Origin of the sequence: Pontibacter ruber, assembly GCF_023630205.1 — a bacterium.
Classification (GTDB): Bacteria; Bacteroidota; Bacteroidia; order Cytophagales; family Hymenobacteraceae; genus Pontibacter; species Pontibacter ruber.
Genome location: NZ_JALPRR010000001.1, coordinates 807,400 through 863,570, shown reverse-complemented (window position 1 = coordinate 863,570; position 56,171 = coordinate 807,400). Strand labels below are relative to the sequence as shown.

The 56,171-nt window shown below is 48.8% G+C and carries 56 protein-coding genes and 2 tRNA genes (2 of these 58 only partly in view); 24 read left to right on the top strand and 34 right to left on the bottom strand.

What is annotated here, in order from left to right:
• Together MJ611_RS03825 and MJ611_RS03820 are read right to left on the bottom strand one after the other, a co-directional pair.
• Nucleotides 1-840 carry the 5' portion of a J domain-containing protein gene (locus tag MJ611_RS03825; RefSeq protein WP_250428125.1) on the bottom strand. 222 nt of this gene lie to the left of the window's left edge, so the window shows 840 of its 1,062 coding nt (coding positions 1-840); it begins with the start codon at nucleotides 838-840; its stop codon lies off the left edge, out of view.
• Nucleotides 841-949: 109 nt separating this feature from the next.
• Nucleotides 950-1,882 carry a glutamate--tRNA ligase family protein gene (locus MJ611_RS03820; protein ID WP_250428123.1) on the bottom strand — a complete coding sequence of 311 codons (933 nt, stop codon included), beginning with the start codon at nucleotides 1,880-1,882 and terminating at the stop codon, nucleotides 950-952.
• 284 nt (nucleotides 1,883-2,166) lie between these two features.
• Between MJ611_RS03820 and MJ611_RS03815 the strand changes: the two genes are divergently transcribed.
• The 6 genes from MJ611_RS03815 to MJ611_RS03790 all read left to right on the top strand — a co-directional run bounded on the left by MJ611_RS03815 (nucleotide 2,167) and on the right by MJ611_RS03790 (nucleotide 6,967).
• A complete protein-coding gene (locus MJ611_RS03815; protein WP_250428121.1) occupies nucleotides 2,167-2,697 on the top strand; it encodes a DUF2911 domain-containing protein in 531 nt (176 codons plus the stop codon).
• A gap of 351 nt (nucleotides 2,698-3,048) precedes the next feature.
• Nucleotides 3,049-3,813 carry a sterol desaturase family protein gene (locus tag MJ611_RS03810; protein ID WP_250428119.1) on the top strand — a complete coding sequence of 255 codons (765 nt, stop codon included), beginning with the start codon at nucleotides 3,049-3,051 and terminating at the stop codon, nucleotides 3,811-3,813.
• 104 nt (nucleotides 3,814-3,917) lie between these two features.
• Complete coding sequence (locus MJ611_RS03805) at nucleotides 3,918-4,880, top strand: DUF2157 domain-containing protein (protein WP_250428118.1); 963 nt, start codon at nucleotides 3,918-3,920, stop codon at nucleotides 4,878-4,880.
• Nucleotides 4,873-5,949 (top strand): DUF4401 domain-containing protein, encoded by a 1,077-nt coding sequence (locus MJ611_RS03800; protein ID WP_250428116.1) that lies wholly within the window; start codon nucleotides 4,873-4,875, stop codon nucleotides 5,947-5,949. Before MJ611_RS03805 ends, MJ611_RS03800 begins: the two co-directional genes overlap by 8 nt.
• Nucleotides 5,939-6,454, top strand: a complete 516-nt coding sequence (locus MJ611_RS03795) for a GDYXXLXY domain-containing protein (RefSeq protein WP_250428115.1) — start codon at nucleotides 5,939-5,941, stop codon at nucleotides 6,452-6,454. Before MJ611_RS03800 ends, MJ611_RS03795 begins: the two co-directional genes overlap by 11 nt.
• Nucleotides 6,455-6,670: 216 nt before the next feature.
• Nucleotides 6,671-6,967 (top strand): hypothetical protein, encoded by a 297-nt coding sequence (locus tag MJ611_RS03790; RefSeq protein ID WP_250428113.1) that lies wholly within the window; start codon nucleotides 6,671-6,673, stop codon nucleotides 6,965-6,967.
• A gap of 171 nt (nucleotides 6,968-7,138) precedes the next feature.
• On the opposite strand, the gene MJ611_RS03785 is transcribed toward MJ611_RS03790, so the two are convergent.
• The gene (locus tag MJ611_RS03785; RefSeq protein WP_250428112.1) at nucleotides 7,139-7,675 is read right to left on the bottom strand and encodes a YfiT family bacillithiol transferase; all 537 of its coding nucleotides are present in this window, start codon (nucleotides 7,673-7,675) and stop codon (nucleotides 7,139-7,141) included.
• Nucleotides 7,676-7,775: 100 nt separating this feature from the next.
• Entirely contained in the window at nucleotides 7,776-10,154 is a 2,379-nt protein-coding gene (locus MJ611_RS03780; protein ID WP_250428110.1) for a TonB-dependent receptor, read from the bottom strand.
• A 236-nt stretch (nucleotides 10,155-10,390) separates the two neighbouring features.
• On the opposite strand from MJ611_RS03780, the gene MJ611_RS03775 reads away from it, so the two are divergent.
• Both MJ611_RS03775 and MJ611_RS03770 read left to right on the top strand, forming a co-directional pair.
• On the top strand, nucleotides 10,391-11,188 hold the full coding sequence (locus tag MJ611_RS03775) for an SDR family NAD(P)-dependent oxidoreductase (RefSeq protein WP_250428108.1): 798 nt from the start codon (nucleotides 10,391-10,393) through the stop codon (nucleotides 11,186-11,188).
• Entirely contained in the window at nucleotides 11,185-11,808 is a 624-nt protein-coding gene (locus MJ611_RS03770; protein WP_250428107.1) for a hypothetical protein, read from the top strand. Before MJ611_RS03775 ends, MJ611_RS03770 begins: the two co-directional genes overlap by 4 nt.
• Before the next feature lie 23 nt (nucleotides 11,809-11,831).
• On the opposite strand, the gene MJ611_RS03765 is transcribed toward MJ611_RS03770, so the two are convergent.
• The 3 genes from MJ611_RS03765 to MJ611_RS03755 form a co-directional block, all read right to left on the bottom strand.
• Entirely contained in the window at nucleotides 11,832-12,449 is a 618-nt protein-coding gene (locus MJ611_RS03765; protein WP_250428105.1) for a carboxylesterase family protein, read from the bottom strand.
• Nucleotides 12,450-12,513: 64 nt separating this feature from the next.
• On the bottom strand, nucleotides 12,514-13,068 hold the full coding sequence (locus tag MJ611_RS03760; RefSeq protein WP_250428104.1) for a lipocalin family protein: 555 nt from the start codon (nucleotides 13,066-13,068) through the stop codon (nucleotides 12,514-12,516).
• Between the two features lie 8 nt (nucleotides 13,069-13,076).
• Nucleotides 13,077-13,508 (bottom strand): GNAT family N-acetyltransferase, encoded by a 432-nt coding sequence (locus tag MJ611_RS03755; protein ID WP_250428102.1) that lies wholly within the window; start codon nucleotides 13,506-13,508, stop codon nucleotides 13,077-13,079.
• A 241-nt stretch (nucleotides 13,509-13,749) separates the two neighbouring features.
• On the opposite strand from MJ611_RS03755, the gene MJ611_RS03750 reads away from it, so the two are divergent.
• The 3 genes from MJ611_RS03750 (at nucleotide 13,750) to MJ611_RS03740 (ending at nucleotide 17,625) form a co-directional block, all read left to right on the top strand.
• A complete protein-coding gene (locus tag MJ611_RS03750) occupies nucleotides 13,750-14,247 on the top strand; it encodes a YajQ family cyclic di-GMP-binding protein (protein ID WP_250428101.1) in 498 nt (165 codons plus the stop codon).
• Nucleotides 14,248-14,373: 126 nt separating this feature from the next.
• On the top strand, nucleotides 14,374-15,162 hold the full coding sequence (locus tag MJ611_RS03745) for a TerC family protein (protein ID WP_250428099.1): 789 nt from the start codon (nucleotides 14,374-14,376) through the stop codon (nucleotides 15,160-15,162).
• Nucleotides 15,163-15,309: 147 nt separating this feature from the next.
• Nucleotides 15,310-17,625, top strand: a complete 2,316-nt coding sequence (locus MJ611_RS03740) for a M20/M25/M40 family metallo-hydrolase (protein ID WP_250428098.1) — start codon at nucleotides 15,310-15,312, stop codon at nucleotides 17,623-17,625.
• A gap of 33 nt (nucleotides 17,626-17,658) precedes the next feature.
• On the opposite strand, the gene MJ611_RS03735 is transcribed toward MJ611_RS03740, so the two are convergent.
• The 5 genes from MJ611_RS03735 to MJ611_RS03715 form a co-directional block, all read right to left on the bottom strand.
• Entirely contained in the window at nucleotides 17,659-18,318 is a 660-nt protein-coding gene (locus MJ611_RS03735; RefSeq protein ID WP_250428096.1) for a hypothetical protein, read from the bottom strand.
• A gap of 127 nt (nucleotides 18,319-18,445) precedes the next feature.
• On the bottom strand, nucleotides 18,446-18,631 hold the full coding sequence (locus tag MJ611_RS03730) for a hypothetical protein (RefSeq protein WP_250428094.1): 186 nt from the start codon (nucleotides 18,629-18,631) through the stop codon (nucleotides 18,446-18,448).
• Nucleotides 18,632-18,774: 143 nt separating this feature from the next.
• Nucleotides 18,775-19,797 carry a dipeptidase gene (locus MJ611_RS03725; protein WP_377496550.1) on the bottom strand — a complete coding sequence of 341 codons (1,023 nt, stop codon included), beginning with the start codon at nucleotides 19,795-19,797 and terminating at the stop codon, nucleotides 18,775-18,777.
• A 554-nt stretch (nucleotides 19,798-20,351) separates the two neighbouring features.
• Nucleotides 20,352-22,823, bottom strand: a complete 2,472-nt coding sequence (locus MJ611_RS03720) for an outer membrane beta-barrel family protein (protein WP_250428091.1) — start codon at nucleotides 22,821-22,823, stop codon at nucleotides 20,352-20,354.
• Nucleotides 22,824-23,082: 259 nt separating this feature from the next.
• Entirely contained in the window at nucleotides 23,083-23,613 is a 531-nt protein-coding gene (locus tag MJ611_RS03715) for an RNA methyltransferase (RefSeq protein WP_250428089.1), read from the bottom strand.
• 328 nt (nucleotides 23,614-23,941) lie between these two features.
• Here MJ611_RS03715 and mutS point away from each other — a divergent pair, with 328 nt between their 5' ends.
• The 10 genes from mutS (at nucleotide 23,942) to MJ611_RS03665 (ending at nucleotide 33,148) form a co-directional block, all read left to right on the top strand.
• A complete protein-coding gene (gene mutS, locus MJ611_RS03710) occupies nucleotides 23,942-26,575 on the top strand; it encodes a DNA mismatch repair protein MutS (RefSeq protein ID WP_250428087.1) in 2,634 nt (877 codons plus the stop codon).
• Nucleotides 26,576-26,780: 205 nt separating this feature from the next.
• Nucleotides 26,781-26,853 (top strand) — tRNA-Gly (locus tag MJ611_RS03705).
• A gap of 81 nt (nucleotides 26,854-26,934) precedes the next feature.
• Nucleotides 26,935-27,018: transfer RNA gene (locus MJ611_RS03700), tRNA-Leu, on the top strand.
• A 209-nt stretch (nucleotides 27,019-27,227) separates the two neighbouring features.
• Nucleotides 27,228-28,316, top strand: a complete 1,089-nt coding sequence (locus MJ611_RS20605; protein WP_250428086.1) for a site-specific integrase — start codon at nucleotides 27,228-27,230, stop codon at nucleotides 28,314-28,316.
• A 5-nt stretch (nucleotides 28,317-28,321) separates the two neighbouring features.
• On the top strand, nucleotides 28,322-29,305 hold the full coding sequence (locus MJ611_RS03690) for a hypothetical protein (RefSeq protein WP_250428084.1): 984 nt from the start codon (nucleotides 28,322-28,324) through the stop codon (nucleotides 29,303-29,305).
• A 136-nt stretch (nucleotides 29,306-29,441) separates the two neighbouring features.
• Nucleotides 29,442-29,747: a helix-turn-helix domain-containing protein gene (locus MJ611_RS03685; RefSeq protein ID WP_250428082.1), complete on the top strand. Its 306-nt coding sequence runs from the start codon at nucleotides 29,442-29,444 to the stop codon at nucleotides 29,745-29,747.
• Nucleotides 29,741-30,274, top strand: a complete 534-nt coding sequence (locus MJ611_RS03680; RefSeq protein ID WP_250428080.1) for a hypothetical protein — start codon at nucleotides 29,741-29,743, stop codon at nucleotides 30,272-30,274. Before MJ611_RS03685 ends, MJ611_RS03680 begins: the two co-directional genes overlap by 7 nt.
• Nucleotides 30,275-30,308: 34 nt before the next feature.
• Complete coding sequence (locus MJ611_RS03675) at nucleotides 30,309-31,235, top strand: phage/plasmid replication domain-containing protein (protein ID WP_250428079.1); 927 nt, start codon at nucleotides 30,309-30,311, stop codon at nucleotides 31,233-31,235.
• A 249-nt stretch (nucleotides 31,236-31,484) separates the two neighbouring features.
• A complete protein-coding gene (locus MJ611_RS03670; RefSeq protein ID WP_250428077.1) occupies nucleotides 31,485-31,913 on the top strand; it encodes a hypothetical protein in 429 nt (142 codons plus the stop codon).
• 677 nt (nucleotides 31,914-32,590) lie between these two features.
• Nucleotides 32,591-33,148: a hypothetical protein gene (locus MJ611_RS03665; protein ID WP_250428075.1), complete on the top strand. Its 558-nt coding sequence runs from the start codon at nucleotides 32,591-32,593 to the stop codon at nucleotides 33,146-33,148.
• A gap of 71 nt (nucleotides 33,149-33,219) precedes the next feature.
• On the opposite strand, the gene MJ611_RS03660 is transcribed toward MJ611_RS03665, so the two are convergent.
• The gene (locus MJ611_RS03660) at nucleotides 33,220-33,849 is read right to left on the bottom strand and encodes an acyltransferase family protein (protein ID WP_250428074.1); all 630 of its coding nucleotides are present in this window, start codon (nucleotides 33,847-33,849) and stop codon (nucleotides 33,220-33,222) included.
• A 129-nt stretch (nucleotides 33,850-33,978) separates the two neighbouring features.
• Nucleotides 33,979-34,386: an acyltransferase family protein gene (locus tag MJ611_RS03655; protein ID WP_250428072.1), complete on the bottom strand. Its 408-nt coding sequence runs from the start codon at nucleotides 34,384-34,386 to the stop codon at nucleotides 33,979-33,981.
• A gap of 585 nt (nucleotides 34,387-34,971) precedes the next feature.
• Here MJ611_RS03655 and MJ611_RS03650 point away from each other — a divergent pair.
• Entirely contained in the window at nucleotides 34,972-35,670 is a 699-nt protein-coding gene (locus MJ611_RS03650) for a class I SAM-dependent methyltransferase (RefSeq protein WP_250428071.1), read from the top strand.
• A 580-nt stretch (nucleotides 35,671-36,250) separates the two neighbouring features.
• Here the strand turns inward: MJ611_RS03650 and MJ611_RS03645 are convergent.
• From MJ611_RS03645 to MJ611_RS03595, 11 genes are all read right to left on the bottom strand, one after another.
• Nucleotides 36,251-36,661: a hypothetical protein gene (locus tag MJ611_RS03645; protein WP_250428070.1), complete on the bottom strand. Its 411-nt coding sequence runs from the start codon at nucleotides 36,659-36,661 to the stop codon at nucleotides 36,251-36,253.
• Nucleotides 36,662-36,844: 183 nt separating this feature from the next.
• Nucleotides 36,845-38,167, bottom strand: a complete 1,323-nt coding sequence (gene rodA, locus MJ611_RS03640) for a rod shape-determining protein RodA (protein ID WP_250428068.1) — start codon at nucleotides 38,165-38,167, stop codon at nucleotides 36,845-36,847.
• Nucleotides 38,168-38,171: 4 nt separating this feature from the next.
• Entirely contained in the window at nucleotides 38,172-40,001 is a 1,830-nt protein-coding gene (gene mrdA / locus MJ611_RS03635) for a penicillin-binding protein 2 (RefSeq protein WP_250428067.1), read from the bottom strand.
• On the bottom strand, nucleotides 39,998-40,519 hold the full coding sequence (locus MJ611_RS03630) for a hypothetical protein (protein WP_250428065.1): 522 nt from the start codon (nucleotides 40,517-40,519) through the stop codon (nucleotides 39,998-40,000). Before MJ611_RS03630 ends, mrdA begins: the two co-directional genes overlap by 4 nt.
• Nucleotides 40,512-41,375 carry a rod shape-determining protein MreC gene (mreC, locus tag MJ611_RS03625; RefSeq protein WP_250428063.1) on the bottom strand — a complete coding sequence of 288 codons (864 nt, stop codon included), beginning with the start codon at nucleotides 41,373-41,375 and terminating at the stop codon, nucleotides 40,512-40,514. The genes MJ611_RS03630 and mreC overlap by 8 nt, the downstream gene beginning before the upstream one ends.
• 9 nt (nucleotides 41,376-41,384) lie before the next feature.
• On the bottom strand, nucleotides 41,385-42,410 hold the full coding sequence (locus MJ611_RS03620; protein WP_250428061.1) for a rod shape-determining protein: 1,026 nt from the start codon (nucleotides 42,408-42,410) through the stop codon (nucleotides 41,385-41,387).
• Nucleotides 42,411-42,814: 404 nt separating this feature from the next.
• Nucleotides 42,815-44,338 carry a bifunctional phosphoribosylaminoimidazolecarboxamide formyltransferase/IMP cyclohydrolase gene (purH, locus tag MJ611_RS03615; protein WP_250428060.1) on the bottom strand — a complete coding sequence of 508 codons (1,524 nt, stop codon included), beginning with the start codon at nucleotides 44,336-44,338 and terminating at the stop codon, nucleotides 42,815-42,817.
• A 31-nt stretch (nucleotides 44,339-44,369) separates the two neighbouring features.
• Nucleotides 44,370-44,963 carry a phosphoribosylglycinamide formyltransferase gene (gene purN / locus MJ611_RS03610; protein WP_250428057.1) on the bottom strand — a complete coding sequence of 198 codons (594 nt, stop codon included), beginning with the start codon at nucleotides 44,961-44,963 and terminating at the stop codon, nucleotides 44,370-44,372.
• An 84-nt stretch (nucleotides 44,964-45,047) separates the two neighbouring features.
• Complete coding sequence (locus MJ611_RS03605; protein WP_250428056.1) at nucleotides 45,048-45,812, bottom strand: SDR family NAD(P)-dependent oxidoreductase; 765 nt, start codon at nucleotides 45,810-45,812, stop codon at nucleotides 45,048-45,050.
• A gap of 67 nt (nucleotides 45,813-45,879) precedes the next feature.
• Nucleotides 45,880-46,287, bottom strand: coding sequence for a helix-turn-helix domain-containing protein (locus tag MJ611_RS03600; RefSeq protein WP_250428054.1), 408 nt, complete (start codon nucleotides 46,285-46,287; stop codon nucleotides 45,880-45,882).
• 122 nt (nucleotides 46,288-46,409) lie between these two features.
• Nucleotides 46,410-47,063 (bottom strand): NADPH-dependent F420 reductase, encoded by a 654-nt coding sequence (locus MJ611_RS03595; protein WP_250428053.1) that lies wholly within the window; start codon nucleotides 47,061-47,063, stop codon nucleotides 46,410-46,412.
• A 115-nt stretch (nucleotides 47,064-47,178) separates the two neighbouring features.
• Between MJ611_RS03595 and MJ611_RS03590 the strand changes: the two genes are divergently transcribed.
• Nucleotides 47,179-47,547: a winged helix-turn-helix transcriptional regulator gene (locus tag MJ611_RS03590; RefSeq protein ID WP_262921582.1), complete on the top strand. Its 369-nt coding sequence runs from the start codon at nucleotides 47,179-47,181 to the stop codon at nucleotides 47,545-47,547.
• A gap of 28 nt (nucleotides 47,548-47,575) precedes the next feature.
• Here the strand turns inward: MJ611_RS03590 and MJ611_RS03585 are convergent, their stop codons facing one another.
• The 9 genes from MJ611_RS03585 to MJ611_RS03545 all read right to left on the bottom strand — a co-directional run bounded on the left by MJ611_RS03585 (nucleotide 47,576) and on the right by MJ611_RS03545 (nucleotide 54,651).
• Nucleotides 47,576-48,643, bottom strand: coding sequence for a flavin reductase family protein (locus MJ611_RS03585; RefSeq protein WP_250428051.1), 1,068 nt, complete (start codon nucleotides 48,641-48,643; stop codon nucleotides 47,576-47,578).
• Between the two features lie 557 nt (nucleotides 48,644-49,200).
• Nucleotides 49,201-49,935, bottom strand: a complete 735-nt coding sequence (locus MJ611_RS03580; protein WP_250428050.1) for an acetolactate decarboxylase — start codon at nucleotides 49,933-49,935, stop codon at nucleotides 49,201-49,203.
• Nucleotides 49,936-49,990: 55 nt separating this feature from the next.
• Entirely contained in the window at nucleotides 49,991-50,374 is a 384-nt protein-coding gene (locus MJ611_RS03575; RefSeq protein ID WP_250428048.1) for a nuclear transport factor 2 family protein, read from the bottom strand.
• Nucleotides 50,375-50,435: 61 nt separating this feature from the next.
• Nucleotides 50,436-51,275: a sulfurtransferase gene (locus tag MJ611_RS03570; RefSeq protein ID WP_250428047.1), complete on the bottom strand. Its 840-nt coding sequence runs from the start codon at nucleotides 51,273-51,275 to the stop codon at nucleotides 50,436-50,438.
• Between the two features lie 134 nt (nucleotides 51,276-51,409).
• A complete protein-coding gene (locus MJ611_RS03565; protein ID WP_250428046.1) occupies nucleotides 51,410-51,751 on the bottom strand; it encodes a zinc ribbon domain-containing protein YjdM in 342 nt (113 codons plus the stop codon).
• Between the two features lie 101 nt (nucleotides 51,752-51,852).
• Complete coding sequence (locus MJ611_RS03560) at nucleotides 51,853-52,266, bottom strand: hypothetical protein (protein WP_250428045.1); 414 nt, start codon at nucleotides 52,264-52,266, stop codon at nucleotides 51,853-51,855.
• Between the two features lie 61 nt (nucleotides 52,267-52,327).
• Complete coding sequence (locus MJ611_RS03555; protein WP_250428044.1) at nucleotides 52,328-52,975, bottom strand: hypothetical protein; 648 nt, start codon at nucleotides 52,973-52,975, stop codon at nucleotides 52,328-52,330.
• A gap of 82 nt (nucleotides 52,976-53,057) precedes the next feature.
• Nucleotides 53,058-53,816 carry a hypothetical protein gene (locus tag MJ611_RS03550; RefSeq protein ID WP_250428043.1) on the bottom strand — a complete coding sequence of 253 codons (759 nt, stop codon included), beginning with the start codon at nucleotides 53,814-53,816 and terminating at the stop codon, nucleotides 53,058-53,060.
• Nucleotides 53,817-54,144: 328 nt separating this feature from the next.
• On the bottom strand, nucleotides 54,145-54,651 hold the full coding sequence (locus tag MJ611_RS03545; protein WP_250428042.1) for a PaaI family thioesterase: 507 nt from the start codon (nucleotides 54,649-54,651) through the stop codon (nucleotides 54,145-54,147).
• Between the two features lie 285 nt (nucleotides 54,652-54,936).
• Between MJ611_RS03545 and MJ611_RS03540 the strand changes: the two genes are divergently transcribed.
• Nucleotides 54,937-56,171 carry the 5' portion of a T9SS type A sorting domain-containing protein gene (locus MJ611_RS03540; protein ID WP_250428041.1) on the top strand. The gene runs 268 nt beyond the window's last position, so 1,235 of the gene's 1,503 nt are visible here — the first part of the coding sequence; its start codon is at nucleotides 54,937-54,939; its stop codon lies beyond the right edge, outside the window.

The window sequence follows — 56,171 nt, the reverse complement described above, 5'->3', positions numbered from 1 at the left end:
AACATAGTATTGCAGTTGCTCGTCGGGGAGTGTGTCCAGTGCCTGGCCTTGTTCCTGCATGAACTCCATTTGCAGGCGCAGCAGCTCGAAGAAATCGTCGTGGTGGTAGGCCTGGGTAATGCGTTTCATGGCTTCTTCTTTCCAGGCGCGTTTGGTTGGGTCCTGCTCTTTGTCGGGGTGTAGCTGCTTGGCGAGGTCGGTGTAAACACGGCGGCTGGCCTTGCTGATGTTGCTGAGTTCGGCTTTTGCCCTGGCTTCTTTCTCTCTTTGCGCTTTGGTTTTGCGACTTTTCTGACGATTTTGCTTTTCCTGTTCGCGCTGCTCCTGTTCCCGGTCCAGCTTTGCCTGTATGCGCTCAAGATCGTCCAGGTCTTCTAAGTCGTTATCTATAGTTGGCTCGTCATCAAGTATAGCCTCATCAAAATCCTCTGCGGCAAAGGAGGTACGTTCTGCATAGGTAAACTCAGCGTACTTGTCGTGCAGCTCGATCATATCTTGGCGCTCATAGTTGGAGATCAGGTCGAAGGTGATGTTCTCGATAAGCGCGGCCAGTTTTTCTTTTTCGCGGAAGCTGAAGACAGGAAGCGGGTAAGCCTGGTCCAACAGGTGCACTAACTCCACACGTTTCTCCAGTTGCTGCATGATGATAGGGCGCAACTCCTTTTCTATCCGCTTCTGGGCCAGGTTTATACTTTCTCGCCTTTTGGCTATTTCATGTTTAAGCTGCTCGATCTGCTCTGTTTTCTGGTTGAACTCCTGCTGTAGCTTGCTCAGCTTTCGCTCGTCTGAAGCAGCGATCTGTGGGGTAAGATTAGGAGCAGGTTTGTTGGATTCGGGCATGGGGAAAATGTGAATAGTATAAAGTATAGGTTATATGAGCAGTAAAAGATACGAAAGTATACTTTTTGAACGTGCGGAGAAGGTATGCAGGTAGTAAAAGCTGTAAGTATTATACCTGCTCTACATGCCGGGGCAAATCCTCTAACCGAAACCGCTGCAGAAAGCTTTGCGCATCGGTTATGCCTTCTGCTTTCCAGCCCAACGTATCCGCTATTTTTTTCCAGAGCCCTTTGGAAGTAAGCCCTGCCTTTCGCATTTCAGTAACCGAAAGGGCATCATCCGACTTCGATAGTTTGTTGCCTTCGCTGGTGCGTATAATGGGGTGGTGCACAAACTGCGCTTTTGTAAAAGCTGTTGCCCCAATCTGCTGCGCCAGGAACAGCTGCGCGGCTGTGGAGATCATCAGGTCCTCGCCACGTACGACCAGGTTGATGCCCATCTGCAGGTCGTCGCAGATCGAAGCGATCTGGTAAGCCGGAATGCCATCTTTGCGGCGCACCACAAAATCGGGCATTTCCAGCGCCAAGGGCACGGTGCAGTTGCCAAGAAGCACATCCTGAAAGGTAATGACCGTATCTTCCGGAATGCGGATGCGCCAGGCCGCATTGGGCGTGTCTAAAGGGAGTTGCTCGTTGCGGCAGGTAAGCGGATAAATGCCCTGAGGTGAAAGTGCCGCGATCTGGCTACGGGAACAGGGGCAGGCGTAGATCATACCTTGCCGCACCAGTTCATCCAGCAACTCATTATAGGCAGGCAGGCGCAGGTGTTGTGAGTAATGCTGCTGAAAATCTGTGGGGCTGCGGGGACCCTCGTCGTAGTCGATGCCCATGAAATCCAAGGTGTCGAAAATATCCTGCAGGTATTCGGGGCGGGAGCGGGTGTTGTCCAGGTCGTCGATGCGCAGGGCTACGGTACCGCCTTGTTTGCAGGCCAGGGCCCAGGTGATGGCAAACGACAGCACGTTGCCCAGGTGCAGGTAACCGCTCGGGGTAGGCGCTATTCGGGTTCTGACCGTAGGTTTGTTTTCAGGCAGCACGTTCACGTCTCTTCTGCTTACCGGTTAAAGCTTTGCTGTATTATAATGTGTAAGGCAAGTTACTAATTTCATCATGTTTAATAAACGGGTTAGCTACAGGATCTGCAGGGTTAAGGGTACTTTGTAGTAATTTGTATGATCCAAAGATAACTCTGCAGCCAGGCAAGAACGTATAAAGCAACCTGAAAGAAGCACAAGTCCCGTAAGAGCGTGTAATAAGTTGATTTATACTTCGTTTGTTAATACGAATCCCTTTCTTCTGCCAAATCTTAAATCAAAATAAATTTACTATGAAGAACACTCGTTTGCTTACTTCGTTTGTCATGCTGTTTATCTGCATGCTGGTAACTACAACGGCCTGGGCACAGGGGCAAAAACAAAAGGCCAGCCCTGCTGATTCTACCTCCGGTAAAATAGGCACCGCTACCATCACCATCAATTACAGCAGCCCGTCAGTGAAAGGCCGTACCATTTGGGGAGAGCTGGTGCCTTACGGAAAAGTATGGCGTGCCGGTGCCAACGAGGCTACCCGCTTCACCACAGACCAGGACATCATGGTAGCGGGCAAGCTGCTGCCGGCAGGTACCTACAGTTTCTACACCATTCCGAACAAAGACCAGTGGACCATTATCTTTAACAAGACCGCCAGGCAGTGGGGCACGGAGTATGACCAGAAGCAGGATGCCTTGCGCGTAACGGCTAAACCCCGCACAGGTGCCCCTATGAGTGAGCGACTGACCTATGCGATTACTAAAGATGGCATGGTGTTGCGCTGGGAGACTCTGGAAGTACCTGTTCCGATAAAGCCTGCCAAGAAGTAAGGCATACTTTATACTTTTAAGCCCCTGCTCCGGGTGGTTACAGCAACCACAGGGGCAGGGGCTTTTGTTTATCTTTTTATTTCCCTCGCCAGAGGCAAGCAAGGGCATTTTATAGTATAAATTTACCAGAATGAAACGCCTCTGTCTACCCCAGAGGTTAAGCTTTCGGTACAGGCACACAAGATCCTTTCAGGATGACAGGAAAGGAAGTAGCGCCTTTATCTACGGTCAGGTTCTTTTGTTTAAGAGCAGAAAAAGCAGGCATTTCAAACTTATCTGGTAGGGCTATTTGTTTCGGAAGTAGCTGCTTTTTTATACTTTGGCAGCAGATTCCTTAAGTATAGCAAGCTCATGAAAAGCGATTTATACTGGTACTTTTATGCGCTCCTGGCGGTCCGTTACTTGGTGATAGCAGGCGTGGCTTTTCTGCTGTTTTATGTGCTTTACAAGTCGAAATTTTCCAGGCGCAAGATCCAGCGGCTCTTCCCGAGGCAGAAAGATTACGTGCGCGAGATTGGCTACTCGTTCCTCACCTTTTTCATTTTTGCGGCGGTAGGCATTGTACTGGGTTTGCCTGCCATTAAGCCTTATACCCAACTCTACAGCAACGTCTCAGAATATGGCTGGGGCTACTTTGCGCTGAGCGTGTTGCTGACACTCATCATCCACGACACGTACTTTTACTGGACGCACCGCCTCATGCACCACCCGCGATTATTCAAGTTGTTCCACCTCACGCACCATCGTTCTGTAAACCCCTCGCCGTGGGCGGCTTTTTCTTTCAACCCGCTGGAGGCCGTAGTAGAAGCTGGTATTATTATCTTAGTGGTGTTCCTGATCCCGATCCATGAATACGCTATTCTGGTGTTTTTGCTGCTGATGACCATCTACAACGTGTATGGGCACCTGGGCTATGAAATTTACCCGCAGTGGGTGGTAAACAGTCGTCTGGGCCGGTGGCTCAATACTTCTACCAACCATAACATGCACCACAAGTACTTCAGGGGCAACTATGGCTTGTACTTCCGGTTTTGGGACGAGCTGATGCACACCACACACCCGCACTACGACAAGACCCTTGCCAGCCTGGTAAGCCCGGAGCAGCGGCAAGCATAAATATAGGTTTTTCTGTATTTATTCCTGGATTTTGCTATGTTTGTTATGGCACAAAAGGCTTTGCTACAATTACATAGTCAACAGTAACCAGCGAAGATTGGTATATGAGGGAAAATCTCACCCGGGAATTAATCTACAGTATAGCCAGGCACAGCAACTGGCGTGCGACAGGTATAGGAGCCTGGCTTCGCAGGGAACAGGTATATGCCACTCCCCATGACTGGATAAAATTTCTCCGGCTTTTCCTGCTGGGGCTGGGCGGGAGCTTTCTGATTGCCGGCATCATCTTCTTTTTTGCCTACAACTGGGCCGACATGCACAAGTTCGTGAAGCTTGGCTTGCTGGAATTGCTGGTGATCGGCGTGACCCTGGCGGCTGTGTTTACGAAGCTGAGCAGTACTGTGAAGAACGTGCTGCTCACGGGCAGCACCATGCTGGTGGGGGTGCTGTTTGCCGTGTTCGGGCAGATCTACCAGACCGGTGCCAATGCGTATGATTTCTTTTTGGGCTGGACGATGTGCGTGGTGCTCTGGGTAGTAATCGCCCGCTTTCAGCCGCTCTGGCTCATTTTCCTGGCGCTGCTTAACACCACGTTTATACTTTACACGCAGCAGGTAGCCACGCACTGGAGCTTTGCCGTGGTGCTGGACTTGCTCTTTATACTTAATGCGGCCGCGGTGGTTATCTGGGAAATGCTGGCTGCCAGAGGGCGTATCAACGTGCAGCACCGCTGGTTCCCGCGGATAGTTGGGCTCGCCGCTATTACAGCCATCACGGTAAGTATGATCTCGATCTTGTTTGCTAGTATTCGGGAGGATTACGGGCTGGCCTATCTGCTTGGTGCGGCCATGTATGGCAGCGGGCTGTGGTATGGTCTTAGAGTTCGGGAGCTGTTCTATTTAACGGCCATTCCGTTCAGTGGCATTGCTTTCTTTACGGCGCTTCTGCTTAGGATCGGGGAGCAAGTTCCTGAGTTTATGTTCCTGCTGGCTACCTTGTTTGTAATAGGCAGCATTACCTTGTTGATACAGTACCTGGCAAAACTAAACAGGCAGTGGAATGGCTAACATCGAAGCACAAGAATTAAGAGAACTGCTGCAGGAAATTGCGCAGGAACAACCCGGCTTTACGTATGATGAAGCTGCCATTGCAGCCGATGTGGCGCAGTCAACTTCCCTGCTGAAGCGGCTGCCTGTTAAGGTGCTCACCATGCTGGGTGGCCTGCTGGCGATGTCTACGTTGCTGGGTTTTCTGTTTGCCGCAGGGCTGTATAATTCGTCTATTGGCCTGTTGATCTTTGGGCTGGGCTTCCTGGTAGGGGCGGAGGTACTGGTCCGCGTCGAGAAAACGTTCACGGCAGACGCCATCAGCGTGTCGATGAACATTGCAGGCTACGTGCTGCTTGCCATCGGAACGGGGCAAGTTACAAACAACAGCACAACGATAGCTCTGGTGCTGGCTCTTGCGGCAGTACTGGTGCTGCTGTTTACAGAGAATGCCATCTGTGTGTTTATCGCGGTGCTGGTACTCAACGGAAGTTTGCTGAGCCTGATTGTTATACACAAAGCCTACAACCTGTCGCATGCCCTGATTGCGCTGCAGGCGGCCGCACTTACGTACATGAGCCTGCAGGAACCAAAACTGCTGGCTACCTCGCCCAGAGTTGCGCTGCTGTTCGGCCCGGTCCGGATGGGGCTGGTGTTCTCGCTGGTCATCCTGCTGGGGCTGCTCGTGCACCAGAAGTTTCTCTCCACTTCCATTTCGCATTTCTGGATCTCTAGTATTATCCTGATAGGCTGTTTGCTGGTGCTGGTATATCATGTTCTGAAAGACAGCGCCATCACTGATAAAAGGACGCAGGCAGTTATTTATACTTGCTGCTGTTTGCTTTTGCTGCCAACCATCCAGACTCCTTCTGTGCCGGGCGCCCTGCTCGTGCTGCTATCCAGTTTTTACATCGGCCACAAGCCGGGCTTCTGGGTAGGGCTGTTGGCGCTGGCTTATTTCATCGTGCTTTACTATTATGACCTGAACATGACGCTCCTGGCTAAGTCGGGTGTACTTGTGTTGACAGGCGGCCTGTTTTTAGGTGGCTTGTATTTGCTGAACCGTTACCTGAGGAGCCATGCGGAATAACATCAAAAGTATAGTAGTGCTGGTAAACCTGGCTGTGGTGCTGGTATTTTTTAACTGGTCAGTTGTGGAGAAGGAGGTTATTTTGAAAGACGGGCAGCTGGTGCTACTGCAACTAGCCCCGGTAGACCCTCGCTCGCTTATGCAGGGCGACTTCATGCGTCTGAGTTACGCCATCAGCCAGACACAGGACATGGACAGCCTCAAAAGCCGTGGCTACGTGGTGGTGCGGCTGGATTCGCAGCAGGTGGCGCAGCTGGTTCGGTACCAGCCGCAAAAGGAACCGCTACAGGCCGGCGAACTGCTGATCAGGTACAGCAAAGGGGACTGGAGCCTGAACCTGGGTGCAGAGTCTTACTTTTTTGAAGAAGGGCAGGCTAAACAGTTTGAGCAAGCTGCCTACGGCGGACTTAAGGTAGACAATGACGGAAACAGCATACTGGTTGGTTTGTATGATAAGCACAGAAAGCTGATAGTGCCTGCAAGAGATAAGGAAGCTAAACAATAACAGATATAGCTAAAGAGATTACGAACAATGAAAGCTACTTTACACAGTTACAACACAGGACCTTACTTTGGAACAGCGGCCAGAGTATTCTGCTGGATTCTTACAGTTTGGGCCTTGTTCTCCGTTCTGGATGGCTCCCTGTTTGCCTTTCTGTTATTTCCTGCGGGCTTTATTACCCAATTTACGCATTATCGGGTAACATTTGATTTAGACCACATGACCTACAGGGAAGGTGTTAGTTTAGCAAGTATAACTTTCGGTAAAAAGCTGCCATTGCCCGGGATCGATTTTCTTTTTCTGAAAAAGAACAGGTATAGCCAGACGATAGAGTCCAGAGCATCCATGGCTACCTTTAAACGGGAAAAATTCGACGGATACATAAAGCTGTCTAACAACATAAAACTGCACCTGCTGCAGAAAGACAATAAAGAGAAAGCCCTTAAGGAACTGGAACAGATCGCCCAGGATTTACACGCAGAACTTCGTGACCTGACAGAGATGAAGTATTATTAACAGTTTCCTTATTGCTCCTGCCAGGTATAACTACAGGCACCTGCTCTTTATCGAATTTCTAAAGCGATGTAGCACGAAGAAAACTTTCGTTTCAGAAAGATAGCATTGCTCATAAATGCAGTGTGCTGCAAGTATGATTGTGAACACAACAGGCAGTGCTCAATCCAAACTTTACCAGCCTCTTCGCTTTTTGAGTTCCGTGATGTGTGCCAGGTGGTGCTCGCCGTGCCAGGCATAAAGCCCGATGTGCTGCCGTATGGTTTGTTCCCCATTCACCGGGTGTATGAATGTACGGTCCAGTTGCTCCGGCGTGAGGCTTAACATCAGCAGCACCCAGCGCTGGTGCAGCGCCTCCAGTAAATCCAACGATACTTCCGGAGCACTGAACTTGGCGTCGTGCAGCTCGGCCCAAGCCTCCTCGTCATAAGGTTTGATGGTGGGGCGGTCTTCGGTCAAGGCAAATTTCTGGCGAAGGTAGCCGTTCATGTGGCTGTCAGGCAGGTGGTGGATAACCTGCCGCACGGTCCAGCCGCCGAGGCGGTAGGGGGTGTCCAGCTGGTCCTTGGTCATGTCTTTCACGGCTGCCCGCACGCGGGAGGGCAGGTTGGCGATAGAAAGTATAAACTGGCCCAGCTTATCGGCGTCTATTGCCTGGGTAACGTCGTAATGGCCGATGGGGTATTTGTATGGGTCTGATTGCTCTTCCATAGGTATGTATCGTTTTTTAGTGCGTTTTGTAAAGGTAAAAAAAGGGCAGGTGCCGGTAAGCGTTCTGCCCTTTTTATTCTTGGTATAGTATACGTGATACTTAAAACTCTATTCTGTAATTAAGCATAGGTACAAGCCCCATTTGCCGGATAGTTTCTACATCGCCTTTTACCCGGTCATAGTATATGCCATACACATTCAGCCTGCCCGTCAGGTTTTGCAAGTCGAGCGAGAGGATGTAAGACGCTTTTGGTTTGTTTTTGCGATAGCTTACCCGCACATCCGTACGGAAATAGTCGGATGCCTGCAGGCTATAACGCTGGTCTTCCACCAGTACTTCCCGTACAGCTTCCCTTGATTTTTTCACATCTATCGGGGTATAGCGGTTGCCTCCGGCCCACATTACTTTCAGATTGGTGCCGATCAGGTTCTGCTTGCTGCTGCCAACCTTAAACTCCTTGCCGGCCAGGAAATTAACAATATGATTTCCGTTGAAGCGGGTGTCGCGCTCCACGCCGTCGGTGGCCGTATACTTCGATTCGTAAAGCGACGTAGTCAGCAGGAAGTAGTAGTTGTTGGTGAAGAATTTTTCCAGCGTCAGTTCCAGTCCGTAGTTTCGGCCGGTGCCTTGGTTCACCAGGCTGTCTGTAGTAAAGCCACGCTCGTGGTTTATGGCTGAGAAAGAACTGTTAGCTTCGGCTCCTACAGGTACGTTGTAGAGGTGCTGGTAATAGACTTCCGCTTTCAGGCGCAGGTCCTCGCGCAGCATTTGATCATAGCCCAGTACATAATGTGCGGCACGGGTAAGGTCCAGCTCTTTGTTTGGCTGCGTATAGGTATCGCGCTGCAAGCGCTGCTGTGCAAAATAGGTGGTCATGGCCTCGTGGCGGCTGTGCATGCCAAAGCCGGCACTAATTGAGCGTGCAGCATTTACCTGCCACTTCAGGCCCACGCGTGGTTCCAGGCTTGCGCTGCCGTTCAGGCCAAAGTACATGCTGTGCAGGCCCGTGTTCAGGGTGAGCTGCTCCGTGAGGCGGTACTTCCATTGGGCGTAACCCTGTGCCAGGTAGGTGTCACCGTTCTGGTCCACAAACCGGCCCTGCTGCCGGTCAGCATTCTGCCCCTCAGCAAACGCATCGTAGCCAAGCCGGCTAAGTATAACTCCTGTTCTGAACGTATGATGATTGCTGAGCTTGCGGTTGTACAAGGAGGAAAAGCGCACCGAAGTATAGGCAGCACGCTGGTTGTAGTAAGGAACAACGTCGAACTCGGTGGTGAGCGAATCAAACTGTATGCTGTTGCTGTTGGCAGATAGTACCAGCGATGACTCCACGTAATCGTCCTTGCCCAGGAAATACATGTGGGTGATGCCGGCTGCTCCCATGCTGGCTTTAAAACGATCATCAAAGCCATCCCAATTGCTTTCCCACTTCGTTACGTCCCTTTCTGCAAGGGAGGCCTGCTCGCTTAAACCCCCTAATCCCCAGAAAGAGAAAACGCCGGCTTTACGGGTGGGCAGGTATACTTTGTAGGAGAAGTCCTGGAACACAGGAGTGGCATCGCCTGTGATTTTAACACCCATTTTGTTGAGCATGGCAAGTGTGGAGTAGCGGTAGTTGGCCAGGTACGAAGCCTTGGAACCTGCCTTAAAAGGACCTTCGGCGGCAAAATCCACGCCCAGCACGCCAGCCTGCAGCGCATACTCGCGTTTTTCGTTGTTGCCGTTGCGCAGCCTGATGTCGAAGATGCCGGAAAGCGCATTGCCATACTCTGCCGGAAATGCTCCTGTGCTGAAGTCCGAATTGTCGAGCATGTTTACGCTCAGGATACTCACGGCCCCGCCTGCAGCGCCTTCTTCTGCAAAATGGCTTGGGTTGGGTACTTCGATGCCCTCTACGCGCCACAGCACGCCACGGGGCGAGTTGCCGCGCACCACAATCTCGTTGCTCATGTCCTGGCTGATGCCTACACCGGCATAGTTCTGGGCAGCGCGGGCAGGATCGTTTATGCTGGCGGCGTAGCGCTTGGTTTCTTCCACCGAAATAGAGCGCGTGCTGATCATGGCCATTTCGTTCAGCGGGTTGCCTTTTGCCTGTTCTTCGGCACTGATCACCACTTCCTGCAGCTTTTTAAACGACTCGCTCAGCCCGATCTGAAGTATAAGTTCCTTGCCCGAACCGACCAGCAGCTCCGGGATAACCTGCTCCTCGTAGCCCATGTAGCTGATGCGGAGTGTATGGCGGCCCAACGGAATTTTGTCGAGGCGGAAGGAGCCCTCAAGATCGGTGGTGGTACCGATGGCAGGATCAGTGGTAAGGATAGCAACGGTGGCGCCGATCAGCGGCTCCTGCGATTCCTTGTCGGTTATTTTGCCGCGGATGGTTTGGGAGAGTTGCTGCCCTGCTGACAGGTAGGGTAGACAACATAGCAATAGCAGCCACAGCACGCCTGTGGTGTTGCGTAAATAATTGGTACTCATAGTTTTATTTTTTTTGGTAGGATTGGTGGCGTTGTAAACAGGGCGCAAAGGTAAGAAATTCTGTAGTATTTATTCAAGAAGAACTATATATACAGGCAGAATGTATAGACGAGAAGGGCAAAGACTGATACCAACTGTGTATTTTTTATCCACGCCAGGCAGCCACTGCGTATGGAAGAACATACCACGCCACCGCACTGCATGGCCGGTTTTACCTAAATGAAAACAAGTATAACATGACTCAATTAACCCCAACCTATACAGCCCTGATCACGGGTGCCTCCGGCGGCATTGGTCTGGCGCTGGCCGAACTGTTTGCGCAGCACGGGCACAACCTAGTGCTGGTGGCCCGCTCCGAAGCCAAGCTCAACAGCCTGGCCATGCGCTTTGCCGTGCAGTACAAAGTATACACCAAAGTAATTGCCCAGGATCTGGCATTGGCGGATGCACCCCAGCGTATTTTTGATGAGCTGCGGCAGTCGGGTGTGGTGGTGGATGTGCTGGTAAACAATGCCGGCTTTGGCAACTATGGCTACTTCAAGGAAACCGACCTGCAGAAAGAACTGGACATGATCCAGGTAAACATCACAGCCCTGACGCACCTGTGCAAACTCTTTCTGCAGCAGTTGCCGCTGGGCAGGCACGGCAAAATTCTGAATGTCGCCTCCACGGCCGCTTTTCCGCCCGGGCCGCTGATGGCCGTATACTATGCCAGCAAAGCCTATGTGCTGTCGTTCTCGGAGGCGCTCGCCACCGAGCAGGAAGAGGATAATGTGACCGTAACAGTGCTTTGCCCGGGGCCAACGGAAACGGACTTTCAGGAAAATGCAAACCTGCACGGCTCGGGGCTGTTCTCAAAGCAGATGGTAGCCGATGCCCGGAGTGTAGCCAAAGCAGGCTACGAAGCCATGATGGCAGGCGAGGTGGTGGTGATTCCGGGTATTCAGAACAAGCTGACGGCTTTCTCGACGCGCCTGGTGCCGCGTAGTTTCCTGCGTAAAATGGTGAAGCGCATCCAGGAAAAACGGCAATGACCGCTAACCTGAACCGGGTTAGCCCTGACGGTGACAGGCGCTCGCTGGGCGAAAGCGTCAGCCACCAGCTGATCTCCTTTGTCAGGTCTTTTACAACGGTGTTGTACGTCGTGATGGGCATGGCATTGCTGGGGCTTGTCCTTAAGTTCGCTGCTGTTACCGGTGGCAGTTTCCTGTTTGTGTTCTCGATGGCGATGCTGATGCTGCTGTTTCTGGTGCAGGTAGGGCTGTCGTTCTTTTTCGTGATCGCTAATGTGCGGTTGGCGCTGTTGGGAGCGTTTTGCAGCCTGGCGCTGGTGTCAGGCTTTCTGGCGCTCATCTTCCGCTACCAGGACTGGTTTGGCTGGCAGATGCTGTTCTTTGTAGCACTGCCTTTATACTTGCTGGCGGCTGTGTTTCTGGTTTTATACTTCAGGCGCTACCGCCGGCTGCACGAACCCTTGCGCAATTTTTTCTACCGCAACCTGCTTATTCCGCTTGCGCTGCTACTGGCGCTGGCCATCATATCGCTGCTGGTCAATGCAGACGTTTTTAACCGTAGCAATGAAGAGTGGCTGGAGGAATCTCCTTTGGAAACAGAAGCCGGAACGGACACAACAGGAATGTGGCGGGGGTATTGAAGAATCCTGGTTTATACTTTCGCTTATGCTGAGCCATTCCGCTTGTGCTGCAGAAGCCAGTCGTAAATAGCGGGGTTGTTGTAGGTTACCGTCCAGGAATCGTGGAAAAGGTCCGGGTAGATCGTCAGCTTTACATTGCCACCCAGTGCCTCCACAGCTATTACCATTTCCGTTGTTTCGTCTAGAGGCACAATGTTGTCCCGCTTCCCATGAAACGCCCAAATAGGGGTATGTACAAGGTTATGCGCTTTGTTCACGTCGCCGCCTCCGCAGATCGGAAGTATAGCTGCAAACTTTTCGGGGTTATCCGATGCCCAGCGCCAGGTGCCGTAACCGCCCATGCTGTAACCGGTCAGGTAGATCCTGCTTTCATCGGCATTCACTTCTGCCAATACCTGCTCAAGCCAGTTGTTGAGCAGCGGAACGAGCCAGTAAGTGCCTTTTGGGCACTGCGGGTAGGCGACTACAAACGGAAAATCCGGCTTATCCTCCAGGTACCTGGGCAGCCCTTGTTTAGCTACCAGCTCCATGTTCTCGCCCCGCTCCCCAGCCCCGTGCAGGGAAAGGATCAGCGGCCATTTTTTAGCCGGATCAGAAGTATAGGAAGCCGGGTAGTAAATGTGGTATGGATAGCTGTTCATTGGCATTGGGTAAGGAAAGTACAGAGGCTAAAGAGCTACAGGTTTATACTTCAAGCAGCAGCACTTACCTTTCGTTACAGCTCTGATCCATCAGCTCCAGTTGCTCCACGGGAAAACCCTTGCTGCGAGCCTGCTGCACAAGCAGGTCATAAATAGCTTTCTCTATTCTTGGGGTGCGGGAAAGAAACCAGAGGCTTTCGCGGTCTGGGGAGCCTACCATCACGTAGCGGTATTCCGGGTCGAGCTCCAGTATCCAGTAATCACCCCGGAAGGGCCAGAAAAACTGTACTTTCAGCTTGCTGTTGTTGCTGCCTTCCACCGGAAAGGCCTTTCCTTTTACAGCGCTCAGTTTACCATTCGGTCCTCCTTTGTAGCACGCGTTGTATACTTCCACATAGCCTTCGGTAGCATTCAGGGTATACTCAGTGGAGGTGCAGTGGCAGCCTTTGGAGAAGCGCTGCGGCAGCGAAGCGATCTCATACCACTTGCCCTGGTAGCGCTTCAGGTCTACCTCCGGCACCGTTTCCAGTGGGGCATAGCTGCGGCTGCAACTGCTGACCAGGAGCGTGCCCAACAGCAGCGAGCCGGCAGTAAGTATAAGTTTGGTGCGTTGGCGCATAAGCTTGTTCAAAGCTGCCTGGCCATCTTGTAATGTTGGATGCTGCCAAACAGCAGGTGTGTTTTTTCTACTACTTCATACCCGTTGCGGCGGTAAAAGTTTACGGCATTTTCGCGGGCCTGCAGTGTCATGTGGGTGGCGCCCATGGCTCTGGCTTTTTCTTCGAGGTAGTGCAGCAGCTGGTCGCCGAGGCGCTGGCCCTGCCGGTCTTCCCGTATGCCCATAAACCGGATCTGTCCTTCCTGCGGGGTGGCCAGGTGCAGGCGGCAAATCCCGATGGCTTCGCCGGTATCCTCTACCAGCATGGCATGTATGGCAGTGGCATCGTCTTCGGCGCGTTCGCTGCCTTCGGGCTGGCTCCAGGGGCGGCGCAGCGTCTCGTAGCGCAGTTTGTAATATTGCGCAAACTCTTCCGGGGTATGGGGCTCGATGATTTTCATTCTGATTTTCGATAATTGATTGTTGTTTAAACAGGCATTGGGCAAGTGACACAGCAGCATGTGGTTGCCTGAATCTTTCCTCAGGATACATTCGCTTCCTGCGCCCATGCCAACTTATAGGCTGGCAAAATAGCAATCAACAATCAGCAATTAACAATTTAACAATTCAGCCATTTAAATAACTTTGTTGGCGCAACTCATGTAAATCTAATTTCTGACAATAAAACGATAACTAAGCATTATGGCATCTTTTGATATTGTGAGCAAAGTTGATCCGCAAACCATGGACAACGCCGTTAATACTGCCCGTAAAGAGATCATGAACCGCTACGACTTCCGTGACACCAAAGGCTCGCTGGAATATGATAAAAAGGCAAGCGAAGTAAAGATCGTGATGGAAAACGACATGCGCGTGCAACACACCGAAGACGTGCTGATGAGCAAAATGGTAAAGCAGGGGCTGGATGCCACAGCACTCGATTTCTCGAAGGAAGCGTACCAGTCCGGAGCCATGGTGAAAAAGGATATCAAAGTAAAAGCCGGCATCGACAAGGAGACTTCCAAAAAGATTATGAAGCTCATCAAAGACAGCAAACTAAAAGTATCTGCTGCCATCATGGACGAGACGATCCGGGTGACTGGCAAAAAAATAGACGACCTGCAGGATGTGATCGCCTTGATGCGCAGCAACAGCGAAGAGATCGGCATGCCGCTGCAGTTCGTGAACATGAAGAGCTAAGTATAAATCGCTAATTGCTGGTTGTTGATTGTTTGTTGTACAAGACGCCACAACTTTTCGCAGCAGGACATACTGCTTCCTGAAAAACAATCGGCAATCAACAATTAACAACAATAAAACTAAACTATGGAAATTTTCGCGAACCCGGATACTTGGATAAGTCTGCTAACGCTGACATTTATGGAGGTAGTGCTGGGTATAGATAACATTGTATTCATCTCGATTATTGTAAGCAGGTTGCCGAAAGAGCAACAGGCAAGAGGCCGCAACATAGGCCTTATGCTGGCGCTCGTTTTCCGGGTTATCCTGCTGATGTTCATCTCCTGGATTGTGAGCGCCTCCGACCCGATCTTCTCGATCAACCTGCCGTTCACGCCGGAGGACTTTGCCGTGTCGTGGCGCGATATCATACTTTTTGCCGGTGGTTTGTTTCTGCTGGCTAAGTCTGTTACCGAGATTCACAACAAACTGGAAGGCGAAGAGGAAGAAGCCCACGGAACAGCCAAAGTACATGCTACTTTAAGCAAGGTGCTGATACAGATCATCCTGATCGATATTGTATTCTCCTTCGACTCTATCCTTACAGCCGTTGGCCTGGCGCAGGAGATCATCATTATGATCATTGCCGTTATTCTGGCGATGGGTATCATGCTGATCTTCGCCAAATATGTAAGCGACTTTGTGAACAAGCACCCGACCGTAAAAATGCTGGCACTGGCTTTCCTTATCCTGATTGGCTTTATGCTGGTGGTAGAGGCGCTGCACCAGCACATACCAAAAGGGTACATTTACTTTGCGATGTTCTTCTCGCTACTTGTAGAAATGCTGAACATGCGGCTTCGCAAGAAAACCACACCGGTGCACCTGCGCCAGAACGAGATTATAGAAGAAGAGGAAGCAACGCCTGTCAGATAACAGCACAAGTATAAACTGAACAAAAGCGGCCCTGCCAGAACTGGTGGGGCCGCTTTTATTTTGGTGCCGTTAATGAACTGAAGGCTACATGCAAAGTATACCTATTTAATTCATATATTGTGTAGGCCCTATATACTTCCTCCTGCTATGCAATACCGCAACCAAGCTCTTGCGCTGTTTCTCCTGTTCTCGCTGACAGGCCTTGCTATACTTAGCCTTTACCTGGTGCGGGCACCCGAGGCCTTGCCTGCCAGTGCATCGGCCAAGGAGTTTTCGGCGGGCAGAGCCATGGTGCATGTGCAGCAGATAGCACGCGAGCCGCATGCCATGGGTACAGCAGCCCATGCCAAGGTGCGCAACTACCTGGTAAGCCAGATGCGGCAGCTGGGCCTGCAGCCGGAAGTACAGGAAGCTACCGTGGTAAACCAGGCTGGTGATGTGGTGCAGGTCGGCTATACTTATAATGTAGTAGGACGCTTGGAGGGGCGCGGCAACGGGAAAGCCGTGTTGCTGATGGCGCACTACGACTCGCAACCCAACACACCGGGAGCAGGCGATGACGGCGCCGGCGTTGCCGCGATGCTGGAAACAGCAAGAGCATTACAGCAAGGCGAGCCCCTGCAGAACGATGTGATTTTCCTGATGACGGATGGGGAGGAGTACGGCCTTTACGGCGCAAAAGCTTTTCTGCGGCACCCGTGGGCAAAAGAGGTGGGAATGATCGTGAACGTAGAGGCCCGTGGCAACAGCGGCCCCAGCATGACCTTCGAGATAAGTCCGGAAAACGGCTGGGTAATAGAGCAGTTTGCAAAGGCTGCACCATACCCGATAGCCAATTCGCTGGCTTACGAAGTATACCGCCACCTGCCTAACGATACCGATTTTACTGTGTTCCGGAAGGAAGGTTATACGGGCGTCAACTCAGCTTTTATAGACGGGTTTGTGCACTACCACAAGCTAACCGACTCCCCCGAAAACCTGGACCCGAACAGCCTGCAGCACCACGGGAGCAACATGCTGGCGCTGGCGCGCCATTTTGCAAGCATCTCGTTAGAGAACTCAAAAGCACGCGACAGGGCATTCTTTAACCCTGCCGGTACCTGGCTGGTGCATTACGCTTCCTCGCTCAACATCATCTGGGTAGCGCTTACTACGCTGCTGCTGGTGGTTATTTTTAATGTCGGGTTGAAGAAAAAGGCCTTTACGATACCGCAGGTGGTGGGCGGTTTCTTTCTATACCTGCTGATGGTAGTTGTGGTAGCAGGTTTGTTTTTCCCGCTCAATTCTTTTGTTACGAGCCTTATGCCATACTTTCACAAGCACAACGGCGTGTATGGCAGCGATAGTTTTTTCATGGCGTACCTGCTGTTGGCGCTGGGGCTCTTTATGCTGCTCTGCTGGCTGGCATTGCGCTGGCTGCGGTTGTTTTCGCTGGTAATGAGCATTTTCCTGGTGTGGTTCGTGCTGTTGGTGGCTGTTCTGTTTTTGGTGCCTTCTGCTTCGTACCTGTTCCTCTTCCCACTGCTGTTTTGCCTGGGTGGCACGCTGGTGGTGCTGTTGCGGGGCTTGCACCAGCAAGAGCATGTTACCCCTCCTTATGTGCTGATCATGTTGCTGGCGCTGCTGCCGGCCATCTTCATCGTGATGCCGGTTGTAAGGCTGCTGTTTGTGGTATTTGCCCTGCAGATGCCGGTGGCAATGGTAGTGGTGCTGTTGCTGCTGCTAGGGCTGGCATTGCCGCTGCTGGTGGTGCTGGAGCGCAGTTATAGCTGGCGTGTGCTGCCGTTACTGCCGTTTCTGTTCATTGTGGTTGGTGGCATCCAGGTTGTCCGCTCCATAGCCGGCGAACAGCCTTCAGCCGAGCGCCCGCTGCACAGCCACGTAAGCTACTACCTCAATGCCGACACGAAAAAAGCCTTCTGGGCTTCAGCCTTCCGGAAAACCGACGACTGGAACCAGCAGTTCTTCCCCAAGCCTACGGTAGCGCCTTTAACAGAAATATACCCCATGGCATCGTGGGACTTCCTTAAAAACGAAGCGGATACCCTTGCACTGCAGGCCCCTGTGGCAGAACTGGTGGAAGAGGCAATTGCCGGAGGAGAACGGGTGCTGAAGCTGCGCCTGCGCTCGCCAAGGGGAGCGGCGCATATGGAGGTGATCCTGCAGCCACAAAACCAGGGCGATAGTTTAACAGCCAGCCTGAACGGAGAATCGTTGCCGTTGCAGCCCATCAACACCGTGGAGTGTGCCGCCTACCACCTGCGGGTGCATGGCCTGCCTGCATCGAAAGAAGTGCTGCTGGACGTGCGGCTAGGCCAGGGCGATAACCTGCGCCTCGTGCTCATCGATCAAAGTATCGGTTTGCCGCAGCAGCTTGTGCGTATTCCACGGCCTGCACACGTTGTGCCGGAGCAAGGCCGCGACAGCAATCTGACCTTTGTCAAAAAGAGTTATAGTTTCTGAGAGAAGTATAAGGTATAAAGTAGCGGAAGCTTTTTACTTCCAGAGCTCCGCTGCCTTGTTGGCCATACGGAAGAACAGTTCCCGCTCCAGGCCTGCCACCTGGCGGGCCTCGCATTCGGTGTAGCCATTCTCCACGGCGTTCAGGTAATCGTAGTAGAGCTGTGCCAGCTCCAGTGAGTCGTCCTCGAAGCACTCACCAATGGCTTCGCCGGCTTTTTTCTCCGGCTCAAAGATCTTAGAAGGGTACAGCTTGTCGAGCTGGTAGATGAGGTACTTCTTTGACGTCTGGTCGCGGTTGCCTCCTAGCAGTTGCTCCAATGGAAGGTCATCGTCATCTTCATACTCTTCCTCGAAATCATCCTCCACCGAAAGGGGCTCATACACGACGATGTCAAAGCCGGTCAGCTCCAGGTAATCTTCGAACTGCTCCTTTATAGGTATAAGCGTAGGTACGTCGTAGGGATGGTTGAGCACGTTGGCGATGTGCAGGGCAATCTCCTTGCCTTTGTCGCCGGCTCCTATGAGGATCTGATTAAACTGCGTAAAGTCGCAGCCGAGGTAGATGAATTTATACTCATCATCAATCACGGTAAAGCACCAGAGGGTGATAAATTCAGTATCGTCTATAACAACGGTGTCGATGTATAGCTCGTTTATCTGTCTGTAGAGTGGTGCATATTCCGGATTATCCATGGCTAAAGTAGCTTAAGGTTGTCGGGTGTAAGCAGTGGCCAGGTGTTTACCGGACAGGTGCTATCCTTGCATATACGCAGTTCAGGCTCACATGGCAAACTTTCTATATAGAAAGTTACGTCAGGATTTAGTCATCGTTCCGGTGGATGAAGTAAATGATACCTCCCAGAATGGTAACAGCTATCCGGATGGCCCAGCTCAGGTTGGTGCCCCACTGGTTTAACCAATTAAGAACAAGAAGGTTAGCGCCCGTGAACTCGAGGGTGAGCGATACGATACCAGCAAGCAAAAGCAATAAGCCCAGAAATTTCATATTTCAGATTTAGAGTGTGAGTACGCTGCAAAAACATGCCGTTTAGCTCTAACGACGTGCTACGGCGGCCGGTATACACATAGGCCACTTTAAATATAGAAATATTTATTTAAGAAACAAGCTTGCCGGGGCTCAGCGCCAGGTTATAGTTGTTCCGGTGCCCAGAGCCGCTCGATAAACCGCTGTGCGTTGCGGAAGGCAAGCTTCTCGAGCTGCTCCTGTGAGAGCATACCTTGAAGACGATTCAGCAGGTAGGCATAACTGTTGCCGGCATGCTCGTGCTCTTTGTAGTAGAAAGGATAGCGCTCCGGGTCCGGATGGTCGGCAAAGTAAAAGTAGTCGGCACCGAAGCAGATGGCATCTTCAGCCCCTTTTTCAAAGCCATACATGATGTGGTGTAACAGTGCCTCCGGGTCGCCGGTGTTGAGGAAAGCGCGCAGAAAGTTCATGCCGATCAGCCCGCCGCGCCGGATGATTTCCTGCGCCAGTTCGTCGGGCAGGTTGCGGTTGTGGTGCCACACCGGTCGGAAATTGGAGTGGCTCGCTATAACAGGAATGTCCAGCTTTTCGGTATCGATGTGGTTGAGGATGTCGAAAGCCAAGGCATCGCTGGTATGGGAAAGGTCCACGGCAATGCGGCGGCCGTGCAGGTAATCGAGCAGCATTTTGCCGTCGGTAGTAATGCCCAGGTCTGACATGTTGCCGCCGCCAAAGCGGTTAGGCATGTGATGGGTAAAGCTGATGTAGAGGATACGCTCGGTGTTGGTGATAAGCTTTTCCAGTTTTTTGAACCCGTCCTCCAGGGTGTCGTTCTCCTCGCAGAAGCCCGATGCGTTTTCGATGGCTGCTACCATGCCCACGTTCTCCTTTGTAAATGCTTCGTGTAAAGCCGGTATGCTGGTAACAGGATCGAGGCAGTCTTTGGTGCTTTTAGCCAGTTCCTGAAAAACCTGGCTTTGCAGCAGGGCATAGTTGGTGCTGCCCGGCTCGGTGGCCGAGTAAATGGCCATGGTCTGCAGTTTCACGTTGCCTTGGGTAAGGGCTGGCAGTGCGCAGCCAATTTCTTCTACGTTATCAATTGCAGCGCCGGGTACATCCGACAGGTATACCAGCAGGTCGCAGTGCATGTCGATGATAGGAAGTGAAGCAGGAGCGGGTGTGTTCATCATACTTGTTGTTTTGCCTAAAATACGGAGAAGTAACGATGGAAGCTATAGTATAAAGTATACTTCGTTTTACCAGCCAGCTTTGTCATTTCGAGTGCAACGAGAAATCTTATACTTATAGCTGAGGTTTATACTTGTAGCTGGCTAGCCAATTGCTATCGTAGCTCCTTGTATTCCTCAGTCTTACAAACTGCTCCTTTCATCTCTGGCTTTGGTGCGCTCCAGGCCGCGTGGCCTCGTCCTCGGGCATCGCGCTGTCTAGCTTTCCTTTGCTACCCTTCGGTCGCAATGCCCTGGCGGGCACCGGAAACCCAGAAGGCGCTCAACCCAAGGACTGGAAATGACACGGCTTCGTAAGCGGCTATGTAACTAGAACCATTGTAGGGACAGGTCGTGACCTGTCCGCACTATACCTGCAGCAATGAAACTCATACTTACAGCATAAGTAAGATCAGACTCCCCGCTTTAGACAAGGAGGGGCAGGGGTGGTTGGATTCTTTGTAAAACAAAAGCCGGAGGATATTTCCTCCGGCTTTCCTGTTCAACTGTAAAGACTAAAATCCTTCTTCCTCCATGCCACCATCCTCTTCATTCTGGCGGCGGCGCTCGCGGTTGCGGCTGCTGTCTTCGCTGTTGAGGCGGTAAGTAAAGCCAATGTAAAATATGCGCGACTGCCGCTTGTTGTTGCTCACTGTTCTGAAATCATCGTCGTAGCTCAGGAAATTAAACTCGCGGGTGTTGAAGATGTCTGACACCCGAAACAGCACGGTCCCTTTTTTCTTCAGCACATCTTTCTTAATACCCAGGTCCGCGCTGTACATTTCCTCCATCCGGCCCTGGATCGACGCCATCGGTGCACGGTAATTACCCGAGAGCTGGATGTCCATGTTCTTCCAGACAGTCATGGTGGAGTTTAACTTGGCGTTCCAGCTGAGTTGGGAATTACTCAGTTCAGTATCGCCCTGCGTATCGCTGAGTTCCGTGCGGAAGCCGGATACACCCCCGTTCAGGCGCCACCACTTGGTCGGCTCATGCGTGGCGGCCAGCTCTACGCCATAAGAGGTGCCATCCGAGAGGTTGATGAACGTAGTCTCGGTGCGGATAAAGTTTTCCCCATTCTCGTCGGTTACATCGGCAGTTGTTCTGAGCCTTTGGATTTGATCCATCGTATGGCGGTAAAAGGTGCTGACGTTCAGGGAAGAGCTGCCCCAGTACCTCAGGTAGCCCAACTCCAGCGAATTGATGAACTCCGGCATAAGTTCCGGGTTACCGTAATCGACGTTATACTTGTCGCTCAGGTCTACGAAAGGGTTCAGGAAGCGGCTGCGCGGCCTGTTGATGCGACGGCTGTAGCTGAACTGTACTTTGTTGTCCTTGTTGATTTCCTGGGTCACAAACAGGCTCGGGAACAGGCTGAAGTAATCATTCCTGAATACCTGGTTGCTGGTGCGCTGGTCGGATGTGGTAAAGGTCTGTTCCGCTCTTAAACCCAGCTGGTAGCTTATACTTTTAAACTTGTTGCTGTAGTTGGCATATGCGGCATGCACCTGCTCATCATACACAAAATGGTTGCTGATGATGTCGTTGTACACAAACTCGCCTGTGCTGTTACGCAGGTCAAAGAACCGGGCGTCTTCGTCGAGGCGCTGCAACGAGCTGCGGAAGCCAGTTTCGAAACTGCTGCTCTCTGAGATTGGCCGGACAAAATCTGCCTGGGCTACCAGGCGTCTGTTCTTGTCGTCGGTAATTGAGTTTTGTACTTGTGCAGGCGCAGCGCCTATCATTTCATACTCCGTAAACAGGCTTTCCTCATCGTCTACATTGTCTGTGAAAATAAGATCAGCTGTCAGTTCCTGTCCTTTGCGCTCAAAGGTCTGGCGATAGCCCAGCGTCAGGTCCACGTTGTAGCCATCTTCGGAGTCTTCGGTCAGGCGGTTACTCGAACGGGTAAGCTGGCGGTTCTCATCCAGGAAGCGGTAAAAAATGCTGTTGTTGCCCTTTTCGTTGTCGGTGCGGTACAAGGCTGAAGCCGATAATGTATGTTTAGGTGTAAGAAAGTAATCTGCCCCTAAACGGAAGTTGTGCGAAATGTCCTTGTTGTCGCGTTCCCCGTTCTGTTCCAGGTAACTCAGCGTGTCGCCAAAGTAGGTGGTGGAGCTGGAGTTCCAGCCCGGGCGGGTGCTGTGCCGGAAATCGTAGCCACCGTTAACAGACCACTTGAAGTAGCGATAGTTAAGGTTGAGCGAGGTATTGTAGTTGTCATAAGTACCGGCGTTTACCGTTGCAGAGCCGTTAAAGCCCGGCTTTTTGTCTTTCTTCAGGATCAGGTTGATCACGCCCGAGGTACCCTCCGGGTCATACTTGGACGAAGGGTTGGTGATGATCTCGATATTCTCGATGAGATTGGCCGGAATCTGGTCAAGGCTCAGGTTAGCCAGGGAGGAGCGTTTTCCATCTACCAGTATGGTAACATTAGAACTCCCGCGCAGGCTCACATTGCCATCCACATCCACCGTTACCGATGGCACATTCTGCATCACTTCGGCCACGGTTCCGCTCTGGGCATTAACGTCTCTGGCTACATTCACCACCCGCTTATCCAGCTCATATTCCACTACCGGCCGCTCAGCGGTTACTTGCACCTCGCCAAGGCGTGTAGAGGCTGCTTTTAAAGATATAATACCTAAGCGAGCTTCCGGGGCAGTAGGGGTAATGCTGATGTTGGGCACAAAGCGGGTAGGATAGCCCACCATGGAAATACGAAGTATAAACTGACCTGCCGGAACGCGCTCCAGTATAAATTTGCCTTCAATGTCTGAAGTGGCGCCGGTAACCAGGCTGGAGTCGCGTGCAGAAAGCAGCACCACGTTGGCAAATCCTACGGGTTTCTTGGATTCTGCCTCCTGCAGGGTACCGGTTATTTTACCAGACGAGGTTGCGCCTTGCTGTGCCTGTGCCTGTAGCAGAGAAGTGGAGGTAAGGAAAAGCAATAGAAGCGTATAAATACGACAATAGTAAGCGATCATAGTTATAATAGTACGAGCGGTAAAACGATAGTCTACAGGAGACCAAGGGTGAGGTTGTGTGAACGACGGAGCGTGGTGCAGGGTCGGAGAGTATATTGCCGGGGCTTGCGATCAAAACAAGATGAACGTTTTAATGCAGGGTGCCCCGGCTCAACTTTTAGCCGCTAATTAGACAGGCAGTCAGGGGAAAAGTTTAACCCCTTCTGAAGCTTTTTTGAAATAAATTGTAACGGATTGTAAATCAGGTATAAATTTTTGTTCAGGAGATGGTTTTGCTTAAAAAATCCCATACTACCACACCGGTAGCCACCGAAATATTAAGCGAATGCTTGGTGCCAAATTGCGGAATTTCCAGTACAAAATCTGAGTGGTTGATCACCTCCTGCTCCACGCCGAATACCTCGTTGCCCAGCACTAGCGCATACTGCTGCCCCGGCTGCGGCCTGAACTCGTTCAGTTTTATACTTTGTTCGGCCTGTTCCACCGATCCGATCCGGTAGCCTTGTGCTTTCAGCTGCTTTACCAGCTCCAACGTATCCGGCACGTGCTCCCATTCCACCGATTCTGTTGCCCCCAGGGCCGTTTTTTCGATGTCGCGGTGCGGAGGGGTTCCAGTAATGCCGCACAAGTATACTTTCTCTACCATAAAGGCATCGGCGGTGCGGAACACAGAGCCCACATTATTCAGGCTGCGCACGTTGTCGAGCACCAAGACTAACGGTATTTTTTTCTTATTTTTGAATTCTTCAACCGACTCGCGGTTGAGATCGTCCATCGAAAGTTTTCGCATTTTTATTGACAAAGGACTGTTTAACAAAAGACAAAGGACTGCCAGTGCTCTGCCGCTGCAAAGGTCAGGCGTAGCTGGCAGAAATCAAACCACGGCTAACTTGTTAAATGGTTGTGTGGTTAAATTGTTGAGGACGGAGAGCAAAGTATGGCTGGAGCGGATGTCCTAATCCGTGTTAGTAAATCGGGGTTAGGAATTCCCCGGCAGCAAGCTTTCGGACAAGGATGTCCAAAAGAGCAATAAGTATATAATCCCCTCCTGGGAGGGGTAGGAGTGGGTAAAACCATTTCTAATTCATAATTCGGAATTCATAATTACAATATCAGGTATGAAAGGAGGAGATAAAGACTCGGTAACGCCGCTGATGAAGCAGTACAATGCCATTAAGGCAAAGCACCCGGGGGCGTTGCTGTTGTTCAGGGTAGGGGATTTTTACGAGACCTTTGGCGAAGACGCCATCAAGGCTAGTAAGATACTCGACATCGTGCTCACAAAGCGCGGGGCAGGATCTCCCTCCGAAACGGCCTTGGCAGGTTTCCCGCACCATTCACTCGATACGTACCTGCCTAAACTGGTACGGGCCGGCGAGCGTGTGGCCATCTGCGACCAGCTCGAAGATCCGAAATCGGTTAAAGGCATTGTGAAACGCGGTGTTACCGAGCTGGTAACACCGGGTGTGTCCTTCAACGACCAGGTGCTGGAGCGCCGCAGCAACAACTACCTGGCGGCCGTGCATTTTGGCAAGCAGGAGGCAGGCGCTTCTTTCCTGGATGTATCTACCGGCGAGTTCATCACGGCACAAGGCGACAAGAGCTACATCGGTAAACTGCTGCAAAGCCTGGCGCCGGCGGAGGTACTTTTCTGTAAGCGGGAGAAAGAAACCTTTATCGAAAACTACGGCCCCGACTTCCGCTACTTTGCGCTGGAAGAGTGGGTGTTCAGCCATGATTTTGCCTACGAACTGCTGACGCGCCACTTCGGTACCACTACCCTGAAAGGCTTTGGCATCGAAGGCATGGCCGAGTCTATCATTTCGGCAGGCGCTATACTTCATTACCTGGCCGAAACGCAGCATAACGAGATCAGCCACATTGCCACCATCTCCCGACTGGAGGAAGATAAGTATGTATGGCTCGACCGCTTTACCGTGCGCAACCTGGAGCTGCTCTTCCCGCAACATCAGGAGGGCGTGCCGCTGATACAGGTGCTGGACCATACGGTAACGCCAATGGGTGCCCGCCTGCTCAAAAAATGGGTAGTGCTGCCGCTGAAAGATGTAGCCCAGATCCGCCGTCGCCTTGATACGGTAGACGCGCTCACGCAACACCGGGAGCTGCTAGCGGAGCTAAACCAGCACCTGAAGCATATCAACGACCTGGAGCGCCTGATCTCTAAGGTGGCCGTGCGCCGTGTGAATCCGCGTGAACTGATGCAGCTGGCCAAGGCGCTGGATGCTATACTTCCTATCCAGCAGTTGCTGGCGCTAAGTGATATACCGGCCCTGCAGAAGCTGGCTGCCCAGCTGGCGCCCTGCGATGGCCTTCGCGAAGAGATAAAAAACGTGCTACGCCCGGACGCGCCCATGCTCACCAACCAGGGCAACATGATCAACGAAGGGGTGCACGAAGAGCTTGATGAACTGCGCAAGATCGCCTTTTCGGGCAAAGATTACCTGGCGCAGTTGCAGCAGCGCGAGATCAAGAACACCGGCATCAGCTCGCTTAAGATCGCCTACAACAAGGTGTTTGGCTATTACCTGGAGGTAACGCATGCGCACAAAGACAAAGTGCCGGCCTCCTGGATCCGTAAGCAGACGCTGGTAAATGCCGAGCGCTACATTACCGAAGAGCTCAAGACCTACGAAGAAAAAATACTGAATGCCGAAGAGCGCATTTATAGTATAGAATTCAGCCTGTTTAACGAACTGGTGCTGTATGCGCTGGATTTTGTGGCGCAGGTGCAGCAAAATGCCAAGGTCATCGGCGTGATCGACTGCCTGAGCTCCTTTGCCAACATCGCTTTGGCCAATAACTACGTGAAGCCGGAGGTGAATGACTCGTTTGTGCTGGACATCCGCCAGGGCCGTCACCCGGTTATTGAAAAGCAGCTGCCGCTCGGCGAAAGCTACGTGCCGAATGATATCTTCCTCGACAACGAAGAGCAGCAGATCATCATCATTACGGGGCCGAACATGGCAGGTAAAAGTGCCTTGCTGCGCCAAACAGCCCTGATCGTGCTGATGGCGCAGATTGGCTGCTTTGTACCGGCCAGCGCGGCTAGTATCGGCATCATCGATAAGATATTTACCCGTGTGGGAGCCTCGGATAACTTGTCTAAGGGCGAGTCGACTTTTATGGTAGAGATGACCGAAACGGCAAGTATTCTCAACAACCTTTCGGACCGCAGCCTGGTACTGATGGACGAGATTGGCCGCGGTACAAGCACCTACGATGGTATTTCCATTGCCTGGGCTATTGTAGAGCATTTGCACAACCATCCCAAGTATAAAGGTAAAACCCTTTTCGCTACGCACTACCACGAGTTGAACCAGTTGGCTGAAGACCTGCCGCGGGTGAAGAATTACAACGTATCAGTAAAAGAAGCGGGAGGGAAGATCCTGTTCATGCGCCGTTTGGTGGAAGGCGGCAGCGAGCACAGCTTTGGTATCCATGTGGCGCAGATGGCCGGTATGCCGAACAGTGTGGTGCTGCGGGCCAACGAGATCATGCACCACCTGGAGCAGGAGAAAGTATCGGAACAGGCCCCGCAACAGAAAATGAAGTCTGCGCCGAAGAACAACTACCAGCTCAGCATGTTCGAGCTGCACGACCCGCAGCTGCAGCGTGTAAAAGAAGTTTTCGAGAAGCTGGATATCAATACCATTACCCCGGTAGAGGCTTTGCTGAAGCTGAACGAGCTGAAAATACTGCTGGAAGACAAGAAAAAGGCGGCTTTGAGGTAATTCTTCGCCTTACTATGGCTGTCTGCGTCTCTTAAGGTAAAGGAAGATGAAAAAACTTTTAAAATTTTCCGCCTGAAAATCAGCTAAAAACGACAAATGAGAAGATTTTTTTAGCACAGGCTATTGACAAGTAGATTTTTGTCTATATCTTTGTATCACTAAATCGCTGGGACGGAAACGAAAAGCGAAATAGTAAAGACTAAAAGCGGGAGTAGCTCAGTTGGTAGAGCGCGACCTTGCCAAGGTCGAGGTCGCGAGTTCGAACCTCGTCTCCCGCTCAAAAAAGAAGATAAAGACGTTGTGCTAAGCAACGTCTTTGTTTTTTAAAGTCACCCCTCCGGAAGTCGATCCGGACGGAAGCCGGGATGGTGGAATTGGTAGACACGCAAGACTTAAAATCTTGTGGCCGCAAGGCCGTGCGGGTTCGATTCCCGCTCCTGGTACATATCTCCCTATATAGGGAAAACGAATTAGATGGAAAAACCCGCTTAGAACGCTTCTGAGTGGGTTTTTGCTTTTATAGCCTTTCCTTAATATACCGCTTATTTTCCCTTGTTTTGCTGACTTTTGTTACCAGTTTGTTACTCGTTTGTTACTCCCTGTAATTTCTTTTTGTTATATTGTATAGCAATAGAATACAACAGCTAAACAAGTGAAAAAGAAAGCCCCTAAAGAACCTGTCAGGCTCAGGGAGAAGAAACTGAGCAACGGGAACCTGAGCCTGTACCTGGATTATTATAGTGCAGGGGAAAGGCAATATGAGTTCCTGAAGATATACCTGACAGACAAACCTAAGACCACCTTAGAAAAGCAATCTAATCAGGCGGCCCTGGAGCTTGCCCTCAGGATCAAGGCCAAGCGCACTGAGGAGGTGCTGACAGGGGCTTTTAACCTGCAATCCAAACATCAGGGCTCTACTGATTTCATTAAGTTCTATGAGGCCTATATCAAAGCCTACACAAAGGCAGATCACAGGGTGTTGTCTGCCTGCCTGACAAAGTTCAAGGACTTTCTTAAAGAAGCACACAACAGAGACCGGTTGCCGTGTAAAGAACTAACGCCAAACCTTGTACTTGCCTTTAAGAACTACCTGGAGACAAAGCAGACAGGAGAGGGGCCACAAACCTACTTCAGGCGCTTTAAGAAAGTGGTAAAGTATGGCATGAAGGAAAACCTGTTTCCTCAGTACCCGCTGCCTGAGAATGTCAAATTCAAGGGCGGTGGCATTAACAAAGGTATCTTGAGCCTGGATGAGGTGAGCAAGCTGGCAGGTACTCCCTGTGGCAGCGAGGTCGTAAAGCGGGCCTTTCTGTTCGCCTGCAACACGGGCCTGAGGTTTGGAGATATCAAAGCCCTGAAATGGCAGGATATCAGCAATGCTGAGCTGGTGGTGAAGCAGGCCAAGACAAAGGAGGTAAACCGCCTCAGGCTAAATGCCAATGCCTTAAAGCTGATCGGGGAAAGAGGGCCTGCTGACAGCCTGGTGTTCCCGCTGCCTACCTTTAACGGCTCAGCCAAAACAATAAAGAACTGGGTAGCCAGGGCAGGTATAGAAAAGCGCATCACCTGGCATAGTGCCCGCCATTCCTTTGCTACTAACATCCTGTTGTTGGGCTATGACATTAAAACCCTTTCACAGCTTTTGGGGCATACTTCCATACAGCATACACAAAAGTACTTGAGCATTGCAGATGAGCGCAAAGCACAGGCTGTAAATGCCTTACCAGATCTTAACTTTTAGATAGCATGGCAAACAAATACACTTATCAGGATTGGGTAAATAGCACAATAACAACGGAGGAAGCATATCAATACTTTGAAAAAGGCTTAATAATAGATTCTGACATGCTGTTGATAAGCAAGGATCAGGAAAGTGCATATCTAAGAAAAATAAAAGGCACATTGAATTTTCTTAAAAAAGGGCACTTGACTGTATGTAAAAGTAGCTTTGTACAAGAAGATGCTTTTAACAATTACATATATGAGATACAGGAAGAATTAGACCTGATAAATGAAGAAAATGATGAGATAGCATTTGAAACTCTTAACTCACCTGAATTTGGCAAACTATCAAGAGACGAGGTAGAAAAATATCTTTACACAGATTGGGAAACTATACCGGGGGCAGCAAAAGGAATTTTAGAAAGTTATAATAAGGCTGAGGGCTTCACCCAGTTTGACTACATCATTAGAGCTAATTTACTACTATGGTTGAAATGGCAACTAAAACAGCTAATTGATCCCAATAACGAGCCAAGCCTAGATTATGTGAGCAGGTTTAATAATATAGGTGACAATAAACCGCTAGGTGTAGAATTCCTAAACATGGACAAACAGGTTAGCTACAAATGGCAGAATAAGCCCAAAACTGAATTACCAGAACTTTATCAATTACTATTAGCCAACAAGTTAATACATGCTGATTCCACACTAGAACAGTTCATCTCTATTTTTTCTGCAAAGCCATTAAAAAGCATTAATCCTGTTAGGTGGCATGACGATAACGCAAGTGAGCTGTTATACTTTATCCAACAATTAGAGGGCTCAGATGGCTCGCTTATTGAAAAGGGAGAGCGGGCAAATTATCAAAGGCTTAAAAAATGTTTTGTTAAACCTGATGGTGAGGATTTTACTGAGAACTTCAGACAAGCTAAGCAGAATCTTAAAAGTTATGGTTTAGCCCCAGCAAAACAGCAAATTATAGATAACATTATAAAACAATTTTATTAGCCTTTACATCTTTACCTTTACCATTACTTGAGCATAATGTAAATACTTTCCCTTTCCTTGCTTGCCTATGTTTGTAGTGTCAAGACAAACATAGGATTAGCGCTAATCCATTTCTACAACTTCAAAAAGAATAGAAATGGAATTTCAACAACTAGAGCAAAGGCTAAGGAATATAGAAACCCTGCTCCTGAGCCAAAAGACAGTATTAAACTTTGATGAGGCGGCAAGCTATACAGGCTTATCCAAGAGCTACCTGTATAAGCTAACCTCAGCGGCTCAGATACCGCATTTCAAGCCCCAAGGCAAGCACATTTACTTCAGTAAGGCAGAAGTAGACCAGTGGCTGCAACGCAACCCTACACGGCCTGTAAACGAGGCAGAGATAGAGGAGCAGGCGGCAACCTACATCACCCTTAAAAGGATGGGAGGTGCATTATGCTAGCGGCTTACTACAGGTTTGAGGTACTGCCAGAGGCAGTAAAGGCGCAGCACAAGATCAGGAGCAAAGCCAGGTTAGACTGCACTGCTTATACTAACTCCACAGGCTACACCGGCCTGACAGATTTTGTCAATGCCAAAGGGCAGATGTACCTGTTCAGGATACCTGCCAGGGAGTTTGTAAAGGCAAACAGAAAACGGCTGGCAGAATGGGCTTTGTCTAATGGTAGTCTTAACCTCTCCAGTATCTATTTTGAGGATACAGACTTTCCTCAGTTTGGCTATGGCTACCCCAATGCCAACAGGCTCTTAGGTAACGGCACAGCAAACCCGCTGTTCCCCTATAGGAACGACAGCTACCTGTTCATCACCAATGCAGACCTGACACAGGTAGAGGTACTGGTTGTGCTCAACAGCAGGAACCTTGTTTCAGCCTACTACCAACGCCTGATTGATGGGGATCTGGACAGGCAATTGCAACAGCTCAGGGAACAGGCTCAGCCTTTCTTTGACTATGGAAGTGCTATATAGTAAGTGGTATTTCAAGACAGTTTTTGTCAAAGCAATGCTGGATACTACAAAGCTATTCCTAAGCCAGGTGCAGGCAGGTTTCAGTATAGAGGCCTGCCTGCAAAACCTCACCAACGTTTCAGAGAACTACAGGCGGACCACAGAAGAAGTCTACATTACAGGCTATGCAGGCAATTTAAGAGTAGGTGTTTCAGAGCATGGAGTAACCATTACAGGCAGTCTGCCAAAGTTCTACACAGGCACCAACATACACACCCTGAACCGGTCCGATTGCAGGCGGGCCTTTGAGATGATGGCAGACACCCTGCACCTGCCAATACAGCGGGCAAAAGTAAAAAGAGTAGATGTAGGGCTTAACCTGCTGACAGATCACAAGCCAGAGCTGTATTACCCTTACTTAGGGGAAAGTCGCTATTACAAGCGCCTGACGCAACCTACAGCAGTTAACTACCAGAATAAGCTCAGGACCAAGAAAGCCTATGATAAGATAGCTGAAAGCAAGAGTAAGGGCGTGGCCATACCTGAGGTATATGCAGGAAAGAACCTGTTGAGGTTTGAAGTGTGCTACATGCAGCGGCTCCAAAAGGAGTTTAATCAAGCTTTCATAACACCAGATGTATTAACAAAAGAGAGCTTCTATATGGGGCTTATTGACCGTTGGCACAAGGAGTATGAATCGATTAAAAAGACAGGTTTACCAAAGATGGATAAAAGTAAAATGAGAACAGCAAAAGGATTCTGGAGTCAAATCGATTCTGTGGCTGTAAAACTGTTAGGGCAAGAGCTTTTACTGAACCTGACAGAGGAAATGAAGGAAGGTGAAGGGTTTACTACTAGTAGGGAATACTACAGGATCAGGGAGCAAATTATAGATTATGCCTCTGGTAAATCAGATGAAGAGCCTGAACTGATACAAGAACTGAACAAGAAAGTAGCCAGGGCAAAGCAACATTACAGGTAGGGTGATGGTAAATTGTTCTACAGGTTGGGTCTGCTAAACCTGTTTAAGCATTGCATTCTCGTTTACCTAGAAAGAAGAGCAAAAGCAAACTATGAAAGAAGCAGTATCTAAAGGATCCAGCCTGGTACAGATAGTTATTTGCTTTAGTCTTTATTAACCCAGCTTGAGGGAATCAAGCTTTTTGATATATGTGTCAAATATCTACCTTTGGAAAGTGAAAAATTGAACTGGTTTAGCACACGACATAACATGCTGAAAGAAGTTAGAAATGCCTTTGGAAGGATCTTTTACAGGATAGAATATAAAAGTGACCTGAATATTGTCGAAGCCATTTGGGAGGGCACTGCTACAAAGAATGATTTAAAGCATGCAGTAGTTGCAGGTCTGCAGTTGCATGAAGATACTCATTGCCCCTACAGATTGAATGACAACACTAACTTTTTTGGCCATTGGGCAGAAGCTGTAGCTTGGCTTGAGGAAGAGTGGCTGCCACGAGCTCATAAATCTGGTATAAGGTATCTGGCGCATGTAGCGCATCCTCGATCTTTTGGTGAATTAGCAGGAGAAGAGATGCTGAAAGGAAAGATTGGTGCCAATATACAAGTGTGTCTTTTCACAGATAGGGAGCAAGCCTTGAGCTGGCTCAAAGCAAAGCAAGAACTGTATACTTCTAAATAACCTGCCCTTGTTGAACCCCTTGAGGTTCAGATAAGCCTCCTTCCTCGCCTATAAAGTAAAGGTAGGGGCTGCCAAAAGTTAAAAAGCGACCCGCCTCCCGACCGCAAGACAGGCAGCTATACCCGCGTGCAACTGAGAAAGGAAAAGTAGATCTAAAGCAGTTTCTGATCTACAGCCAGTTCATAGCCTAAGTACAGCACTGAACCTACCACCATAAGTGTGAGCATGATACCTGGTGTCATAAACTAAACAGGTTTAAGGTAAATAGAATAATTGTGTAGAAAGCAGCCTGATGGCTTCTGTTTTAAAACATGGTTTTATATAGCCTGTTTGGTGTGAGGTCTGAAAAGAAGTAAAAGAAGCATAACACTATGTGTAGAGGTAGGGAGGGGGATGTAAATCTTCAGGCCCTTATCTATATCCCGACCGCTTGCTAAGAAGATAGACACACTGCCAACTTAAAGGTAAAGGGGGGAGGGCCTGGTAAATCCTTACAAGTATTAGCTTACCCCCCGACCGTTAGCTCCTGAAAAAATATCGCTGCCAAATTAGAGGGAAAGGGGGGTATAGATGTGCTCTAGCTGTCTTAAAAGGCACTATTTACTTTGCAATCCTTAATGATTTAGGTTTAAAAAGCAGCCAAAACCTCACTAAAACGCCTCTAAATCGCTCATTTTATGGCAAAAACACCAACATTTCCGACCTTATTTGATGATGTTTTGCAGTTTTCAGTCACTGATCTGAAGAAATGGAGCTACCTGAAGTCCAACCAGTACAAAAGCGGTGTCATCACCTGGAGCAGGAACAGCCAAAAGACAGGCAGTATCAGCATAGCTGTCAACAGCCGCGCTGATAGCCCTTACCTGGAACTGGATTACACCCACAACGGCCAACCAATCAATTATAGGGTACAGCTCGTTACTGTGCCTTCTAACATTGGTAAAGGGTGGATATGGTACTTCCTGTGCCCGCACACGGGAAAGCGGTGCAGAAAGCTTTATTCAGTAGGTGCAAAGTTCCTGCACCGTGAAGCCTTTACTGGCTGTATGTATGAAAGCCAAACTTACAGCCAAAAGAACAGGGTGTTGTTCAGGATGTATGAGAAAGCCTTTGGCTCAGATGGATTGTATGAGCAGCTAAGTAGGAAGCATTTCAGAAGAACCTATGCAGGCAAGCCTACTAAACGGTTTGTAAAACTAATACAGCAGATCAGGGAGAGTAAGAGTATGATTTAAGGATGAAGAGCTCTCGTTGTGGCTTGCTGGCTTAATAAATTTAGTAAGTGGGAATAGGACTACCTTCAGGCTTACCTTATATGCTTTCTTCTACCATAGCTCCATAAAGCTTTGCTGTTATTTCCTAGGAAGAGCATATTAGTAAGCTCATATTTTTTAAAAAGTAGAGCCAGCAATAATGGTACAGCTAAGCCTATTAGAAGGAAAAGATAAAGGTTTGTGGCTTCTTCAGTGGTTTTGCGAAATATAAAATTAGCTACAATATGAAGGTACATAATGGGGAGGGTGTTTTGCCCTATATGAGTTAATAGCCTTTTAACTGTACCATTCTTAACGTAAGCAGAAAGCATCAAAATAAAGAGCGTAAACAATATGGGAACTACTATGCCAAGCAGCAAGTTAGATACAACCCCATATTTAAGATCCACTTCAAAGTAAAAGCTGGTAAATATTCCCAGGTAAATGAGCACAGCACAAATTACAGCTAAAAGTACAGTTGAAAGAATCCTCTTTCGCTCAAATTTATAAAGGACACCTTTACTATAATAGCCTATGGCAAAATAACCAAATGTATAAGGTACCACGTTGATATTCCAAGGTAAAGGCCGTTCTAAGTAAAGATTTAGCGCGTAACCAAAGATGATTCCAACCGCAGCTAAGGTTTTTATTAAAATGTCATTCTTTAACCCTTGCTTTATCAAAGTGAAGCATAGAATTGTTAGAAGAAAGCAGTTAATAAACCAAAAAACAGCAAAGTTTCCTTTAAGCATTTCTCCACCCCATACGAGTAGTATGTAAGAAAAAGAAATGAGTGTGCGAGTTGTATCGTACTACTCCCATTTATCAGCATAAAAAGCTTGTACAATAAACCAAATCAAAATACCATAAGCAATATATGGTATGATAAGGTTAAAGAATCTTTTGCTGAGAAATTCCACAGTTCCTTTTGGTTGCTTATGCAGCATACCACTAATAATGAAAAAAGCAGGCATATGAAACCAATACAGGTACCTACTATACTGGAATGGAGAATGACCCAGAATCACTAATAAGATTAGAAGCCCACGAGCTACATCTATATGATCTATTCTGTTTCTAGTATATGGGATAATAATTGTGGCGCTGGTGTTATTATCTTCAATAGTTGTTTTCACTGATAGTATTCTAAAGGTTACGTAAGCAATAATGGCAATTCTAGGAAGAATACATTCTTTCCTAATATGAAGATTTACAAGCATGCCTTATCTTCTGCCTTTTTAAATTTTTTACTCAGGAGAGAATTAGTACAGTTTTCCCTCCATACTGAAGAGTTAAGAATTTTAAATTGGAGTAATAGCCATGCATTATAGGTAATCAACAATCAAAGGATATTCATTGAAAACCATACTGCCTCACTTTATGAGAAACAGAAGTAGGGAGGCTGAAGAGTTGCATGACAGGCACTTTAAGAGAACCTATGCATACAAGCTTGCTAAAAGTTTTTCAGGTTAATGCAGAATTAAATGTCTACCACTAGAGCTTTACAAAATGGCAAAAAGTTTCAGGAAAACAAAGGAGTAATTATCGTCTAATCAAGAATAAACTAAGTCTATAATATTATTTTACTCTTATTAATTTTTGATATGATATATTTCATAATTTATTTATATATTTCAATTATGGCTGATTAGTCTTCATGTAAGATGGTTTACTTTATCTCTTACATAGAACAAATAGTGTGAGCTGGTTATAATACTTTTTTATATCCCTTTATATTAATCATATACCAGAGAAGAATGAATTATTAAAAGTTTTAAAACTATCTTAAGTTACACTTCAAATGTATGAAAGCTATTAAAACTGTTATCAAAGGAATCCCAGTCTTTAAGAAATTGGCAAATAAATTAGCTACTGTGCTTCATTTTCAAAGGGGAACGTGGTCAAAGAATTATTGGGAAATGCGTTATGCGAGGGGTGGAAATTCGGGGAGTGGGTCCTATAACAGGCTTGCAACATTCAAAGCAGAAGTGCTTAATTTATTCGTTGAAAAGCATAACATTCATTCTGTCATCGAATTTGGCTGTGGAGACGGAAACCAGCTGTCATTAGCCAACTACAGGAAATATATAGGAATCGATGTATCTCCAACTATAATCGAGAAGTGTAAAAGAAAATTTGCTTCAGATGACACCAAAGAATTTTTTGTTTATCATCCTGATATGTTGAAAGGGAACGCAAGCAGGTTCCAAAGTGAGCTATCGCTTTCAATAGATGTGATCTTTCATGTAGTAGAAGATCGTATGTTTGAGATCTATATGAGTGACCTCTTTAAGTATGCCAGTAAATATGTGATTGTATATTCCAGTAACCATGATTCAAATCATACCATACATGTAAAGCACAGAAAGTTTTCAGCTTGGGTCGAGCGCAATAAACCGAACTGGGAACTGGTTCAGAAGATTGAAAATAAATATAAGTTTGATCCAGAAGATCCCGATAATACCTCTTTTTGTGATTTCTATATTTTTCAGAAATTGGCTTAAGCAGGAGAAGTCAGTGTGAATAGATACTGAGGCGCTGCTTCTCCTCTTGTTACTGTTTATTTTGTTACTAGTTTGTTACTTGGTGCTTTTTATTGTGGTTCAAATGCCTGATAATCACCAATATATAGCAATGGTGAAATTCCCGCTCCTGGTACTTTAAAAGCCGCTTATACTTTCCAAAAGTATAAGCGGCTTTTTTGTTTTTATGCCAAACTCCGGGCAGTCCTCTTATACTTCATCCGGAGCTGATTTTATCTTGTCTGCACACTGGCGGATCATTTTGCTTGTTCTGCAGATGATTCATAGATCAAATAAAACAGCGAGCCGATCAACATAAGTGAAAGCATCATCTTTGGTGACATAGGCGCAATGAGTTTTAAATTAATGTATAACAACATATACGTTGTTATGCGGACTGTACCTTTTACTTTGAGCATATCTTGGTAAACGGCAGTGCAACAGGGGTGCAACACTCCGCACCAGAGGTAGCTGAACCAGAAATGAGGAAAAACTGAAAATCGGATAAGTATCTACAAGGTACGGGGACAGCCTGTACTTGCAAACAATTTTCAATGCAGTACTATTTACTTAACAGCCAATCGACAGCAACGGCTCTACTGCTAAAGTTCTGAATGGTGTAAGGCAGCGGCAATTGGACTTTCGTATCCAGCAGAAAGCGCTCAATCCTGTTTTCCCGCATAGCATCTGCGGAAACCAGGCGCGCCAGCTTCTGCAGGCGGCTGTTGGTTAAGCCGAGTGCCAGTTGGCCCAGTATTTTAAGGTAATCTTCGGCGCTCACATCAACCAGGCTCTTGCTTGAGTCAAACAGGAATTTTTTGATGTCATAGCTCACCATAACCTCTACAACAATAGAAAGGGCTTTATGAACAAGGAGCAAATCATGTTCCTGAATATTCGGGCACGGCACATAGAGTATATCCGTGGTCGCATCGTAGTCCAGTTTAAGGAACCCATCTTCGTATAGTATCATCTTGCAGGCAGATTACATGTAGGAAGATAGGGATTTTACTATTTCGATGTACTACCTGCGTCTACTTTTTATAACGCCTACAGCCTATAAGCACTGGATTTCTTTCTAATGGTTATCCATTAAACCAGTCCATAGCCAAACGTCCTTTTATACTTTCAGTGCAGCAGGTGCAGGACTGTTGTCTTACCTCGACAAGTCCTGGCTGCGGTTGGCGTCGATGGCTAGCAAAATGAAAAGCAGGATGGTAAACGACCAGAGCGAAGAACCTCCGTAGCTGAAGAATGGCAGCGGGATACCTACTACCGGTGCCAGGCCAATGGTCATGCCCACGTTTACCAGGAAGTGGAAGAAGATGATGGAAGCGACGCAATAGCCATACGTGCGCCCAAACACAGATTTCTGCCGCTCAGCCACGGCAATAATACGGATAAGCAACAGCATGAACAAGGCAATCAAAATAGAGCTTCCTACCCAGCCGTGTTCTTCGCCAATGGTACAGAAGATGAAATCGGTGCTTTGCTCGGGCACAAAGTCGAACTTGGTTTGCGTGCCTTCCAGAAAGCCTTTGCCCCAGAAGCCGCCTGAGCCGATCGCAATCTTAGACTGGGTTACGTTCCAGCCGAAGCCAAGCGGGTCAGCTTCCGGGTTGATAAGTGCCTTGATACGATTTTGCTGGTGAGGCTGCAGTATGTTGTTTACAAAGTAATCGACACTGAAGATCATGCCCACAACAAGCAGAAACAGCGCAATCATGGTCTTGAACCGGCGCATGAGGCGGTAGTCGAGCCAGGTTGCCAAACCCATAAGTATAAAAATGCCGATGATCAGGTACAGCTTCGGCACCAGCAGCGTCATGATAAAGATGAAAGCCGCCGCACCGCCTACTATAAGTATAAACGGCGACATGCCTTCGCGGAAGAAAGCAAGTATAAAAGCACCGAAAACCAGCGCAGAGCCTGTTTCGTTCTGCAGAACAATGATGGCAGGCGGCAGGAACGTAATGGCAGCCAGGATCATCTGGTCCTTCATGTTCTGCTGGCGCAGGTTTACACTGCTCAGGAATTTAGACACGGCCAGGGCAGTAGCAAATTTTGCCAGCTCGGCAGGCTGCAGGCGCACGCCACCGCCCAGGTCTAACCACGACCTGGAACCAGCAATAGGCGTAGCCACGGCCAGCGTGAAGAGCAAGAGCAGGATCACTGCCCCATAAATAGGGTAGGCCAAGTGTTCGTATACTTTATAATCGACTACCATCAGCACGAGAATAAGGATCACGGAGGTGCCAATCCATACCAGCTGCTTACCGGAGTTGATGTCGAAACTGAAGATGTTGACAACGTTATCAGGACTGTAAACCGCAGCGTAAATGTTCATCCAGCCCAACGCCACCAGCAGGAAGTAAAGCAGGATGGTCAACCAGTCGATATGCTGGCTGATTCTGCGCGAATTTCTTCTGCTGCTCGGCTTTACTATTTTGCCTCCAAGTACTTTCTGCTCAACCGCCATCAGCTTAATTCGATTTAATATTCAAGTATTCACGGCTCAACACCCACTTCTCCTGCTCCTTGATCGTGACGGTATCTGTCAGGTACTTCTCGATCATCAGACCAGCAATAGGTGCTGCCGACTGTCCGCCCCATTTACCATGCTCCACATACACAGCAATGGCAATTTTGGGGTTCTCTTTTGGGGCGAAGGCCACAAACACGGCATGGTCGGGGCCCTGCGGGTTCTGGGCCGTACCCGTTTTGCCGCATACGGTTATACCTACCTTGGCAAGGTTAGCGCGGCGGGCTGTACCGGCACGCACTACTTCGGCCATACCTTCAATAATCGGCTCAAAATGCTGCGGTTTAACAGAAGTATAGTGGCGCTCCTGGTTCTCTCGCAGGGGCTTGCCGTTTTCGCCTATCGACCGGATGATGTGCGGGGTCACATAATAGCCCTTGTTAGCAATGATCGCCATAAAGTTCGCCATCTGCAGCGGCGTTACTCCCAACTCACCCTGCCCGATACTAAGCGAGTAAATGGTAGAGTACTTCCAGCGGTTCTGGCCATATACTTTGTCATACAGAGCCGGGCTGGCTATGATGCCCGTCTTTTCGCCAGGTATGTCGATGCCCAGCTTCTGCCCGAAACCAAACGTAAGCACCTGCTCCCGCCAGTCTTTTAGTCCGATAGAAGTATCTGTAAATGTATTTTTAGACTTGCCCTGGTTGATCAGGGCTTTGTAAGCCTGGAAGAACCAGGGGTTACAGGAGTGCTGTACCGCTCCATACAAATCCAGCGGGGAAGGGTGCTGATGACAGTTTACCAGCGATTTGTTGCAGGCAAACGTCGTGTTAGGTGTAATAACGCCATCCTCCAGCGCGATCAGTGCCTGCACCAGTTTAAAGATAGAGCCTGGCGGGTTACGGTCGGCCATGATCGGGCGGTTGAACATGGTTTTGTCCGGATCCTGCAGCAAAGCCATGTAGTTCTTGCCGTAATCTTTGCCGGTAAACAGGTTCGGGTCGTAAAAAGGCGCAGAGATGTAAGCCAGTATCTCGCCGGTAGCTGGCTCAATGGCAACTATACTTCCCTTGGCGCCATTCATCAGGTGCTCGCCATAAGCCTGCAGGTCCAGGTCGATGGTGCTGACCATGTTTTCGCCGGCAATAGAGAGGGTATCGTAAGCACCATCTTTAAAAGATCCTTTGTCTACACCGCGCACGTTCACCATTTTATACTTGACGCCGCGCTTGCCCATCAGGTACTTTTCATACTCCTGCTCAATGCCGCTCTTGCCAATGTAGTCGCCGGGGCGGTAGCCTTTAAAGGTAGTATCTTCCAGCTGTTTAGGGCTGATTTCGGCAATATAACCCAAGGCATGGCTCAGGCTCTGGTGCGGATAACCACGTGCCGTACGGGCGTTGATGTAAAAGCCGGGGAAATCGATCAGGTTGTCCTGCACATGGGCCAGCTCCTGGTTGCTCAGCTTCTGGTAAAAGATGGAAGGCTGTACGTACGAGAAAGCTTTTGCCTTCTTGATCTGCTCTCGGGCCTGCTCTATAGGAATATTCAGCAGCTCGCAAAGACGGAGCGTATCAATCTGCTTGGCTTCCTTTGGGATGATCATCAGGTCGTATACCGGCGTGTTCTGCACCAGCAGCTGCCCGTCCCGGTCGTAGATGAGCCCGCGGAAGGGGTACTGGATAACCGGCTTGATGGCGTTGGTTTCCGCAGCCTGCTTGTAGCTGCTGTCCAGCACCTGGATGTAGAACAACCTGACAATAAACACGATGCCTACTATCAGGAAGATGACCTGGATAATGTACTTTCTGTTTTCTAGATAATTCATCTATTCGCTCTCTTAACGGAGAAGAACAGTAATTGAAGGATAATCATTACCACACCTGTAAAGAAGGCGCTGAACAATGTTTTGATTCCGGTATACCACGCCTCCTGAAGGCTTATTGTTTCCAGGAAGAACACGGCTGCATGATGCGTCAGGATAAGTATAAGGGCATAAGCCAGAAACCAGCGCCAACCCATTACGTGCAGGTTAACCGAATCATTGGTATCGTAACCATCACGGGGTGTGAGAAGGTTCAAAACCAAAGGCCTTAAATATGCCAGCAATACAGTGGCAGCCGCATGTATGCCCATGGTGTCGTAGAACACATCCACGGCAAACCCGGCTGTAAAACCCAGAAAGAGAAGCAGTATGCGGTTCATCTCGATGGGCAGGAACAGCAGAAACGCAATGTAGACAAAGCAGAAGCCTGTGCTGAAAAGCACCAGGTTATCCATCAGCAAGATCTGAAGGGCTACAAAGATGATCAGCTGGGCGATATGTTTTATTCCGAACCTATTCATCTGTCTGGATTCCTGCGTTTAGTTCTAATGTATCCCGCTCTGCTTTGCGCGTGTTCTCGACCACGTATACATAAGAAAGCTGTGCAAAATCTACGGCCAGCTTCACTTTTATAGTATAAAAACTCTTGTCCTGCTCTTTGGCTACCCCGCTGATCGTGCCGATCATGATACCTTCCGGAAACACCGTATTAAAACCGCTGGTAACGATCGTGTCGCCTTTAACCGGCTTTATGTGCAGCGGCACGTAATCAAGCAGAGCCGTGCGGTAGTCGCCGCCCTGCCACTTGATGGTACCAAATGTGTTGTCTTTTTTGATTTTGGCCGACATCAGCATCTGAGAATGCAGCAGCGATGTTACCGTTGCATAGTGCTCTGATACCGTTTTAACACGCCCGACTGCCCCGTTGGAGGCTATCACACCCATGCCCGGCTGCACCCCGTCAGCGCTCCCGATGGAGAGCGTCATGTAGTTGTTGGTGCGCCGCACGGAGTTGTGGATCACACGACCGGCGTGCAGCAGGTAGGGCGCTACCCTGGCAGTGTCGGAAGGTGCATAGATCGCTGTGTCGAGCCTGGAGGCACTGTCGGCCTGTGCAGCCAGTTTGAACTGCAGCAACTCCTTACGGAGCTCGGCGTTCTCGCTGGCCAGGGTGCTGTTTACAGACGTGAGCCTGAAATAGTCGGTGATGTCGCTTTTGAACTCCAGCACCTGGCCAATGTAGCGGCTGGCCGAGTTAAAGAAGGCAGCACCCTGATACGTGTTGTAACGCACGATCAGGTACACGCACAGCGACTCCAGCAAAACGAACACAAGGAACGCACGGAACCGGTAAATAAATGCAAAAAGATTCCGCATGTAGGCCTGTTACGTCAGCAGCACGTTTTTAAAGCTGTCGATGTTTTTGATGGCTGCACCTGTGCCACGTACCACAGCTCTAAGCGGGTCTTCGGCAATGTGGATAGGCAGTTTGGTTTTGGCTGCCAGACGCTTGTCAAAGCCTCTGAGCAAGGCACCACCGCCTGTCAGGTGAATACCGTTGTCGTAGATGTCGGCAGACAGTTCCGGCGGCGCAATTTCCAGCGCTTTCAGCACGGCCTCTTCGATCTTCGAAACCGATTTATCCAGGGCAATCGCGATCTCCTGGTAAGTCACCTTGATCACTTTTGGGATACCCGTCATCAGGTCACGGCCACGGATGTCGAGGTCGGCTGGTGGGTTTTCGATGTCGGTAAGGGCAGCGCCCACTTCTATTTTGATCTTCTCTGCAGAGCGTTCCCCGATCAGCAGGTTGTGCTGGCGGCGCATGTAATCCAGGATGTCTTTGGTGAACACGTCGCCGGCCACGCGGATAGATTGGTCGCACACGATACCCGAAAGTGCTACTACGGCAATCTCGGTAGTACCACCCCCGATATCCACGATCATGGAACCAATCGGTTGCTCTACGTCGATACCGATACCGATAGCAGCGGCCATTGGCTCCTGGATCATCCATACTTCCTTGGCGCCTGCGTGCTGGGCAGAGTCACGAACAGCACGTTTCTCCACCTCCGTAATACCCGATGGGATACAGATCACCATGCGGTGCGATGGCTGGAACAGGCGGCGGCCTGTGTCGATCATCTTGATCATGCCCCGGATCATCTCCTCAGCCGCGTGGAAATCGGCGATTACGCCGTCTTTTAGCGGGCGGATGGTGCGGATGTTTTCGTGCGTTTTTTCATGCATCTGCATCGCATTACGACCGATAGCAAGCACTTTTCCCGTAGTGCGATCCACTGCAATAATGGAGGGCTCGTCAACTACGATTTTATCGTTGTGGATGATAAGGGTATTGGCTGTACCCAAATCAATGGCTATATCACTTGTAAGAAAATTAAATAGTCCCATTGTATCGTCGTGCAGGCGCAGAAAGGCCTTGGTTATATATCAGTTATACTATTCTCCTGTAAAGAAACTTGCCGCAAAATTAGTGAAATTCAGCAGAATTAATAATGTATAGCAGCAAGAGCTTTTTTGTTTTTACAGATAAAGTATAAAAATTGATTCTGTACAGAATTGCACTGCCTGATATAACGGAAGAAGCTCCTGAAAATTGAATTATAGAAATATTTTTCCGGGAGCCCCAAATAATACTTGCCGGAGAAGTATAAAATGGGACAACGTTGCGAAGCTGCTCATTCAAACCAAAGTTGCTCATTCGGACTTACTTGGCCGGAAGAGCGTTCTTTTGTAAAACAAAAAGCCCTGCTACGGGGGTAGCAGGGCTTTTATACTTTATGAAATAACTAGGCTTAGTGCTTGAAGTGGCGTACGCCGGTCATCACCATGGCCATGTTGTGGGCATCGCAGTAATCGATGGAATCCTGATCTTTGATAGAACCACCTGGCTGTACCACTGCCTTGATACCTACCTTATCAGCGATCTCTACACAATCCGGGAACGGGAAGAACGCATCGGACGCCATAACAGCCGTGCTCACGTCGAAGCCGAAGCTTTTAGCTTTCTCGATAGCCTGGCGCAGGGCATCCACACGCGAAGTCTGGCCCACGCCGCTGGAGATCATCATTTTATCCGTAGCCAGCACAATGGTGTTCGACTTGGTGTGCTTGCACACTTTAGCAGCAAATACCAGTGCTTTTTTCTCTTCTGCAGATGGCTCGCGCTTCGTAGCTGTTTTAAAATCGGCCTCTGTTTCGGTTTTCAGGTCTTTGTCCTGCTCGATCACGCCGTTCAGCAAGGTCTTGAACTGTTTGGCTGGCAACTCTACCGGCTTTTGCTTCAGCAGAATGCGGTTTTTCTTGGAACGTAGCAGTTCCAGTGCATCAGCATCATACTCAGGCGCAATCAGTACTTCAAAGAACAGCTTGTTCAGCTCTTCCGCTGTGTCCATGTCGATCGTTCTGTTGGCGATGATCACCCCACCGAAGGCAGATACCGGATCCGAAGAAAGGGCAGCCAGGTATGCTTCTTTTATACTTTGGCCGGTAGCGCAGCCGCAGGCGTTGGTGTGTTTAAGGATAGCCACAGCCGGCTCTTCGAACTCAGCGCCCAAGGCAACAGCGGCATCCACATCCACCAGATTGTTGTAAGAAAGCTGTTTGCCGTTCAGTTGCTCGAACAGGTCTTCCAGCTTTCCATAGAAAGTGCCCTGCTGGTGCGGGTTCTCGCCGTAGCGCAGTGGCGTGGCCTCGCGCACACTTTGCTTGAACACCTGGATGTTCTGGCCTTGGTTCAGGTAGTTGAAAATGTGCGTGTCGTAGTGCGACGACATATCAAAAGCCTTGGCAGCAAAACGCTTGCGGTCTTCCAGTTCGGTAGCACCGTCTTTTGCTCTTAGCAGTTCCACCACTTCGTCATACTGCTCGCGCGACGACACGATCAGCACATCCTTAAAGTTTTTAGCAGCCGCACGGATCAGGGAAATACCCCCGATGTCAATCTTCTCGATCACATCTGCTTCAGAAGCACCGGAAGCCACAGTTTCTTCAAACGGGTACAGGTCCACCACTACCAGGTCGATAGGAGGGATCTCAAATTTTTCACGCTCGGCCAAATCGCTGTCGTTGTCGCGGCGGTGCAGGATGCCGCCGAACACTTTCGGGTGCAGCGTTTTCACACGGCCACCGAAAATAGACGGGTAAGCAGTCAGGTCTTCTACGGCCACTACGTCGGCGCCCTGCTCTTCCAGGAAAGCCTGTGTGCCACCTGTAGAGTAAATGGTTACGCCGTTGGCTTTCAGGAGCTCCACGAGCGGCTCCAGGCGGTCTTTGTAGTAAACCGAGATAAGCGCGGATTTAATTTTTATAGCTTGCATGGGGTACGGGTATTGGGTTGAGGATTGATTTCTATAGTTCGTCTTTCTCCAGCAGCAGTTGTTCCACTACCTCCGGCAGGTGCTTGTGCTCGAGTTGCAGTACGCGGGCAGCCAGTTCTTCGGGCGTATCGCCGGGCAGCACCTGACAATATTCCTGAAGTATAAATTCGCCTTTGTCGTACTCTTCGTTTACGCGGTGTATGGTAATGCCCGACTGCGCATCGCCGGCCTGCACCACAGCTGAGTGCACATTCAGGCCGTGCATGCCTTTGCCGCCATACCTGGGCAGCAGGGCAGGGTGTATGTTGATGATCTTGTTCGGGTAGGCCTGCAGGATGTTCTGAGGCACCAGCCACAGGAAGCCGGCCAGCACGATCAGGTCCGGCTCGAAAGACTTCAGTTGCTGCAGTATCTTGTCGGAGTGGTAAAAGTCTTCGCGGTTAAACAAAAGAGCCGGGACGTGGAAGGTCTCGGCTCTTTTTAGGGCATACGCTTTCGGGTTGTTGGCGAACAGGGCGGCCACACGAATCTGCGGGTGGTGCTCGAAGTACTCCATCAGGCGCTGTGCGTTACTGCCTGAGCCCGAGGCGAAAATGACTATATTCTTTTTATCAGGTCGTTTCAAAAGTATAAGCTCGCTATGAAGCCGCAAATATAGCAGGTTTGGCTGTAGAAGCCAGCGCAGAAAGTATAAAAGGTTTAGTCGTTGCTACAGGAACATGCCGCCCGATGCTTCAATTCGTTGCGCATTTATCCAGCGGGCATCTTCAGAGCACAGGAAGGCGATGATGCCACCGATATCTTCTGCTTCGCCCACTCTGCCCAAAGCCGTTTGCGACGCTAGGAAACCCTTCACCTGCGGGTTGTTGCGGATAGCGGCGTTGTTAAAGTCGGTTTCAATAGCGCCCGGTGCCAGAACATTTGCTGTAATTCCTCTTGAGCCCAGTTCTTTTGCCAGGTATTTGGTAAAGGTCTCGATGGCACCTTTCATAGACGCATACATGGAGTAGCCGGGCACGCAGAACCTGGTAGTGCCTGTAGACAGGTTGATGATACGGCCACCATCGTTCAGCAGCGGCAAGGCTTTTTGTGTAAGAAAGTATACACCCTTAAAATGTACGTCCATCAGGTTGTCAAAAGCCTCTTCGGTAGCATCTGCAATCGGGATAGTAGCACCAATACCTGCATTGTTTACCAGGAAATCAAACTTATCTGTTCCCCAGTTATCCTGGAGTACCTGCAAAACCTGTTCTGTAAAGCTGTCGAAAGATTTAACATCAGCCACATCCAGTTGCAGTGCAACTGCCTTTTGCCCCAACGCTTCAATTTCAGCTACTACTTTGTTTGCTTCGTCCTGCTGGGTAAGGTAGGTAAGTATAATATTGGTGCCTTTTTGTGCCAGCCTTAACGCTGCATTTTTTCCTAATCCGCGGCTGCCGCCTGTTATCAGCGCTATTTTCTGAGTTTGTCCCATTTCTGATTTCTTAAAAGTTTACGGTACAAATTTCGGTGGCTTTTGCTCGGGGATTATGGTGAGAACTTCAGTTTTTCTTTAAATCTGTTTTTATACTTTCCGCTAAATAAGCGTCACGGAATTGTTTGGGTGTCTGCCCCTGGAAGTGTTTGAAAAACTTTGAGAAATTAGAAGGGTCGTAGGTAAGCTGGCGTGCAATTTCTGCTACCGGTTTGGTGGTTTCGGTGAGCAGTTTGCGGGCAATATCCATCAACTTGTTTTCGTAAATATCACAGGGCGAAAGTCCGGTTACCGTTTTCAGGGTGTTGCTCAAGTGGGTTGGATGCACGTGTAGCAGTTCGGCCAGGTCGTTTATTTTAAAAGTATGCTCGGCTTTTCCGGCTTCTAATTCGGTAAGGTGCTTTTCCAACTCAGCATAAAATGCGGCGGTAATTTCTTCGGGCCGGGTTTCCGTTTTTTTATCGGGGTCTTTCATTTTCAGGTTAGCGTTTGGTTGCTGATTTATACTTGCCGTAGCGATAAACTATAATTTCCTTTTAAACGCCAAAACCTGCGAAAAGTAATTTCCGCAGGTTTTACAGGGTTTTCTGGTAAGAACTAGCGCACGATTTTGAAAGCGAAATATCCGTTTCCGGTTGCCATCCAGGTTCTTAGCCAGATCGGCAGCAGCATTTCTGTTCCGCGTGCTGTGGTTATGTCGCCGAGGTCAATTATGTCCGTCCAGTTAAATTGCTGTAGAATTGCCTTCACTTCTTCTTTAGCCTCGGCGCTGTTGCCACTCACAAACATGGTTGGGTCTCCGCCGCTTTTCTTCGCATCCACCATCACTTCGCAGTTTACAATGTTAAGCGTCTTTACCACATTGGCTTCAGGCAGCAATTTTTGAATTTCCTCACCCAGCGAGTTGGTGTTCGAGTATTCCGGGATAAGAGATGGCGGCATTCCTTTCGAGAAATCCAGCGGGTTGCTGATGTCAATGATGGTTTTGCCTTTGAAGTTTTCCAGGCCAGCCATTTTAAACACGTCCAATGCAACTTCTCCTTTCGTACAGTTAAAGATGATCTCACCGAACTTAGCTGCATCCTCGAAAGTGCCTGTCGATGCGTTTGCGCCATTGGCTTCCACCCAGGCCAGCGCTTTTTCATTGTTGGCGCTTCTGCTGCCCATCATTACTTTATACCCTAATTGTATGAGTTTGGTGCCGATAGTGTTGCCTACCATACCAGTTCCAAGTACTGCTATATTCTTCATAAGTATTTGTTTTATAGTTGCTATATAAATTACAGTAGCAAAAGTAAGTATAGTATGGTATCTTTGCAATAACTGTCAAACCTGACAGTATGAACTTTATTTTCAGTTTATTAAAATGATCATACAGGACAAAGAGTATATTTTCGAAATAGGCGAAAAATCTTACCATTGCGCCATGGATGTAACCATGGATTACATTGGCGGCAAATGGAAGACAGTGGTATTGTGGTATCTTAAAAACAAGACTCTACGGTTTGGTGAGCTTAAGAAACAGATACCAGATATTACAGAGAAAATGCTCAGCCTGCAGCTAAAAGCTCTGGAAGAAGATGGCCTGGTAAAAAGGGAAGTATACCCGGAAGTACCGCTGCGTGTAGAGTATTCGTTGACAGAATTTGGCGAGTCTCTGGTGCCGGTACTGGATGCTATCGCCAAGTGGGGGAGAAATCTGGGCGAAACGCAAGGTAAGCTGAAGGAGGTTTAGAAGCGATCGCGCTTCCGAGTTATTCAAACTATAAAATATCCAGCACCACATCGCCCTCTACCGGGTAACCCACGCAGGTAAGCACCAGCCCCTGGTTGGTTTCACGATCGGAAAGCACTTCGTTGTACGACATCCATACCTTGCCGCTTACAACGCGGGCTACGCAGTTGCCGCAGCGGCCAGTTTCGCAGCTGTAGGGCAAGGTGACGCCCACTTTCCGGGCTGCTTTAAGTATAGTGTCCGGGTACTGGCAAGCCAGGCTAAAGGATTTGTTCCTGAACCGGAGCTCCACGTGGTGGTGCTCCAGGTCGGGAGGCAGCACTTTGGGTGGCGCTGTTTTGATGGCGTTGAAGGTTTCTTTTCGGATATTCTCTTCGGGCACGTCTTCCTGGCGCAGCACATAAAAAGCCATACGCATGTAGTTGAGCGGCCCGCAGAGGTAGAACAGCACCTGATCGTAAGGTGCAATGGCCAGCTCGTCCATGTAGGTGCGAAGCAGGTCTTTGTGCAGGCGGGCCCGTAGCAGGTTAGGTGAGTTGCTGTTGATAAACTCGATGTGCAACCGGTTGGAGAAATCAGTGGCCAGTTGCTCCAGTTCTTCCAGGAACATGGTAGTCTCGCGCGAGCTGTTGCTGTAAAGCAGCACGACTGCTAAATGCGGGTGCGCGTACAGCACTGTTTTGAGTAATGAGAAGATAGGGGTGATGCCACTGCCTGCCGCCAGGAAGAAGACCTGCTTATAGGGCGTTGTATCTTCGGGCAAGGTGAAGAAGCCAGCTGCCCCGGTAGTTAGTATTTTGTTGCCGACCTTGGCGTGGTCCACGAGTTGGCGCGAGAAGAAGCCGTTCTCGATGCGTTTAACGCCAATGGTCAAAGGTTCCTGCAAAGCGGGAGAGGAGGTGATGGAGTAGGACCTGCGTACTTCCTCGAAAGGCGCTTTGTGCACCAGCGTCAGGTACTGCCCGGAAGTATACATGACGGGCGCACTGTCGGTTGCTTCCAGCGTGAACAGCTTGACATCTTCCGCCTCTTCTGTGATGTGGGTAATGGTAAGGATTTGGTAAAGGGAGGTGTCTTCTTCCGGAGTGTTGGCCATACTTCGTTTTCTGTGCTTTTACGCAGCTTATACTTTGTTTGCTGCGCTTGCGGGTATAACACAAGTATAAGCAGCAGCTATGACAAAAGGCTATTGAAATTCTGGGCGGGATGAGGATCTCCCCCTGCAGAGTGCTTCGGGATTGAGAAATGCGAAAGAGCAGCCTGGTTTATACTTTGTAATACGGCTGGAGTCCGCTGGATAGCTCACACTCTCCGGAGGTAGCGAGGGCATTTAAAGGATGAATTTGCCAAATAAAATGCTCTTGCTTACCACGGCAGGTCGTTTCATTCCAGTAAAACCGGGTGTCATGGCACGAGCGTCCTCGCTCGTTACCTGCTATAGTTGGGCCTCTGGCTCAGTCGGATTGCAAATCAGACATTATACTAAAACACGGGTTGCAAACCCGCGCCAGCAAATGGAGGAGGAAACAGCCCTGACTAACCCCTAAGATTCAGCTTTCGATACAGGCCCACAAGATTCTTCTAGGATGGCAAAAAGGAGAGACTTTAGCGGTCCTCATAATATTAACCGGCTGCACAAGTATAAAGTATAAGCTACTCCGGCAAGTATAGTTTCATGGTTCCCGGCGTAAACGTTACCTCGTCCAGGTGGCCCATCCGATTTTTGTCGGCAGTGAGCAGGTGCATGTGCAGGTAGGTGTCGTGGTGCGTGAAAATGGCTTTGTGTGCCGTTGAGAAGAAGCCCACGATCTCAGCTGTCTGGTTGGTGAGCCGGTAATTCTGCTGTCCCTGGTGCGCGTCGGCCGGCGAGCTGACTTTAGTACCCTTCGGCAGGTTCACGATATGGATGGTGGCAGAACCGACGGTGCCGGTGAGCCGGAAGGCAAAGGGGCGGGGAGCGGTTTGGGTTGCCTGATCTAAGTATGCTTCCAGTTGTTTTATACTTTGGATGCTATCGGGCAGAGAGCTCTCTTTCCAGTTAGCCACGTTGGCGTACACAAAGAAAGGCGCTTTGGCATCAAAGGTTTCTTCTATCCGCATGTTAGAGTCAGTCAGTACGGTAGATTTGTAGGATTTGCCGTCCACGATCATCAGCTCGCCCGCCAGGTACTCCACCGGCCCAAGTCCGAACAAATGCGCTTTTGTTGCGATTGTGTCCAGGCTGATCGTACCGGCCAGTTGACCGTTCCACATCACGTTTTTCATGGCGCCGACTACCTGAACGCTTTGATCGATTGTTGTTTTATCTTCTTTGGCTGCGGGAGAGCAATAAGTAAAGGCGAAAGCGGCAAATGCCAGCAGCGACAGTGTTATCGTTTTATGTAGCATGAAAGTATGGGAACAGGTACAAGCACACTTCTGTACCTGTATGCAATGTTTAAAATTAACTGAAATCCTGCAGGCGGATGATCTTGCCGTCCTTAAACGTGAAAACGGACTTTCCCTGCAGCTCCAGCTTATCGCCTGCCTTTAAGCCATTCGGAAGGTCAATGGCAAGTACAGCTGCGTAATCAACCTCTACTACTGCCTTGTCACCTTGAACTTCCAGGTTAGTTATGCGTTGCTGTCTTTCTGAAAAATAGCCTGCCGCCTCCTGAGCCTGTGCTCTGAAGCTGTCGGTTCCGTTCAGTGTGAGCGTAGCCTCGCCATCTGAGATATTTTCAAATACGATCTCCGGGTGCATGTACTCCATCATGCCTTCTACATCAAAGCTGTTGTAGGCTTCAGTGTACCTTTCAATAATTGTCCGGATTTCAGAGTTTTCCATAATTAGTTGTCCATGCGTGTAAATAGCAGTGACTGGTAAGGCAAGTATAAATCACAGCCGCTTAGCTTCCTGTCGCAATCGTGCGCCCGCTTCTCGACCATTCGCTCCAGGAGCCTACATAAAGCTTGGGTATACCCAGGCCGGCATAGTCCATGGCCAGCAAGGTATGGCAGGCTGTAACGCCGGAGCCGCAATGCACGATCACCTGCTCCGGGCCTCGGTTACCAACAGCATTTTTATACTTAGCTTTCAGCTCTTCGGCAGGCAGGTATGATCCGCTGCTGTTCAGGTTCGACATAAAAGGAATGTTAACTGCGCCAGGTATGTGGCCGGCAACGAGGTCAATGGGTTCTTTCTCGCCCCGGAAGCGTACGGCCTCCCGGACATCCACCACCAGATAAGCAGGGTCCTGTGCGGCTTTTTCTACTTCCTCAATTGTAGCTATAGGTAGCTGCCAGCCGTTTTGCGGGTAAGATGGCTGCGGCGTTGGGATTTCCGTTGCTGCGCTCACAGGCTCGCCGGCAGCAACGGCGGCATCATAGCCACCATCCAGCACCTGCACTTTGGTGTGGCCAATGGCGCGCAGCATCCACCAGAAGCGGGCGGCAGCATTGGCGCCATACTTGTCATCGTACACCACCACATGGCTATCGGGTTGTATGCCCAGCCTGCCCAGCAGCTCAGCGAACCGGGCTGCGTCGGGCAAGGGGTGGCGGCCACCTTCAGCGGCGTCGGCTGCTTTCTGAGCCAAGTCGGTTTCCAGGTCAACGAAAAGGGCGCCTTTCAGGTGCTCTGCTGCATACTTATCTCTGGCATCCGGCCCGGTGCGCGCGTCTATCAGCACCAGGTTTTCTTTCTGTGCCAGTGTAACCAGTTCCTGCGGTTTTATGATGGGAAGCATAGGCTGATATAGTTTAGCTTAGATGTACGCCAGATAACGAGTAAGTATATAAGCGGATTAGAAGCGCTTAGCTGTCCAGCTTTCTTTCTATTTACTGCTTCGCCGCTAGTGCCACATACACGCTGCGATGTTGATTACGCCTTTTTTACAAACTCTGATTTAAGTGCCATGGAGCCAAAGCCATCAATTTTGCAGCTGATGTTGTGGTCTCCGTCTGTCAGGCGTATGTTTTTCACTTTAGTGCCGGCCTTTAGCGGTTTTGGAGCACCTTTTACAGGTAAATCTTTGATCACTACAACAGAGTCTCCATCCGCAAGCAGGTTTCCGTTCGCGTCTGTTACTTTTAATCCTGTATCTTCTTGTATTTCATTCGGGTTCCACTCGTTTCCACACTCCGGGCACGCGTACATATCATCGCCCATTGCGTAACCATAAGGTGAGTTACATGCAGGGCAAGGTTTCATTTCTTCTGACATAATGCTGTTCTAATTTATTGTATTTGTTTTGTTTACAGTTCCGGCTATAAGGTGTCTTAGCTAAAGTATAGGTGGGGCTAGCAGCTGTTGTTCTTATTTTTCTACTTATTTTCTATTCGCAATCTGTATTCACCTGTCTCAAGGTACTGCTTCCATAACTTCATATTAGAGAGCGTAAGAGGAAAGTTTATCTCTGGGCTATCCCAATCGTAAATTACGGTTTCTATCATTTGACCTTCTTCTGTTTTAGTATCCCAGACGAAGTATTCAGAAAAGACCAAGGCAAGGGCAATCGAATTGATGTCTTCAAATGTTAAGTTTCCATTCAAGCCTTCATTGCACAAACTTAGTAGATGTTCCTTTCGAACTTGGTATGTTGAGCCATCCTTGATCTGCTCTACATGCACCGATGTAGTGTCGGAAGTTGCCCTTCTTTGAGTGTGCTTAACATTCTCAGCTAAGGATTTTACTAAAATCCTGTTTTCGAAGAAGTCTCTTAAGACTGATTCTTTCATACTTTAAAACTACTGCTAACGGGCTTGGCCATAAGGCGGCGTAGCTGGCTTATGGGTATGGTTAGCGTTTGTATTTCTTTGTTATTCTTTCTTCTTCTGATTCAGTCTTCAAGATGATTTCTTTTGAAGTCACAGAATCTATTACTACACAATTCCTTAATCCGCCGATTTGCTCCTTTACACATTTGGAATCCGAGAAATCCTTAACTACTATTTCCTTCTTATTCTTTAGGTCAAGGAGTTTTAGCTCTTCGTTTTCTTCATATATGTTTGTGATGTAAAGAATTACCTTTTCTGATTGGTTCACATCTACCCAAACCCCATTCATCAATTCCTTGCCTGTCTTCTTGTCAATCAGCTGTATCTCGTGAGGATTCCCTGAACCGAATGACTGCACAAAAAGGAAAGTATCGCCAAAGTCTGCCCCGATGTAACCAAGGTTCTTATGAAGCATTGGATAGCTTGTCTCGCTCAACTGCTTAATATCCCTTTTCCCTTTTACAAGTGTAAGGCTTTGTAGTCCTTCTTCTATTGTTGTGTCAAGATAGACTCTGTAAGAAAGGTGGTAGCCTTGACTTAGAAGCGTGTCGTAACTATACTGCTCAATTTCTTTTTTATTCAATTCTATTCCTTTACTCTTTTTGTCCTGTGCATTGGTAGCACAAGCAAAGAGTAGGATTAGCAATATGATATGTAGAGCTTTTATCATTACTTATACACGCTAACGGCTAGTATAAAAAACGTGCTCGGCCATCGGCCGAAGCTTGATGTTTATACAGTGTTAGCATTTGTTATTCTATTTTATGCTTCAATGAATTCAGTAATCTTACTTCAAAGTCTTTTATTATTGTCTTTGCCCAAAAGTTAGCATACCCATTCATTTTTGAGTTCAGTGAATACTCACAAGTTAGAGTAAGTTCTGTTTCATTGCTGTTTATCTTGTTAAGTCGATAATATATTCTGTCAAAGTAAAAATTACCACTTTGCAGTAGATGTTTGTCTGTCGGCAAATCTCTTAACTTGGATTTATCGAGAAGGATTTCGAACTCTACGTAATGCAGAGTGTCAATCTGGGAAATACGTTCATGTAATCTAAGACCGTCTGAAAAATACCCTATTCTTAGTTTCTGACCGTCTGTAGTGTACACTTTTGATTTAATTGGCCTTGGAACGCCAATCCAGTTTAATAATCCATAGTTGTATTCTGCGTCTTTGATTTCTGGCACTTCTAAAATGTTTTCCCAAACAGCTTCTTGGCTTGTATTGATGACAATTTGAGTTTTTACACTAAATTTCTCTGACTTACTTGGTAAAAGTGACTCAACAGGATTAAGAATAAATGGCAGAAGAACAATTGAGTAAAGCTTCTTAGAGCTTCTGTTCTTGATTAGAGGTGCCACGACTAAGCCAACTATTCCCGCTGTTATTAAGAATGGGAATGAAATTATTAAAATGCAAAGCCAATCTTCAATCCCGCTTGACAACGTAAGGATAAAAAATAGCAGAACACTTAAGAAGGGGAATCCAAACTGTTTCCATCTTGAATTCAATATTTATTCTCTAGCAAAAACTATTGGAATAATTGCGATGACAACTGGCAAAACCCATACAAAGGAAACAGTATATATGTTATATACATTATAGATACCATCAACTACTTCTCTTTCGCAAATCAGTCTGTAGATAAATCCATAAACAGCGCCAAGTAAAATTCCAATGTATTGTATATATTTCATTCTTCTAATTAATGCTAACTACCCGCTAAACAAAACTCTATTCCTGCTATCCTCTCATACCCGGCGGCTAAACGGAATAAGTCACAAATTTATACTTCTAAGTATAGCATTTATACTATAGAGCCAAGTATAAAATTCAACGCTATACTTGCTTTTTGCTCTTTGCCTTAAAAGACCATGTAAACCGGAAAGAGGCTACCTGCGCGCCTGTCTCATCTGTGCCGGTGCTGGTAACAGTTACGGTCTGCCCTTCGCCGGTAGCTTTTGCTTTGTCAACGGCTTCCTGTATGCGGCGGCCGTCTTCGCAGCTGAACCGGATCACGCCCACTGCTTTTCGGGTAAAATCAGCATCCATGCCCACCACCAGCATCGAAACCGGCGGCTCCGACTTATACACATGCATCATGCACAACACCCCCGTCGACAGCTCTGCGGCCATACTCAGGCAGGCAAAGTATATGGAACCAAAGGGGTTTTTGGTGAGGTACTTATAAGGTATGGTAACCGTAGCGCGCTCGTCGGTAAGGGAGCTGATGCGCAGGCCGGCCAGGTACGCCATCGGCAGCTTCGACAGCAGAAACAGCCGGAACTTGGCTGGGGAGGTAACCATGTTGCGAAACGCTTCGGCGGGAGCTTGTTGTGTTGCCATTATACTTGGTTTATACGTGCTATGATCGGTCATTTCCGGGCGGCACAGGCACATACGGGCAGCTTGCCACCTCTCCCGGAAACCTATTAAAGATAATCAAGTATCTGCTAAAGTAAACGATCAATCTTCTTTGTTTCAGTGGTGTAAGGTATGCCTGCCCGGAAAGGGTTGAAAGGTATACTTAAACACAAAAGCCACGTAGTAGTGCTATATAGTAGAATGCTATTATCAGATCCTGACCAGAATTTTATTACTGCTTTTTTACTTACTAAAACCAAATCTTAGATGAAAACACCTGTACGCATGTTATTTGCGGTATTAGTGGCCCTCTTTTTCTGTGGCGCTGCTGCTGCCCAAAGTCCTGCCATTTCCAGCACGTTGAAAGACGCTCAGAACGTAAAGGCAAAAGAAACCCTTGTAAACTTTACAGTAACCACCACACAGGGCAATGCGCCGGCAGGCACCATGGTAAAAGGGCGTTTCGAGTTTACGAACGCAAACATTGCCTACAAAGCCCCTCTCATAGACCTGGAGTACGAGGAAACAGCCAATAACTGGAAGAAGCTGCCGGTAAGTACAGCCGGTGCGGCGGAGTTTGGCCCTGCAACCGGGTTTGCACTTGGCAATACCAGCTTTAAATTCAGGGTAAGGTTTAATGCAGCTGATGTGTATAACTATAACCTGAAGCTGGTGCCTGCCTCCGGTACCGGAGATCCGGTTGCTGTTGCCAGTGAAAGCGTTACGGTAGATGCCGTAGAGGAAGCCATCATAAACAGTACGCTTGATGTGATCGAGGGCATCACGATCAACAAAGAGGTGGAGTTTCAGGCAATTGTAAACGCGCAGGACAGGCAAGGCGACCTGGTGAACGTCGTGATGAAGCTGAAGAACCCGGCACAAGCCGGCAAGATCACGCTGAAGTTCTCTCAGGATACAGAAAACCCGGTTTACAGTCCTCTTACATTCAATGACCAGGGCGAAGCGAAGGCAGGTCCGGAAGGTGGTTTCCCGTTAGAGGGAGAGGCGTTGCGTTTTGCTGTTACGTTCACGGAGGCGGGTATCTACGACTATACTTTCCTGTTGCTGCGCGAGGACGGTACCCTGCTGGCTTCCGTAGATGAAAAGGCTGCCGTTGCTGAATTTGAAGGCACTGCTATCTCAAGTACCCTCAACAACAAGGCAGATGTAAAAACCAACACTGCCACAGACTTTGCCGTGACCACAGCCCGTGGCGCTGTAGAGGCCAACACACCGGTGCGCATCAAGTTCACCTTCGACCAGGCAGCAGTTGGCAAAGTTACGATGCAGGCGCAGGCAGCCGGCGGAACCACTTTTGAGCCAATGACAATCAGCAACGAGGGCGTAGCCTTCTACGGTCCGGAAGCCGGTTTCACGTTTGCAGATGCTACTACCAACTTCAAGATCACGTTTGCAGAGGCAAATACCTACCGCTATGCCATGCAGGTAATTAGAGTGAGCGATAACAAAGTGCTGGCAGCTGCTTCTGAGGCCGTGAACGT

What these genes read in the sequence shown, in the direction of transcription:
- MJ611_RS03560 (WP_250428045.1), bottom strand. Translation starts at nt 52,266, where the DNA reads ATGAAAGAATCAGTCTTAAGAGACTTCTTCGAAAACAGGATTTTAGTA.
- MJ611_RS03815 (WP_250428121.1), top strand. Translation starts at nt 2,167, where the DNA reads ATGAAGAACACTCGTTTGCTTACTTCGTTTGTCATGCTGTTTATCTGC.
- MJ611_RS03600 (WP_250428054.1), bottom strand. Translation starts at nt 46,287, where the DNA reads ATGAAAGACCCCGATAAAAAAACGGAAACCCGGCCCGAAGAAATTACC.
- MJ611_RS03545 (WP_250428042.1), bottom strand. Translation starts at nt 54,651, where the DNA reads ATGGCAACACAACAAGCTCCCGCCGAAGCGTTTCGCAACATGGTTACC.
- MJ611_RS03775 (WP_250428108.1), top strand. Translation starts at nt 10,391, where the DNA reads ATGACTCAATTAACCCCAACCTATACAGCCCTGATCACGGGTGCCTCC.
- MJ611_RS03745 (WP_250428099.1), top strand. Translation starts at nt 14,374, where the DNA reads ATGGAAATTTTCGCGAACCCGGATACTTGGATAAGTCTGCTAACGCTG.
- MJ611_RS03800 (WP_250428116.1), top strand. Translation starts at nt 4,873, where the DNA reads ATGGCTAACATCGAAGCACAAGAATTAAGAGAACTGCTGCAGGAAATT.
- MJ611_RS03585 (WP_250428051.1), bottom strand. Translation starts at nt 48,643, where the DNA reads ATGGCCAACACTCCGGAAGAAGACACCTCCCTTTACCAAATCCTTACC.
- MJ611_RS03685 (WP_250428082.1), top strand. Translation starts at nt 29,442, where the DNA reads ATGGAATTTCAACAACTAGAGCAAAGGCTAAGGAATATAGAAACCCTG.
- MJ611_RS03630 (WP_250428065.1), bottom strand. Translation starts at nt 40,519, where the DNA reads ATGAATAGGTTCGGAATAAAACATATCGCCCAGCTGATCATCTTTGTA.
- MJ611_RS03575 (WP_250428048.1), bottom strand. Translation starts at nt 50,374, where the DNA reads ATGGAAAACTCTGAAATCCGGACAATTATTGAAAGGTACACTGAAGCC.
- MJ611_RS03565 (WP_250428046.1), bottom strand. Translation starts at nt 51,751, where the DNA reads ATGTCAGAAGAAATGAAACCTTGCCCTGCATGTAACTCACCTTATGGT.
- MJ611_RS03595 (WP_250428053.1), bottom strand. Translation starts at nt 47,063, where the DNA reads ATGAAGAATATAGCAGTACTTGGAACTGGTATGGTAGGCAACACTATC.
- MJ611_RS03650 (WP_250428071.1), top strand. Translation starts at nt 34,972, where the DNA reads ATGAAAGCTATTAAAACTGTTATCAAAGGAATCCCAGTCTTTAAGAAA.
- MJ611_RS03580 (WP_250428050.1), bottom strand. Translation starts at nt 49,935, where the DNA reads ATGCTACATAAAACGATAACACTGTCGCTGCTGGCATTTGCCGCTTTC.
- rodA (WP_250428068.1), bottom strand. Translation starts at nt 38,167, where the DNA reads ATGGCGGTTGAGCAGAAAGTACTTGGAGGCAAAATAGTAAAGCCGAGC.
- MJ611_RS03655 (WP_250428072.1), bottom strand. Translation starts at nt 34,386, where the DNA reads ATGCTTGTAAATCTTCATATTAGGAAAGAATGTATTCTTCCTAGAATT.
- purH (WP_250428060.1), bottom strand. Translation starts at nt 44,338, where the DNA reads ATGCAAGCTATAAAAATTAAATCCGCGCTTATCTCGGTTTACTACAAA.
- MJ611_RS03810 (WP_250428119.1), top strand. Translation starts at nt 3,049, where the DNA reads ATGAAAAGCGATTTATACTGGTACTTTTATGCGCTCCTGGCGGTCCGT.
- MJ611_RS03620 (WP_250428061.1), bottom strand. Translation starts at nt 42,410, where the DNA reads ATGGGACTATTTAATTTTCTTACAAGTGATATAGCCATTGATTTGGGT.
- MJ611_RS03605 (WP_250428056.1), bottom strand. Translation starts at nt 45,812, where the DNA reads ATGGGACAAACTCAGAAAATAGCGCTGATAACAGGCGGCAGCCGCGGA.
- MJ611_RS03725 (WP_377496550.1), bottom strand. Translation starts at nt 19,797, where the DNA reads ATGAACACACCCGCTCCTGCTTCACTTCCTATCATCGACATGCACTGC.
- MJ611_RS03690 (WP_250428084.1), top strand. Translation starts at nt 28,322, where the DNA reads ATGGCAAACAAATACACTTATCAGGATTGGGTAAATAGCACAATAACA.
- mrdA (WP_250428067.1), bottom strand. Translation starts at nt 40,001, where the DNA reads ATGAATTATCTAGAAAACAGAAAGTACATTATCCAGGTCATCTTCCTG.
- MJ611_RS03755 (WP_250428102.1), bottom strand. Translation starts at nt 13,508, where the DNA reads ATGAAAATCATCGAGCCCCATACCCCGGAAGAGTTTGCGCAATATTAC.
- MJ611_RS03730 (WP_250428094.1), bottom strand. Translation starts at nt 18,631, where the DNA reads ATGAAATTTCTGGGCTTATTGCTTTTGCTTGCTGGTATCGTATCGCTC.
- MJ611_RS03770 (WP_250428107.1), top strand. Translation starts at nt 11,185, where the DNA reads ATGACCGCTAACCTGAACCGGGTTAGCCCTGACGGTGACAGGCGCTCG.
- MJ611_RS03645 (WP_250428070.1), bottom strand. Translation starts at nt 36,661, where the DNA reads ATGATACTATACGAAGATGGGTTCCTTAAACTGGACTACGATGCGACC.
- MJ611_RS03785 (WP_250428112.1), bottom strand. Translation starts at nt 7,675, where the DNA reads ATGGAAGAGCAATCAGACCCATACAAATACCCCATCGGCCATTACGAC.
- MJ611_RS03665 (WP_250428075.1), top strand. Translation starts at nt 32,591, where the DNA reads ATGGCAAAAACACCAACATTTCCGACCTTATTTGATGATGTTTTGCAG.
- mreC (WP_250428063.1), bottom strand. Translation starts at nt 41,375, where the DNA reads ATGCGGAATCTTTTTGCATTTATTTACCGGTTCCGTGCGTTCCTTGTG.
- MJ611_RS03680 (WP_250428080.1), top strand. Translation starts at nt 29,741, where the DNA reads ATGCTAGCGGCTTACTACAGGTTTGAGGTACTGCCAGAGGCAGTAAAG.
- MJ611_RS03555 (WP_250428044.1), bottom strand. Translation starts at nt 52,975, where the DNA reads ATGATAAAAGCTCTACATATCATATTGCTAATCCTACTCTTTGCTTGT.
- MJ611_RS03670 (WP_250428077.1), top strand. Translation starts at nt 31,485, where the DNA reads ATGCTGAAAGAAGTTAGAAATGCCTTTGGAAGGATCTTTTACAGGATA.
- MJ611_RS03735 (WP_250428096.1), bottom strand. Translation starts at nt 18,318, where the DNA reads ATGGATAATCCGGAATATGCACCACTCTACAGACAGATAAACGAGCTA.
- MJ611_RS03570 (WP_250428047.1), bottom strand. Translation starts at nt 51,275, where the DNA reads ATGCTTCCCATCATAAAACCGCAGGAACTGGTTACACTGGCACAGAAA.
- MJ611_RS03675 (WP_250428079.1), top strand. Translation starts at nt 30,309, where the DNA reads ATGCTGGATACTACAAAGCTATTCCTAAGCCAGGTGCAGGCAGGTTTC.
- MJ611_RS03765 (WP_250428105.1), bottom strand. Translation starts at nt 12,449, where the DNA reads ATGAACAGCTATCCATACCACATTTACTACCCGGCTTCCTATACTTCT.
- MJ611_RS03795 (WP_250428115.1), top strand. Translation starts at nt 5,939, where the DNA reads ATGCGGAATAACATCAAAAGTATAGTAGTGCTGGTAAACCTGGCTGTG.
- MJ611_RS03720 (WP_250428091.1), bottom strand. Translation starts at nt 22,823, where the DNA reads ATGATCGCTTACTATTGTCGTATTTATACGCTTCTATTGCTTTTCCTT.
- MJ611_RS03715 (WP_250428089.1), bottom strand. Translation starts at nt 23,613, where the DNA reads ATGCGAAAACTTTCGATGGACGATCTCAACCGCGAGTCGGTTGAAGAA.
- MJ611_RS03590 (WP_262921582.1), top strand. Translation starts at nt 47,179, where the DNA reads ATGATCATACAGGACAAAGAGTATATTTTCGAAATAGGCGAAAAATCT.
- MJ611_RS03780 (WP_250428110.1), bottom strand. Translation starts at nt 10,154, where the DNA reads ATGAGTACCAATTATTTACGCAACACCACAGGCGTGCTGTGGCTGCTA.
- MJ611_RS03805 (WP_250428118.1), top strand. Translation starts at nt 3,918, where the DNA reads ATGAGGGAAAATCTCACCCGGGAATTAATCTACAGTATAGCCAGGCAC.
- mutS (WP_250428087.1), top strand. Translation starts at nt 23,942, where the DNA reads ATGAAAGGAGGAGATAAAGACTCGGTAACGCCGCTGATGAAGCAGTAC.
- MJ611_RS03750 (WP_250428101.1), top strand. Translation starts at nt 13,750, where the DNA reads ATGGCATCTTTTGATATTGTGAGCAAAGTTGATCCGCAAACCATGGAC.
- MJ611_RS03740 (WP_250428098.1), top strand. Translation starts at nt 15,310, where the DNA reads ATGCAATACCGCAACCAAGCTCTTGCGCTGTTTCTCCTGTTCTCGCTG.
- MJ611_RS03760 (WP_250428104.1), bottom strand. Translation starts at nt 13,068, where the DNA reads ATGCGCCAACGCACCAAACTTATACTTACTGCCGGCTCGCTGCTGTTG.
- MJ611_RS03790 (WP_250428113.1), top strand. Translation starts at nt 6,671, where the DNA reads ATGACCTACAGGGAAGGTGTTAGTTTAGCAAGTATAACTTTCGGTAAA.